This window comes from Sphingomonas ginkgonis, assembly GCF_003970925.1.
GTDB classification, from domain to species: domain Bacteria; phylum Pseudomonadota; class Alphaproteobacteria; order Sphingomonadales; family Sphingomonadaceae; genus Sphingomicrobium; species Sphingomicrobium ginkgonis.
Genome location: NZ_RWJF01000001.1, coordinates 54,246 through 110,335 on the forward strand (window position 1 = coordinate 54,246; position 56,090 = coordinate 110,335).

General features: G+C 68.3%; 52 protein-coding genes and 2 pseudogenes (2 of these 54 cut by a window edge). 33 read left to right on the plus strand and 21 right to left on the minus strand.

The window, feature by feature from the left end; all coding sequences use genetic code 11:
- The 4 genes from arsC to HMF7854_RS00315 form a co-directional block, all read right to left on the minus strand.
- A protein-coding gene (gene arsC / locus HMF7854_RS00300; RefSeq protein WP_126717284.1) for an arsenate reductase (glutaredoxin) crosses the window boundary here: on the minus strand, positions 1-5 show its 5' portion. The gene continues 415 nt to the left of window position 1, outside the view; the window shows 5 of its 420 coding nt (coding positions 1-5); its start codon is at positions 3-5; the stop codon falls past the left edge of the window.
- A gap of 56 nt (positions 6-61) precedes the next feature.
- Positions 62-370 carry a hypothetical protein gene (locus HMF7854_RS00305; RefSeq protein ID WP_126717285.1) on the minus strand — a complete coding sequence of 103 codons (309 nt, stop codon included), beginning with the start codon at positions 368-370 and terminating at the stop codon, positions 62-64.
- Positions 371-434: 64 nt separating this feature from the next.
- A complete protein-coding gene (locus tag HMF7854_RS16150; RefSeq protein ID WP_126717286.1) occupies positions 435-1,307 on the minus strand; it encodes an aminoglycoside phosphotransferase family protein in 873 nt (290 codons plus the stop codon).
- Positions 1,308-1,402: 95 nt separating this feature from the next.
- Complete coding sequence (locus tag HMF7854_RS00315) at positions 1,403-3,754, minus strand: hybrid sensor histidine kinase/response regulator (RefSeq protein WP_185829100.1); 2,352 nt, start codon at positions 3,752-3,754, stop codon at positions 1,403-1,405.
- Between the two features lie 96 nt (positions 3,755-3,850).
- Between HMF7854_RS00315 and HMF7854_RS00320 the strand changes: the two genes are divergently transcribed.
- The 3 genes from HMF7854_RS00320 to HMF7854_RS00330 all read left to right on the plus strand — a co-directional run bounded on the left by HMF7854_RS00320 (position 3,851) and on the right by HMF7854_RS00330 (position 5,351).
- The gene (locus tag HMF7854_RS00320) at positions 3,851-4,084 is read left to right on the plus strand and encodes a CsbD family protein (RefSeq protein ID WP_221766390.1); all 234 of its coding nucleotides are present in this window, start codon (positions 3,851-3,853) and stop codon (positions 4,082-4,084) included.
- 168 nt (positions 4,085-4,252) lie between these two features.
- Positions 4,253-4,840: an arylesterase gene (locus tag HMF7854_RS00325; RefSeq protein WP_126717288.1), complete on the plus strand. Its 588-nt coding sequence runs from the start codon at positions 4,253-4,255 to the stop codon at positions 4,838-4,840.
- 100 nt (positions 4,841-4,940) lie between these two features.
- A complete protein-coding gene (locus HMF7854_RS00330) occupies positions 4,941-5,351 on the plus strand; it encodes a BLUF domain-containing protein (protein WP_126717289.1) in 411 nt (136 codons plus the stop codon).
- 8 nt (positions 5,352-5,359) lie between these two features.
- Here the strand turns inward: HMF7854_RS00330 and HMF7854_RS00335 are convergent, their stop codons facing one another.
- On the minus strand, positions 5,360-6,178 hold the full coding sequence (locus tag HMF7854_RS00335) for a prolyl hydroxylase family protein (protein WP_126717290.1): 819 nt from the start codon (positions 6,176-6,178) through the stop codon (positions 5,360-5,362).
- Between the two features lie 161 nt (positions 6,179-6,339).
- On the opposite strand from HMF7854_RS00335, the gene HMF7854_RS00340 reads away from it, so the two are divergent.
- The 7 genes from HMF7854_RS00340 to HMF7854_RS00370 all read left to right on the plus strand — a co-directional run bounded on the left by HMF7854_RS00340 (position 6,340) and on the right by HMF7854_RS00370 (position 11,949).
- Positions 6,340-7,710 carry a hypothetical protein gene (locus HMF7854_RS00340; RefSeq protein WP_126717291.1) on the plus strand — a complete coding sequence of 457 codons (1,371 nt, stop codon included), beginning with the start codon at positions 6,340-6,342 and terminating at the stop codon, positions 7,708-7,710.
- 175 nt (positions 7,711-7,885) lie between these two features.
- The gene (locus HMF7854_RS00345) at positions 7,886-8,923 is read left to right on the plus strand and encodes a glycosyltransferase (RefSeq protein ID WP_185829101.1); all 1,038 of its coding nucleotides are present in this window, start codon (positions 7,886-7,888) and stop codon (positions 8,921-8,923) included.
- A gap of 76 nt (positions 8,924-8,999) precedes the next feature.
- Positions 9,000-9,467, plus strand: coding sequence for an MAPEG family protein (locus HMF7854_RS00350; RefSeq protein ID WP_126717293.1), 468 nt, complete (start codon positions 9,000-9,002; stop codon positions 9,465-9,467).
- A 318-nt stretch (positions 9,468-9,785) separates the two neighbouring features.
- Complete coding sequence (locus HMF7854_RS00355; RefSeq protein WP_126717294.1) at positions 9,786-10,001, plus strand: hypothetical protein; 216 nt, start codon at positions 9,786-9,788, stop codon at positions 9,999-10,001.
- A gap of 243 nt (positions 10,002-10,244) precedes the next feature.
- Positions 10,245-11,333, plus strand: coding sequence for a hypothetical protein (locus HMF7854_RS00360; RefSeq protein WP_126717295.1), 1,089 nt, complete (start codon positions 10,245-10,247; stop codon positions 11,331-11,333).
- A complete protein-coding gene (locus HMF7854_RS00365; protein ID WP_126717296.1) occupies positions 11,330-11,686 on the plus strand; it encodes a hypothetical protein in 357 nt (118 codons plus the stop codon). Before HMF7854_RS00360 ends, HMF7854_RS00365 begins: the two co-directional genes overlap by 4 nt.
- A 74-nt stretch (positions 11,687-11,760) precedes the next feature.
- Complete coding sequence (locus tag HMF7854_RS00370; RefSeq protein WP_126717297.1) at positions 11,761-11,949, plus strand: hypothetical protein; 189 nt, start codon at positions 11,761-11,763, stop codon at positions 11,947-11,949.
- Positions 11,950-12,087: 138 nt separating this feature from the next.
- Here the strand turns inward: HMF7854_RS00370 and HMF7854_RS00375 are convergent, their stop codons facing one another.
- From HMF7854_RS00375 to HMF7854_RS00385, 3 genes are all read right to left on the minus strand, one after another.
- Positions 12,088-12,993: an HNH endonuclease gene (locus tag HMF7854_RS00375; protein WP_126717298.1), complete on the minus strand. Its 906-nt coding sequence runs from the start codon at positions 12,991-12,993 to the stop codon at positions 12,088-12,090.
- Between the two features lie 601 nt (positions 12,994-13,594).
- A complete protein-coding gene (locus HMF7854_RS00380) occupies positions 13,595-14,140 on the minus strand; it encodes a Crp/Fnr family transcriptional regulator (RefSeq protein WP_126717299.1) in 546 nt (181 codons plus the stop codon).
- A gap of 9 nt (positions 14,141-14,149) precedes the next feature.
- Positions 14,150-14,350: a hypothetical protein gene (locus HMF7854_RS00385; protein ID WP_126717300.1), complete on the minus strand. Its 201-nt coding sequence runs from the start codon at positions 14,348-14,350 to the stop codon at positions 14,150-14,152.
- Between the two features lie 410 nt (positions 14,351-14,760).
- On the opposite strand from HMF7854_RS00385, the gene HMF7854_RS00390 reads away from it, so the two are divergent.
- Positions 14,761-15,408: a DUF4142 domain-containing protein gene (locus HMF7854_RS00390; protein ID WP_126717301.1), complete on the plus strand. Its 648-nt coding sequence runs from the start codon at positions 14,761-14,763 to the stop codon at positions 15,406-15,408.
- Between the two features lie 318 nt (positions 15,409-15,726).
- Here the strand turns inward: HMF7854_RS00390 and HMF7854_RS00395 are convergent.
- Both HMF7854_RS00395 and lepA (HMF7854_RS00400) read right to left on the minus strand, forming a co-directional pair.
- Positions 15,727-15,975, minus strand: a pseudogene (locus HMF7854_RS00395) (GIY-YIG nuclease family protein); the annotation flags it as partial.
- Positions 15,976-16,276: 301 nt separating this feature from the next.
- Positions 16,277-17,433, minus strand: a pseudogene (gene lepA, locus HMF7854_RS00400) (translation elongation factor 4); the annotation flags it as partial.
- 79 nt (positions 17,434-17,512) lie between these two features.
- Here lepA (HMF7854_RS00400) and HMF7854_RS00405 point away from each other — a divergent pair.
- The 3 genes from HMF7854_RS00405 (at position 17,513) to HMF7854_RS00415 (ending at position 20,154) form a co-directional block, all read left to right on the plus strand.
- Positions 17,513-18,571: a glycosyltransferase gene (locus tag HMF7854_RS00405; RefSeq protein ID WP_126717302.1), complete on the plus strand. Its 1,059-nt coding sequence runs from the start codon at positions 17,513-17,515 to the stop codon at positions 18,569-18,571.
- 81 nt (positions 18,572-18,652) lie between these two features.
- The gene (locus HMF7854_RS00410) at positions 18,653-19,063 is read left to right on the plus strand and encodes a sugar 3,4-ketoisomerase (RefSeq protein ID WP_221766391.1); all 411 of its coding nucleotides are present in this window, start codon (positions 18,653-18,655) and stop codon (positions 19,061-19,063) included.
- Positions 19,060-20,154 (plus strand): DegT/DnrJ/EryC1/StrS family aminotransferase, encoded by a 1,095-nt coding sequence (locus tag HMF7854_RS00415; protein ID WP_126717303.1) that lies wholly within the window; start codon positions 19,060-19,062, stop codon positions 20,152-20,154. Before HMF7854_RS00410 ends, HMF7854_RS00415 begins: the two co-directional genes overlap by 4 nt.
- A gap of 154 nt (positions 20,155-20,308) precedes the next feature.
- On the opposite strand, the gene HMF7854_RS00420 is transcribed toward HMF7854_RS00415, so the two are convergent.
- Together HMF7854_RS00420 and lepA (HMF7854_RS00425) are read right to left on the minus strand one after the other, a co-directional pair.
- Positions 20,309-21,541, minus strand: coding sequence for an acyltransferase family protein (locus HMF7854_RS00420; protein ID WP_126717304.1), 1,233 nt, complete (start codon positions 21,539-21,541; stop codon positions 20,309-20,311).
- Between the two features lie 38 nt (positions 21,542-21,579).
- Positions 21,580-23,403, minus strand: coding sequence for a translation elongation factor 4 (gene lepA / locus HMF7854_RS00425; protein WP_126717305.1), 1,824 nt, complete (start codon positions 23,401-23,403; stop codon positions 21,580-21,582).
- A gap of 152 nt (positions 23,404-23,555) precedes the next feature.
- Here lepA (HMF7854_RS00425) and HMF7854_RS00430 point away from each other — a divergent pair, with 152 nt between their 5' ends.
- Complete coding sequence (locus tag HMF7854_RS00430; RefSeq protein WP_126717306.1) at positions 23,556-24,755, plus strand: hypothetical protein; 1,200 nt, start codon at positions 23,556-23,558, stop codon at positions 24,753-24,755.
- A gap of 244 nt (positions 24,756-24,999) precedes the next feature.
- The gene (locus tag HMF7854_RS00435; protein ID WP_239016775.1) at positions 25,000-27,867 is read left to right on the plus strand and encodes a M16 family metallopeptidase; all 2,868 of its coding nucleotides are present in this window, start codon (positions 25,000-25,002) and stop codon (positions 27,865-27,867) included.
- Positions 27,868-27,870: 3 nt separating this feature from the next.
- Here HMF7854_RS00435 and HMF7854_RS00440 read toward each other — a convergent pair whose 3' ends face one another.
- Positions 27,871-28,926: a 5-(carboxyamino)imidazole ribonucleotide synthase gene (locus tag HMF7854_RS00440; protein WP_126717307.1), complete on the minus strand. Its 1,056-nt coding sequence runs from the start codon at positions 28,924-28,926 to the stop codon at positions 27,871-27,873.
- Positions 28,923-29,408 carry a 5-(carboxyamino)imidazole ribonucleotide mutase gene (gene purE / locus HMF7854_RS00445; protein WP_126717308.1) on the minus strand — a complete coding sequence of 162 codons (486 nt, stop codon included), beginning with the start codon at positions 29,406-29,408 and terminating at the stop codon, positions 28,923-28,925. The genes HMF7854_RS00440 and purE overlap by 4 nt, the downstream gene beginning before the upstream one ends.
- 123 nt (positions 29,409-29,531) lie before the next feature.
- On the opposite strand from purE, the gene HMF7854_RS00450 reads away from it, so the two are divergent.
- Complete coding sequence (locus tag HMF7854_RS00450; protein WP_126717309.1) at positions 29,532-30,110, plus strand: GGDEF domain-containing protein; 579 nt, start codon at positions 29,532-29,534, stop codon at positions 30,108-30,110.
- Between the two features lie 15 nt (positions 30,111-30,125).
- Here the strand turns inward: HMF7854_RS00450 and gpmA are convergent, their stop codons facing one another.
- Together gpmA and HMF7854_RS00460 are read right to left on the minus strand one after the other, a co-directional pair.
- The gene (gene gpmA, locus HMF7854_RS00455; RefSeq protein ID WP_126717310.1) at positions 30,126-30,812 is read right to left on the minus strand and encodes a 2,3-diphosphoglycerate-dependent phosphoglycerate mutase; all 687 of its coding nucleotides are present in this window, start codon (positions 30,810-30,812) and stop codon (positions 30,126-30,128) included.
- A 2-nt stretch (positions 30,813-30,814) separates the two neighbouring features.
- Complete coding sequence (locus tag HMF7854_RS00460; RefSeq protein ID WP_126717311.1) at positions 30,815-31,948, minus strand: M14 family metallopeptidase; 1,134 nt, start codon at positions 31,946-31,948, stop codon at positions 30,815-30,817.
- A 416-nt stretch (positions 31,949-32,364) separates the two neighbouring features.
- On the opposite strand from HMF7854_RS00460, the gene galE reads away from it, so the two are divergent.
- The 4 genes from galE (at position 32,365) to HMF7854_RS00480 (ending at position 35,565) form a co-directional block, all read left to right on the plus strand.
- Positions 32,365-33,375: a UDP-glucose 4-epimerase GalE gene (gene galE, locus HMF7854_RS00465; RefSeq protein WP_126717312.1), complete on the plus strand. Its 1,011-nt coding sequence runs from the start codon at positions 32,365-32,367 to the stop codon at positions 33,373-33,375.
- Positions 33,375-34,991 (plus strand): M20/M25/M40 family metallo-hydrolase, encoded by a 1,617-nt coding sequence (locus HMF7854_RS00470; protein WP_185829103.1) that lies wholly within the window; start codon positions 33,375-33,377, stop codon positions 34,989-34,991. Before galE ends, HMF7854_RS00470 begins: the two co-directional genes overlap by 1 nt.
- Positions 34,992-35,081: 90 nt before the next feature.
- On the plus strand, positions 35,082-35,207 hold the full coding sequence (gene ykgO, locus HMF7854_RS00475; protein ID WP_126717314.1) for a type B 50S ribosomal protein L36: 126 nt from the start codon (positions 35,082-35,084) through the stop codon (positions 35,205-35,207).
- 91 nt (positions 35,208-35,298) lie between these two features.
- Positions 35,299-35,565 (plus strand): hypothetical protein, encoded by a 267-nt coding sequence (locus tag HMF7854_RS00480; protein WP_126717315.1) that lies wholly within the window; start codon positions 35,299-35,301, stop codon positions 35,563-35,565.
- 24 nt (positions 35,566-35,589) lie between these two features.
- On the opposite strand, the gene HMF7854_RS00485 is transcribed toward HMF7854_RS00480, so the two are convergent.
- Genes HMF7854_RS00485 through serS form a run of 3 tightly spaced genes read right to left on the minus strand, consistent with a single transcriptional unit; the run spans position 35,590 to position 37,999 of the window.
- The gene (locus tag HMF7854_RS00485; RefSeq protein ID WP_126717316.1) at positions 35,590-35,997 is read right to left on the minus strand and encodes a hypothetical protein; all 408 of its coding nucleotides are present in this window, start codon (positions 35,995-35,997) and stop codon (positions 35,590-35,592) included.
- Positions 35,997-36,746 (minus strand): esterase/lipase family protein, encoded by a 750-nt coding sequence (locus HMF7854_RS00490; protein WP_126717317.1) that lies wholly within the window; start codon positions 36,744-36,746, stop codon positions 35,997-35,999. Before HMF7854_RS00490 ends, HMF7854_RS00485 begins: the two co-directional genes overlap by 1 nt.
- Entirely contained in the window at positions 36,737-37,999 is a 1,263-nt protein-coding gene (gene serS, locus HMF7854_RS00495) for a serine--tRNA ligase (protein ID WP_126717318.1), read from the minus strand. Before serS ends, HMF7854_RS00490 begins: the two co-directional genes overlap by 10 nt.
- Before the next feature lie 235 nt (positions 38,000-38,234).
- Here serS and HMF7854_RS00500 point away from each other — a divergent pair, with 235 nt between their 5' ends.
- Positions 38,235-38,399 (plus strand): Flp family type IVb pilin, encoded by a 165-nt coding sequence (locus HMF7854_RS00500; RefSeq protein ID WP_126719977.1) that lies wholly within the window; start codon positions 38,235-38,237, stop codon positions 38,397-38,399.
- A 56-nt stretch (positions 38,400-38,455) separates the two neighbouring features.
- Here the strand turns inward: HMF7854_RS00500 and ilvD are convergent, their stop codons facing one another.
- The gene (gene ilvD / locus HMF7854_RS00505) at positions 38,456-40,132 is read right to left on the minus strand and encodes a dihydroxy-acid dehydratase (RefSeq protein WP_126717319.1); all 1,677 of its coding nucleotides are present in this window, start codon (positions 40,130-40,132) and stop codon (positions 38,456-38,458) included.
- A gap of 385 nt (positions 40,133-40,517) precedes the next feature.
- Here ilvD and ilvC point away from each other — a divergent pair, with 385 nt between their 5' ends.
- From ilvC to HMF7854_RS00550, 9 genes are read left to right on the plus strand one after another with little or no spacing between them, the layout of a single operon-like run.
- On the plus strand, positions 40,518-41,531 hold the full coding sequence (gene ilvC, locus HMF7854_RS00510) for a ketol-acid reductoisomerase (protein ID WP_126717320.1): 1,014 nt from the start codon (positions 40,518-40,520) through the stop codon (positions 41,529-41,531).
- Between the two features lie 4 nt (positions 41,532-41,535).
- Positions 41,536-43,233, plus strand: coding sequence for an acetolactate synthase 2 catalytic subunit (gene ilvG / locus HMF7854_RS00515; protein ID WP_338056320.1), 1,698 nt, complete (start codon positions 41,536-41,538; stop codon positions 43,231-43,233).
- Positions 43,230-43,472, plus strand: coding sequence for an ACT domain-containing protein (locus tag HMF7854_RS00520; protein WP_126717322.1), 243 nt, complete (start codon positions 43,230-43,232; stop codon positions 43,470-43,472). The genes ilvG and HMF7854_RS00520 overlap by 4 nt, the downstream gene beginning before the upstream one ends.
- Positions 43,469-45,055: a 2-isopropylmalate synthase gene (locus HMF7854_RS00525; RefSeq protein ID WP_126717323.1), complete on the plus strand. Its 1,587-nt coding sequence runs from the start codon at positions 43,469-43,471 to the stop codon at positions 45,053-45,055. Before HMF7854_RS00520 ends, HMF7854_RS00525 begins: the two co-directional genes overlap by 4 nt.
- Complete coding sequence (gene leuB, locus HMF7854_RS00530) at positions 45,052-46,128, plus strand: 3-isopropylmalate dehydrogenase (RefSeq protein WP_126717324.1); 1,077 nt, start codon at positions 45,052-45,054, stop codon at positions 46,126-46,128. The genes HMF7854_RS00525 and leuB overlap by 4 nt, the downstream gene beginning before the upstream one ends.
- Positions 46,128-47,561, plus strand: coding sequence for a 3-isopropylmalate dehydratase large subunit (gene leuC / locus HMF7854_RS00535; RefSeq protein ID WP_126717325.1), 1,434 nt, complete (start codon positions 46,128-46,130; stop codon positions 47,559-47,561). The genes leuB and leuC overlap by 1 nt, the downstream gene beginning before the upstream one ends.
- On the plus strand, positions 47,558-48,109 hold the full coding sequence (leuD, locus tag HMF7854_RS00540) for a 3-isopropylmalate dehydratase small subunit (protein ID WP_126717326.1): 552 nt from the start codon (positions 47,558-47,560) through the stop codon (positions 48,107-48,109). Before leuC ends, leuD begins: the two co-directional genes overlap by 4 nt.
- A 4-nt stretch (positions 48,110-48,113) precedes the next feature.
- Positions 48,114-52,733, plus strand: coding sequence for a glutamate synthase large subunit (gene gltB, locus HMF7854_RS00545; protein ID WP_126717327.1), 4,620 nt, complete (start codon positions 48,114-48,116; stop codon positions 52,731-52,733).
- A gap of 11 nt (positions 52,734-52,744) precedes the next feature.
- Positions 52,745-54,190: a glutamate synthase subunit beta gene (locus HMF7854_RS00550; RefSeq protein ID WP_126717328.1), complete on the plus strand. Its 1,446-nt coding sequence runs from the start codon at positions 52,745-52,747 to the stop codon at positions 54,188-54,190.
- On the opposite strand, the gene HMF7854_RS00555 is transcribed toward HMF7854_RS00550, so the two are convergent.
- Positions 54,187-54,651 (minus strand): Lrp/AsnC family transcriptional regulator, encoded by a 465-nt coding sequence (locus tag HMF7854_RS00555; RefSeq protein WP_126717329.1) that lies wholly within the window; start codon positions 54,649-54,651, stop codon positions 54,187-54,189. The genes HMF7854_RS00550 and HMF7854_RS00555 overlap by 4 nt on opposite strands.
- Positions 54,652-54,850: 199 nt before the next feature.
- Here HMF7854_RS00555 and HMF7854_RS00560 point away from each other — a divergent pair, with 199 nt between their 5' ends.
- Positions 54,851-55,618, plus strand: a complete 768-nt coding sequence (locus tag HMF7854_RS00560; RefSeq protein ID WP_126717330.1) for a phosphoadenylyl-sulfate reductase — start codon at positions 54,851-54,853, stop codon at positions 55,616-55,618.
- On the plus strand, positions 55,615-56,090 hold the 5' end (the start) of the coding sequence (gene cysG / locus HMF7854_RS00565; protein WP_126717331.1) for a siroheme synthase CysG. 904 nt of this gene lie beyond the right edge of the window; 476 of the gene's 1,380 nt are visible here — the first part of the coding sequence; it begins with the start codon at positions 55,615-55,617; the stop codon falls past the right edge of the window. Before HMF7854_RS00560 ends, cysG begins: the two co-directional genes overlap by 4 nt.

Below are 56,090 nucleotides of genomic sequence, written 5' to 3' on the forward strand. Positions count from 1 at the left end.
TCCATCGCGCTTCCTTCGCCGGCGATCGTTGCAGTTTGATGACGGTCCGCGTCTCCCCGGCTCAGGACGGGTCGCCGACCTCCCCTTCCTCCTCCCCGTCGCGCCAGCGCAGCAGGTCGAGGACGAACAGGATGACCTGCGGGATGAAGGCGATATGGCCCGCGAACCAGTGGATCTCGCCCGCGCCCGAGCGCCACGCGACGAGCAGCGCGTAGCAGAGGAGGAAGGAGGCGCCGTGCGCGATCGGCACCTCACGCAGCCCGAGCCCGCGCCCGCGCAGCAGCCGCAAGACGCCGCGGCTGGCCAGGAAGGCCGCCCCCGCCGCCAGCGCCAGCGTCGGCCAGAACTCGCTCGCGGCCAGGACATGCATCGCCCGCTCCCCGGAAGATCGGACGGTCATAACAGCTGCGCAACGACCTGTCTCGCCCGGCGGCTCAGGCGCTCCGCCCGCGCAGAAGCGCCAGATGGTAGGCCGCCGCCTCCGCACTCGCCGCGCTCCGCTCATACTCGGCCCAGCACCAGGTCGCGACGCACAGGCTGCGCAGCTCGCCCATCAGCCGAAGCAGCCGCGGCTCCGCCGCGGGGAAGCGCGGCCAGGCCGTCGCGGGCAGGCTGGCGACGTCCCACTCGAGCGGCCCACGGCAGGCGGACTCGAAGTCGAGCCACACCGCGCCGGCCGCACCCACCAGCACGTTGCCGAGGTGCGCGTCGCCGTGCAGCGGCCGGTCGCGACCGCCAGCCACCCCGATCGCGCGCCCGAGCCGCTCCACCTCCCGCGCGAGGAAGGCGCGGTCGGCGGCCGCCAGCCGCGGCGTCCGCGCCGGGTCGGCGAGGATGGCGGCGCAACCCTCGAGCTTGTCCGCGAGCGGTGGCAGCGAACCCGCGAAATCGTCCAGCGCGGCATGGACAAGGACCAGCGCGTCCGCCGCGGCCCGGATTTCCGCCGCCGTCTCCGCCGTTCGGCCCTCCACCAGCGCCCACAGCGTCACGCCGCAGCCCGCGCCCTGCCACGGCCGGTCCGCCGCCGCCGCCGCCGCCGCCGCCGCGAACGGGCGGACCGCCGGCGCGCCCCGCTCGGCCAGGTGCCGCGCCACCGCCAGCTCGCGCGCGAGCCCCGCGTCCGACCCGTCGAACGAGCCGCCCGACGCCACCCGCGCGACCACCGGCCAGGGATCGAGCCGGAAGCTGCTGTGGTGGCCGAGGTGGAGCAGCTCGGGCCGCGCCGCCGCCAGCCCCGCCGCCGCGCCCGCCGCCCTCGCCGCGGCGAGCTCCTCGGCCAGCGGCCGCCGCTCCCCGCCCGTCGTCATTTCCGCCCGGGGCTGATGAGCCCGGCGCCGTCGCTCCTCGCCATCCTGTCCGCCACTCCCGCGCCCCCCCGCCGCCGGCGCTTCCGCCCGGGCGGCTAGGCCGCCACCGTCCCGTCCAGCGCGCCGCGTACCGCCGCGTCGAGCGCCTGCGAGCGGAACGGCTTGGCGAGCAAAGGCGCGGCCGGCGCGACCCGCCGGATCTCCTCGGTGTCGCTGTAGCCCGAGACGAACAGGATCGGTTGGCCCGGCCGCCGCCCGAGCAGCGCCTTGGCGACCTCGGCGCCGTTCATGCCCGGCATGGCGAAGTCGAGCACCACCAGGTCCGGCGCCTCCTGCTCGAACGCGTCCAGCGCCGCCGGCCCGTCGCCCGCCTCGCGCACCGCATAGCCGAGGTCGTCCAGGGTCACCGCGATGAAGTGGCGGACGTCGGCGTCGTCGTCGACCACCAGCACCCGCGCCTGATTGCCGTCGCGCGCCTCCAGCCGCGGCCCGTCGGCCGAGATTGCCTCGTCCTCCTCGGAGCGGCGGAAATAGAGGCGGACGGTGGTGCCTTCGCCCGCCACGCTCTCGATCCGCGCGGTGCCGCCTGACTGGCGCGCGACCCCATAGACCATCGACAGCCCGAGCCCGGTGCCCTTGCCGACTTCCTTGGTGGTGAAGAAGGGATCGAACGCGCGCGCCTTCACCTCCTCGCTCATTCCCGTCCCGCTGTCGGCGATCGACAGCTCGACATAGTCGCCGTCCTCCAGCTCGGAATCGCCGCGCACCGTCAGCTGCACGCTGCGGAACAGCAGCCGCCCGCCCTCCGGCATCGCGTCGCGCGCGTTGATCGCGAGGTTGAGCACGGCGAGCTCGAGCTGGGTCGGGTCGGCCATCACCGTCACCGGGTCGCCGTCGAGGTCGAAGTTCTTGACGATCCCCGGCCCGAGCACGTTGCGCAGCAGCGGTCGCATGTTCTCGATCAGAGGCGCGACCTTGACCGGCTTGACCTCCAGTCGCTGGACCCGGCTGAACGCCAGCAGTTGCGCGGTCAGCCGGGCGCCGCGCTCGGCCGCCTCCAGCGCGTTGCTCGCGTAGCGCAGCAGCCGCGGGTCCTCGACCCGCTTCTTGATGAGGTCGAGCCCGCCGACCACCACCGTCAGCAGATTGTTGAAGTCGTGCGCGATCCCGCCCGTCAGCTGGCCGAGCGCCTCCATCTTCTGCGACTGGCGGAGCTGCTCCTGCGCCGCCTTCAGCTCGGTAATGTCGCGCGCCTCGAACAGGATGTAGGTGACCGCCCCGTCCTCCCCCGCGACCGGGCGCAGCGAGATGTCGAGGTGCGCCGTCGCCTGGCCGTCGCGCGCCATCTCGATCTGCCGGCTGAACTCGCCCCCGCGCGCCGCCACCGCGACCGCGTCGACCAGCAGCTCGTGGTGCTCGGGGAACAGGGTCATCGTCGGGCTGTCCCAGATCTTCTGCCCGACCGCCTGCTCGGGGCGGGGGTCGCGCCAGTCGCTCTGGGTGCGGTTGAGCTGGACCACCGTGCCGTCGGGCTTCAGCAGCGCGATGATCTCGCGCACGCTGTCGAAGATGCCGCGCAGCCGCGCCTCGTTCTCGCCCAGCTCCGCGGTCTGCGCCGCGACCTGCCGGCGAAGCTCCAGCTCGGCCTCCTTGGCGACGGTGATGTCGAACCCGGCGCCAATGAAGCCGACCAGTTCGCCGTCGGGGCCGTAGCGCGGGCTGGACACGCTGCGCAGCCAGCGCCACGCGCCGTCGGCGCGGCGGAACCGGCCCTCGAGCGTGAAGGGCTGGCGCGACGCCTCGCCTGCCAGGCTCTCCTGCGCGATTCGCGCGAAATCGTCGGGATGGATCCACGCCTTCCAGTCGTGGCGGTGGACCTCGTCCGGCCGCAGCCCGGCGAAGTCGAGATAGGCCTGGTTGACGAAGTCGCGGCTGCGGTCGAGCCGGGTCACCCACATCAGCACCGGGGCGAAGTCGGCGATCCGCCGGAACCGCGCCTCGCTTTCCTTGAGCGCGCGCTCCGCCACCCGCTGCTCGGTGACGTCCTGGATGATGACGACGATGCTCTCGACCTCGCCCGACGAGCCCGTCTGCGGGATATATTCGCTCTGCACCGCGAGCAGCCCGCGACTGCGATGCTCGAACTCGGAGGCGAACCACTGCCGCTGCCCGCCGAGCGCCGCGGCGAGCAGCGCGGAGCGGTTGGCGAACATTTCGTCGCCGAGGATCTCGCGCATCGAGCGGCCGATCAGCGCGCTTCGCGGCAGGTCGAAGAAGCTCGCCATCATCGCGTTGGCGAAGCGGTAGCGGAGATTGCGGTCGACCACCGCAATCGGCATCGGCAGCGCGTCCGCGACCGCCAGGATCTGGCTCGCGCTGAACGGCTCCATCGCCGCTCCAGGACTGTTCGCAACGCCCTTACCGCCGGCGCCTTCGTCCCCCGTCATGGCTCCGACTGTAGCGGCTTTTGCGGCTTGCGGAAGTGTCATGAGGCCATTTGCGCGCCGGTGCGTTCAACCATCATATCAGTAACGGAGAGCGTCATGAACGACATTGACCGCGACGACGACCGCATCGGCATCGACGAGGACCGCGCCGAAGGCAGCCTCAAGCAGACCGGCGGCAAGCTCAAGGAAGGCGCCGGCAGCCTGCTCGGCGACGAAAAGCTGAAGCACGAAGGCCAGGCCGACCAGGGCGAAGGCAAGCTCCAGAACGCCTGGGGCAGCGTCAAGGACAAGGCTCGCGAGGTGTTCGGCGACGACGATAAGGACCGCTAGTCCCGTCCCCCGATCCCCTTCGGGATCGATCGAACGAGAAGGGGTCCGGCGCCTGTCGCCGGGCCCCTTTTTGCTGCCTCGCGCTGCCTGCATTGCCGCTCCGCCGCTCGTCGCGGCGGGATCGCGTGCTAGGGTTAAACCCTTGAACCGGCACCCTATCTTGGCTCGATGACCCCCACCGACAAGCCTTTCGTCCTCGCCTTCGGCGACAGCCTGACCGCGGGTTACGGCCTTGCCCCCGCGGAAAGCTTCGCCGCCCGCCTCCAGCTCCTTCTCCGCCAGCGCTTCCCGGCCGCCGCGGTCCGCAACGCCGGCCTGTTCGGCGACACCACCGAGAGCGGCCGGGCGCGGTTGCCGCGGCTGCTCTCCGGCCTCACCCGCCGCCCCGACCTCGCGATCGTCGAGCTCGGCGCCAACGATCTCCTCCGCGGCATCCCCGCGGCGCGCAGCCGAGCCAACCTCGACGCGATCGTCGGCGATTTCGGCCGCGCCGGGATCCCCGTCCTGCTCGCCGGCTTCGAGGTGCCCCGCCTGCTCGCCGCGGTCGCCGGCCACTATGACGGGATCCACGCCGAGGTCGCCGCGCGCCACCGGGTGCCGCTCGCTCCCTTCTTCCCGCCGGGGGTGCTCGGCCGCCCCGGGCTGGTGCTCGCCGACGGGCTTCACCCCAACGCGCGGGCGATCGAGCAGATCGCCGCGGCCTTCCTCCCGGCGGTGCTGGCGGCGCTCGGCGACGACCGCAGCGAGGCCGCCTGAGCTGCCGCCGCGGTACCACCGATCAGGTCGCGCGGTTTACCTCGCGTTAAACGCGCCGGGCTAGGCCGGGAGGCTGTTCCTCCCTGCCCGGAGTCGTCCGATGTACCTGCGTCTCGTCTACATCAGCACCATGCGCCGCCCGCTCGACGAGGCGGAGTGCACCCAGATCCTCGCCGCCTCGCGCCGCAACAATGGTGCCGACGGGATCACCGGGCTGCTGGTCGCCGGCGGCAACCGCTTCCTCCAGCTGCTGGAAGGCCCGGCAGCGGTGGTCGAGCGCTGCTTCCACCGGATCGGCCGGGATCCGCGCCACTTCGCGGTGGTGACGCTCGACCGGCGCGAGACCAGCGAGCGGCAGTGCCCCGACTGGGCGATGGGCTTCCTCCCCGGCGGCTGCGCCGCCGACGGCGCCTCGCTCGGCGAGATCGTCGAGGCGCTGGTCGGCCCGATCGCGGACAAGAACCTCAAGGCCCAGTTCACCGGCTTCGCGCAGATCCAGAGCGCCGCCTGACCCCGGTCCTACCCCGCCGGTGAGGCCGCCGGCAGCCGTTCGAGCGGGGTGAAGGAGCGGTCGCGGATCCACTGCGAGAAGACCCATTTCTCCCCGTCGCGCGGCGGGTTGCCGGCGTGCAGCGTCAGCGGGTCGGGCCGTCCCGCCGGGTCGACATTGGCGAAGAACAGCGCGTCTCCGGTCCGCCCGCGGTGCCGCACGCCGATCGACGGGAACTCGGTCTCGCCGCCCGCATAATCCTCGTTGAGGAAGAGGAGGAAGGTGGCGATCCGCTGCCCGTCGGCGGCCGGGCTCGCCGGGCCGAGATAGTCGACATGCGCCTTGAACTGCTCGCCCGGCCGGTAGCGCAGCACCTGCGGCTTCTCGAACACCGGTAGCGGCAGCCGGGTCGCCGCGGCGATCCGCGCGCGGACCACCTGGGTCACCACGTCGAGGTCGTCGAGCTCGAGTTCGGCGCAGGCATTGTTGCGCAGCGGGTCGGTGCCGACCTCGCCCGTCGCCGGGTCGAACACCCGTGCCGGCCCGAGCGTCCCGCGTCCGCGCAGCCAGTCGCATTCCGCCGCGCTGGCGAACCCGGCGATGCTGCGCAGCCGCGGCTGCTCGCTCATCCGCACCGGCGCCGGAAAGCTCAGCAGCGCCGCGATGTCGGGGTCGCGCCGCTCGCCCGTTGCCGCGTCGCTCCCCAGCACCGCCAGTTGCGCCCCCGCCCGCTCGTCGCCACCATCGGCCGCCGCGCGGAGCAGCGTGAACGCCCGCGCCCAGTTCTGCGGCCGGCCCGCGCCGACCGCCTCGAGCACCGCCTCACTTGCCAGATCGCTTGCCGTCATCGCGCCGTCCTAGCGCGATGGGCCGGAAGGAGCCACCATCGCGGACGGCAGCCGCGGCCGACTTAACCGGCAACTTAACTTAAAGCATTTAATTGATGCTTGCTAAGTTCTTGTAACGGCAACAGGAAGGTCGCCCCTTCCCGTCGCGAGCCTCCCCCCTCATGACCCGCCATGTCCCGGTCCTCGCCGGGCAACCCCTTCGCGCGCCCTCGCTTCTCGCCCGTCCGGCCGTCCTGCCGCTGCTGATCGTCGCCGCGGGTCTCCTCCTGCGCCTGCTCTACCTGGCCCATTTCGGCCTCTACCCTTTCAGCCTCTACGAGGCCGACCGCGCCGCCGCCAGCGTCGCCACCAGCGGCGTGCTCGGCGACGCCTACCAGGTCGGGCAGGGCGCCACCGCGCATCTCCTCCCGACCACGCCGCTGATCGCCGGGCTGGTCTACCGCCTGCTCGGCGTGCACAGCCCGGCCGCGGAACTGCTGCTCGCGCTGCAGAGCATGCTGCTGGTCTCGGCCGGCTTCCTGCTCGCCTATCTGGCCTTCGCCCGGATCGGCACGCCGCGCGGGGCGCGCCTCGGCGCGCTCGCCTTCCTCTGCCTCCTGCCGACCAACTTCGAGCTCGAGACCTACTGGTTCAAGGCGTGGGAGGGCGGTCTCGCGGTCACGCTGGGCGCGCTCTACCTTGGGCTCCTGCTGCGCCTCGACCGCGCCGCCGCGCCGGGCGCCCGGGCGATCGCCGGCATGGCCGCGCTCGCCGCGCTCGCCTTCTTCGTCAGCCCGCAGATCGGCTGCGGCCTCTACGCCGCCACCCTCCTGTTCATGGCGACGCGCCTGCCGTGGCGCCGCTGGCCGCTGGCGATCGGCGCGGCGGTCCTCGCGCTGGCGCTCCTGATCCTTCCCTGGACGATCCGCAACGAACGGCAGTTCGGCGCCTTCATTCCGCTCCGCTCCAACTTCGGGCTGGAACTGGCGATCGCCTATCATCCGCTCGCGGTCCGCCCCGACCAGCGCGACGTCTTCGCCAACCGGGTCAACCAGATCCACCCCGCGCTGCCCGACAACTTCCGGCGGATGCGGGCGATGGGGGGCGAAATTCCCTACAACCAGGCGCTCGGTGACGGGGCCAAGGCCTGGATCGGCGCGCATCCGGGCGCGGCGCTGCGGATCGCCGGGCGGCACCTCGTCGAATTCCTCTTCCCGCCGCTGTGGTACTGGCAGCCGATCCCGCCCCCGCCCGACTGGCACCCCGACTCGCCCGCCAAGCTGCTGCTGAAGCGCGCCGAACAGTCGACCAGCTGGCTCGCCTACGGACTCGGCTTCCTCGGCGCCTGCTGGGCGCTCGCCCTCGGCGACCGCCGCCGGCGCTACGCCGCGCTGATGCTGGTGGTGACGATCCTCCCCTACGCCATGGTCCAGCCGACGCTGCGCTACCGCTACACCGCCCTCCTCCTCGCCACCTTCCTCGCCGCCGACCTCCTCGCCCAAGCCACCACCGCCGCGCGGGCGCAGTGGAGACCGTCGCGCCGGCCGGCCTGAACGACGCTGCCCACGCTCCCTGCGAGCCGTCGGGCCGCAACGGCAATCTGCGCCGCCCTGTCGCGACTGGCAGGAAGCTGACGTTCGCTATATTGCTGAAGCAATTGGCAGCTTGGTGAGTTTGCGTTGATGATGGTTGATGATGCCCGCGAGCAGGGTGCCTGCGGTCGTGCCGATGGCTGACCTCGAGCTTGCCCGCACCGACGCGCCGGCGGCGACGCCGGGGGTCACGATCGGTCTCGTCGCCTTCAACCAGGAGGATTATGTCCGCGAGGCGGTGCGCAGCGCGCTCGCCCAGGTCGGCCCGCCGGTCGAGATCATCCTGTCCGACGACTGCTCGAGCGACTCGACCTTCTCGATCATGGCCGAGGAGGCGCGCAACTATCGCGGTCCGCACCGGGTCCGCGCCCGCCGCGAAGCCGCCAATGTCGGGACCGTCCAGCACCTGATCAACGTCGCCCGGGAAGCTCGCGGCGATTTGCTCGTGGTCGCCGCGGGGGACGACATCTCCCATCCCAACCGGGCGGAGGCGCTCCACGCGGCCTGGGTCGAAACCGGCGCCGCAGCCCTGTCGTCGTGGCACGACGAGATCGACGAGGACGGCCGGCTGCTGCGCGGGGACGTGAGCTTCCCTTCATCTCCCTTCACCCAGAAGCTGTTCGCGGACGAGCCGCAGGCGCAGCGCGACGATGGCGTGGTCCCGACCGTGCCCGGCTTCTGCGCAGCCTATCCCCGTGCCTTCTGGGCCGACATGCCCGACCCGCCGGCCAAGCTCCTCGTCGAGGACGGTCTTGCCAGCGCGCTCATCCTGCTTCGCGGCGAGACGATCCACCGGGTTCCGGAAAGCCTCATCTCCTATCGCCTGCTCCCGCAGTCGCTGACCGTCCGCTCCGCAAGCGAGCGCGAGGAACTCCGCCGCCGCGAGGGCAAGATCAGTTCGAGTGGGCGCGAGCTCGTGGACCAGGTCGATTATACGCTCGCCGTCGCCCGGCGCAGCGGGCTGACCCTCCATCCCCGCACCGAGCGCTGGTTCCGGCGCGCGCGACTGCACGGACGGCTGACGTCCAACTTCTGGTCCGCCTCGCCCGGCAATCGCTGGGCGCGGCTGCTCCAGATGCGGACATCCTACGACGCCCGCTTCCTCCTTCCCCGGCTGCTCGGCTTCGGCGTGTTCGAGCGGATGCGACGCCTCGTTCTCCGCCGCAGCGGCTGAATCCCCGCCACCGCCCCCATCTTGCGACCCGGCGCGCGCTGGATAGTCTGCGCCCGCTCGCAAGAGGGGGGAAACCATGGCCAGCCTGCGCTTCGACGATCCGCTGTTCGCGACCTATGCCGTCGCCGCGACTCTGATGATCCTCAAGGTTATCGCCATGTCCTGGCTGACCGTAGTCCGGATGATCCGCGCCAACGGTGGCTTCCGCTCGCCCGAGGACCTGCGGCGGACCCCGCTCAACCCCCACCCGAGCCCCGCCCAGCTCGAACCCAACGACGGGGTCGAGCGGATCCGCCGGATCCAGCTCAACGATCTCGAGAATATCCCCTTCTTCCTTGCCGCGGGCTTCCTCTACATCCTGACCAGCCCCTCGCTGCTCGCCGCCCGGCTGCTCCTCTACGGCTATGTCGTCTCGCGGCTGCTCCACTTCCTCGCCTATCTGACCAAGCAGACCCACGAGGTTCGCGCCGCCCTGTGGACGGCGGGATCGCTGATCCTCCTCTACCTGACCGGCCGAAGCCTGCTCGCCGCGCTCGGGATCTGACGTGCCGGCGGGCCTCCCGCCTGACAGCTTGATCCTGACCGGAGCATCGCTCGGTTGGACGACCAGCCGCCGACGTCCACCCGCTCGGTCTCTACCCCGATGCTGGTCGTCGGCGACAGCGCCCGCTCCGCCTTCCCCAGCGCCGAGCCCGCCGGCGGCAGGTCGGGGAGCGGCGCGGCGCAGCCCCGGGGCTCCCCTCCCGACACAAGGTTGTTAACCCAACCGATTGTCCGCGGTTTAACGGATTCGGCGATAACCCGGATTCATGCTATTCGGAGTCGCAAGGAAGAGAGCGTACTCCAACGGGTGGGGACCCTGATGGAAAACGATGTAGCGTATCTGGAGCGACGGATCGCCCAGCAGGAAGAGCGTGTGACCACGGCAAGCCATGCCGCCGCGAGGCGCGCGCACCAGCAGCTCCTGTCCGGCTATCGCCAGCGGCTGCTCGACCTCGCCGTAAGGCCGATCGCCACCGCCCAGGCTCGTCCGCCATCCGGACGGCGGGACAACAGCAGGCCAACCGCAGCGGCATAGTCGTCGCCAGCGCCGCGCACGCCCGCGCCCGGAGCTTCCCGCCGCACGCGTCGCTCGACCACGGCGAACCGGATTGGCACGGGTTCTCGCGACGTCCATGCCTCTCACTCGCACTCTACTATCGTCCTACGGCGTGACGGACTGAGACCGCCCCTCGCACGCTCACTGTCCTACACATAACCATATAGGTTATCTCCTCCGCAGCCGCCGGCATCCCGCCGGCCATCTGCGAGGACCCGAGCCATGACCGTTCCGACCGCCCTGCCCGATGCAACCCCCGTCATCCCCGTCGTCTGCGACCGCTGCCGCGCCGAGGGGTTCGCCGGCAAGGACCGCTTCGGCGAGATCCGCGACCTCCTCTCCTTCGAGCCCGTCCCGCGCCGGGCCCATGCCGACGGCTGGCGGCCCGAGCATCAGCGCGCCTTCATCGCCGCGCTCGCCATCACCGGCTCCCCGCGCCGCGCCGCCCGCACCGCCGGCCGCCACGCCAACGGCGCCGAGCAGCTCCGCAACGCGCGCGGCGCCGCCGCCTTCGCCCGCGCCTGGGACGAGGCGCTGGCGCTCTACCGCGAGCGCGAGCTGCTCCGCCTCAAGGACAATCTCGACGCCCTCGCCGGCCAGGTCGAGCAGGAGCGCGCCGCGGCCCACGCCGACGGGATGGATCGCGGCGCCGCCCCCTGGTCGCGCCCCGCTGCCGCCGGCCGTCCCGCCGCGCCCGACCCCGACTTCCCCCTCGCCGACGACCCGCGCGGGATCTTCGTCGCCACCCTCAACGCCTACTGGATCAAACTCCGCGAGGAGCGCGAGGCCCGCCTCGACGGCCGCATCGCCGAGGCCGACTTCGCGCTCCGCCAGCTGACCTGGATCGAGGTCGCCGCCGACATCAGCATGCCCGACGAGGTCGAGCGGTGGATCGAAGCCCGCCGCGCCGGCACCCCGGCGATCGCCGCCGCCGCGACCGTGCTCAGCCTCGCCTTCGCCGACGCCCGCGCCCGCTTCTGGGCCGAGGCCGGCGCCCCTCACCGCCCGGTCCCGGTGCCGCACCGGCTGCTCGTCTGGCGCGACGGCGGGATCGCGCTCGAGGCCGACGACCGCTACTGCAGCGGCGGCGCGGAGAGCCTCGAGCAGCACGCCGCGCGCTGCACCGCCGAGCAGGCGGAGGCCGCCCGCCGCCAGGCCGCGTGGGAGCTCGGCCTGCTCGACACCGAGGACGCCGCGCTCCCCGACGGGTTCGAGATCCTCGAAGCGCCCGCCCCGGCGGACCCGCCGACGCCGGACGGTCCGCCCGCCCCCGCGGTCCCGACCCCGGCCAACGACGAGGACCGGCCGTGAGCCGCCCCCGCCGTCCCCGCCGCGGCGCCGGCCGCTCCGCCGCCGCCCGCGCCACCGTCGCCGCGCTCCTGACCCTCGGGGCCGAGCCGCCGCCCAACCGCGCCACCCTCGACTGCCGTGCGGCCCGGGTGGCCTGGTCGCGCGCCGCCGGCGCCCGCCTGCGCGAGCTCGACCAGGCCTGCGCCGCGGCCTGGGAGCGGCTGCTCGCCGACATCCCGCCCGACGACGAGGCGGCGCTCGCGGCCGTCCCCGAGCCGCCCGAGCAGGCGCTGCTCGACGCGCACCACGCGGCCATCCAGGCGATCCTCGATCACGACCGCTGGCCGCGCGAGGCCCACGCCCACGCCGTCTGACCATCCGCGAGCCGGCGGCGGCGGACCGCTGCCGGCCACCACCCGCCAGCCAACCCCGACAGGAGAGAAGAAGCATGAGCGACCGTCGCCCCACCATCCGGTTCCAGCGCCCTGGCCTCGAGCGCTGCGGCCGGCCCTCGCCCTGGACCCAGCGCCAGGAGGCCGAGAACGAGGCCCTCCGCCTCCCCACCGCGCCCGACCCCTATGGACCGATCGCCGAGGCCCAGGTCGAGGTCTTCGCCAGCTGGCTCCGCCACGTTTAAACCCTCACCCCCGCCTCGTCGCCGCCGGCGAGCGGGAGCGGGGCGAGCGGCGAGGCGGAGCCGGAAGCCTGACCCCCAGCCCCACCGCCAGCCACCCCCACCAGCCGCCGTCACCCCGGACTTGATCCGGGGTGACGGCTATGGCGTCAGCGCGGCGCCCTTGAACACATGGTCCCGGTGCCAGGCGAGGAAAGCGACGTCCGGCCAGTCGCGACGCTGCGCCGGGAACCGCGCCCTGCCGTCCGGCAGCAGGATCTTCCGCAGCCCGTCCACATCGTTGATGTGGTTGGACAGCAGCACCGTCCGGTCGTCCGCGAGGCTGAGCAAGCCGCGATCGAACATCCAGTGCACCGTGCCGGACAGCGCCAGCCCGTTTGGCACCACGTCGGGCCCCTTGGCGCCGACCGACTTGATATGCGCGGCCTCGACCTCGGCCCGGCCGCCGCCATTGATGAACTGGAAGCCCGTGAAGGCGCAGCGCCGGTCGTAGGCCTGAACGACCTTGGACCGGAACACACGGTCGCGCACCGTGCGCAGGGTCAGCATCTGCGTGCGGTGCTGCTCGAACGTGTATGGCGCACGCTCGTCGTGGAAGGCGTCGGCGGGCAGCGTGGCATCCGTTCGCGGCAACAAGTCGTCACCCGCCGTCAGGCCGAGCGCGATGATCCGGTTGAAGTCGGCATCCGGGATCGGCCGAACGGCGGCCTGCGCCCGGCCCGACACTCGGCCGCCGTCGTTCAACACGCTGCGCTCCGGATAGGAGCCGCCCGACTGGAACGGCACGTCGTGATCGAACGGCAGATAAGACCCCGGCTCGATCATCGCGAGATACATGGCGGAGGCGCTTGGATCAGGCACGATCCGCTGGACTCTACCGACCGCGTGATAGCCTCTGCGGCCCGCCTTCACCGGCTCCATGAAGATTACCCAATCGCCGACCATCTGGTTCGCGCGTGAGAGATAATCGCGAGGGAATTGGTAGACCTCCCACGGTCGATCTTCGTAGCGAGAGTCTTCGCGGAACAGGAATACGCCCTTGGTCATGGGGCGAAGCTATGCGGATGAGGGGCCCCGGTCGATGGCGTTTGTTTCGCAGATGCCGGCTTGTTGCCAACTGGCGGGCTGAAAAGATCCGTTCTTGGCCGCTCATACGGGCTCATGTGCGCCCCGAACGCGATTGCTGAGTTAAGTTACAATCGACAGCCGAAACTGGCCGAAAGCAGACCGTCCGCTTTGCGGCGCCAAGGCACCTTTCCCGCCATTCGTTCATCTCATCCGCCGGCGACCGCTCACGTCGAGCCCGATATTCTCACCCATGGCCGTTCTCCGTTCCGATGCCGATGCATGGGCTTGGCCCCCAGTCGTGAGCTCGCACTTTCTTCTACCGGGGAACAATCACCTTCCTCCAGGCCATCGCTGATCGAGGTAGCTCGCTCCCGCGATCACCCCATGTTCAGCTGACGCGCGAATGTCCGCTTACGACCCCCTGCCGACATTCGGCGACACCCGTCGATCGGCAGCTATCGGTGATTGCTGGCTCTCTCAGCGCGCTCCCGAAGGCGGACCTATCATGATCGGCGTTTCTGGCGCTCGGCAACCCGCGGAAAAGCTGGTGGCCGCTGGTGTCAAGCCAACTGATCTGGGCTCAATCGCTGTCGGCCTTCTCTATTGAGATCGCTTGACCGTTGCAGCTGCGCCCGTTGGTAGAACTGACGGCGCAAGGTCGATCGTCAAACGGGCCAATGAGCCGCTGATACTCGGCCTCCGCGAAACCGTATGTCTCAGCTGCAAGCGCCTCCAGTCGCGCACGGTCGCGTATTATGATCTGGCCACGCAGCGAGCGGATCGCCCCGTCGCTCTCCAGCGCGTGCAGCGCGTCCGTTATACTCGCCCGGCGCACTCCGAGCATGAAGCCCATCTCCTCGTGGGTAATGGTGACGACCTCGTCCGAGTGCACCCTATCCTGGTAAAGCAGGATCCAGCGCGCGGTGCGCTGTTCGACACAATGGATGAGGTTGGAGACGATGGTGCGCCCCATCTGCGCTGTGAAGCTGCTCGCGAAACGGAGCATCATTTCTCGGATACCGGGACGCCGTTCGGCAGCTTCGAGCAGCCGGGCGGCATCCACTCGCAGCACGCTACTGCTTTCTGCTACCACAGCGACGTCATACGACCAGCGGTCCTGGCCCATCAGAAGCGGTCAGCCGATGCAGCCTTCGCGCCCCACGAGCCCCATTGCCAGCCGCCGTCGGTCCCACAGCACGTCAAGGAAGCCGGCTACGGACCCTTCCATGAACCACACCGCCTCGATCTGTTCGCCCGCGGATGCCAAGTCGGTACCGATCTCCAGCGGCACACGTCGCAGATGCGGGCGCAGCAGCTCATAGTCGAGCGGTGCCATGAGCTGAAGCAGCCGATTGCCGACCTCCGCCTGCGATGTGCCGACAAAAGGTTGAGCCCGCGCTAAGGAGTTTGACCGTGCGCCGACCGCGATGGGTTCGAGTGATTGTTTTAGCGTCAAGACCCCGGCCTCCCGCACGTTGTCGCCAAAGCTTCATATCCGGTCTGCGCGGCACCGTACAGAAACTTGCAAGCAAGCTCATCGTTGAGTGAACAATAGTTAGATAGGAGCAGTTGTTTCTAACTTATGTTATACCTGCAATTGACGGTCGTTTTGACTGTGTCGGCAACTGCCTAGACCCAGTCGAGACGTTTGCCGACTGCCGCGCCTGACCGCGCACCTTGCAGCTAATCTTCGAATAGCATTACCGCGCCTTCGATCTCGGGGGAGCGAAAGAGAGGAGTGCTCACATGACCAAAGCTTCAATCAGAATGTCTCAAGACCTTTCTGACGTCGTCGGCATTGGTCGCCGAACCTTGTTGACTCAAGCCGTTATGGTTGGTGGCAGTATCGGCGCGCTCGGCCTATTCGGCTTGGCGCAAGGAGCGCAAGCGGCCGCAACACCTCAGCAGCCCGAGGCTGAGACCGGCCACAGCTATCCGATGGCCCGGCCGGACGCGAGGACAGAGATGGAATTCCGCATGGGCGTGATCGGGCCTGCCATGCTTTCCTTGGTCACAAGCCAGCTTGCCGTCGACAAAGCGACTGATCGTCAGGCCAAGGAATTCGCCAACTTTGAGCTCCGGGAAGCCATCGCGGTCACCACCGTACTGAGTCAGCTACGCACGCCGGTGCCGGCACCGGACGCGAACGCACGGGCCACGCGTGCCAGAATCGAAGGCGCGCGCAAGGGCAGAGCTTTCGATCGCGAATACATGACCGCGCAACTGGCCAATCACGAGTTCCTCCGCGACCTAGCGGCGTCGTACCTGATCAATTCCGCGAACGCGACCAGCATGCCGGAGATGCATGGCCGTCACTTGGCGACGCTTGCCCAATCAACGTTCAAAGAGCATGTCGTCCACTGTAAGCGCATAACCGAGGCCCTGCGGGCCTAAGTCGTGTGTAGGCGGCTCGTAGTCAAATTGAAGACACCTTAGCTGCGTCTTGCAAATTGTGCGTACGTCGCAAGCGATGCTGATAAAATGGCCGCTTTGGGGCTTTCGCTCCTAAACGGTCCGTCGCCTAACAACGGTCGCGGTCGCAGCGCCGAATATCTGCTTACCACTCATGGCAGAAAGGGAGGCCAGCGGACCACCCTTGACTTACGAACGTCTGCGATGGGTGGGAGGCGGACGTCGCCGCCACTGTTTCTTTCTCGTCACCCCGGGCCTGACCCGGGGTCCCGCTTCTCCACCTTGAAAGAGCGTTCTGAGAAGGTCAGCCCAGTCAGCACTCGCCTTCTCGAAGAGGGCAATCTTCCATTCCGGTCGCCATCTCTTCAATCGTTTCTCGTGCGCGATGCAGGCGGCGATGGTGTCGCAGCGCTCCGCCCAGACGAGGCGGGCTAGGCCGTAGCGTCGACAGAGTTCCGACCCCCGGCCTTCACGATGCTGATGGATGCGGACAGCCAAGTCAGCAGTGACACCGACGTAGAGGGTTCCCCGATAGCGGTCCGCCATCATCTATACTTATCTGCCTCTCTCCATGCCGCGCATGGAAGAGAGACGCGCGACCCCGGGTCGAGCCGGGGTGACGAACTGAGAGTCGGCAATGGGTCGTAAGAAGACAAAAGCCAGGTGACTGACCGAGCGTCTGCTTATAGCCGGACGCTAGCCAGCCCTGAGCGTCCGGAATGGGCGCAAAGCCGCCATGACGACGGACGGGTTCGCTCGGCTGAGGCCTCGCGCCCCGCCGGCCGGCGTTCGGCATCTCTTCGCGCTAGCTCCCGGTTGCTCTCGCAACCGCTCGCCTACGCTCGGTGCCTCACTCCTCCCCCATCCGCAGCGCGGCAATAAACGCCTCCTGCGGGATCGACACGCTGCCATATTCCCGCATCTTCGCCTTGCCCTTCTTCTGCTTCTCCAGCAGCTTCCTCTTCCGCGTCGCGTCGCCGCCGTAGCACTTCGCGGTGACGTCCTTGCGCATCGCGCTGATCGTCTCGCGGGCGATGACCTTGCCGCCGATCGCGGCCTGGATCGGGATCTTGAACAGGTGCCGGGGGATGAGCTCCTTCAGCCGCTCGACCATGCCCCGCCCGCGCGCCTCGGCGGTGCCGCGGTGAACGATCATCGACAGCGCGTCGACCGGCTCCTCGTTGACGAGGATGCTCATCTTGACGAGGTCGCCCTCGCGCGTCCCGATCTGGTGATAGTCGAAGCTGGCATAGCCCTTCGACATGCTCTTCAGCCGATCGTAGAGTCGAACACCACCTCGTTCAAGGGCAGCTCGTAGGTGATCTGCGCGCGGCCGCCGACGTAAGTGAGGTTCTTCTGGATCCCGCGGCGGTCCTGGCACAGCTTGAGGATGGGGCCGAGATATTCGTCGGGGACGTAGATGGTCGCCTCGATCCACGGCTCCTCGATGCTCTCGATCCGGTTGGGGTCGGGCATGTCGGCCGGGTTGTGGAGCTCGATCGTCTGCGCGTCCTCGTTCTTCGAATGCGACAGGTGCATCGTGTAGACGACGCTCGGCGCGGTGGTGATGAGGTCGAGGTCATATTCGCGCATCAGCCGCTCCTGGATGATCTCCAGGTGGAGGAGGCCGAGGAAGCCGCAGCGGAAGCCGAAGCCCAATGCCGCGCTGGACTCGGTCTCGAAGGAGAAGCTGGCGTCGTTGAGGCGGAGCTTGCCCAAGGACTCGCGGAGCTTCTCGAAATCGGCGGCGTCGGTCGGGAACAGCCCGCAGAAGACCACCGGCTGGACTTCCTTGAAGCCGGGCAGCGCTTCGGCGGCGGGGCGGCGGGCGTCGGTGATCGTGTCGCCGACGCGGGTCTGCGCGACTTCCTTGATCTGCGCGGTGATGAAGCCGATCTCGCCCGGGCCCAGTTCCGCGAGCTGCTCGATCTTGGGGCGGAAGCAGCCGACCCGGTCGATCAGGTGCGTCGTGCCCGCCGCCATGAACTTGACCTGCGCGCCTGGCTTTTCTTGGCAGCGCCCCCACAATCGCCAAGTTGGCAACGTGTCGAGGAAGTCGCTGGAACAGCAGGTGAAAGCGCGTTAGTTGAAAAGCATGCGCGTTCTATTGCTGGGTGAGCTCAGTGGTTTCCATCAGGAGCTTCGTCCCGGCCTTGAGCGAGCGGGGCTGAGCGTCACAAGCGCGCACTCTCGAACCGCGTTTCCGGAGTACCGCAGCGACATCCCGCTCTACCGCCCGCCGCCATCCGGCGGAGGAACGCTGACCCTGCTGCGCGATGTTGCTTCCCAGCTCCTGCATGCGCGAGAGATGACCGGCTTCGACGTCGTTCAGCTTATCACGCCCAAATTCTTCAACTGGAAGCTGCACGAGCCTATGATGCGCTACCTCAAGCGCAACAATGGAGCATTGGTGGTGGTCAATACCGCCTGCACCTCCGACTATCATCGGCGGGTGAGGGAACTTCGCTACAGTCCTTGTGCCGAGTGCCAGGCTCATGACCTGAAGTCCGACTGCATCTACGACCGTCCCGATGAGCGCCGCGCCGAATATGTCGCTTGGGATCTCGCCGACCGAATTGTCTCGACCCATTTCGAATATGACTGGGCGCTCGCCGATACCCCGCTTCGCGACAAGCTCGCCAACATACCGCTACCGCTTGATACGGCCAGACACCGGCCGACGCCAATGCCGCCAGGGCCAGTGCGCATCTGGTACGGGGAGACGAGGTTCGGGTTCAAGGGCGGCCGTTTCATCAGGGACGCGCTGACGCGACTCGCCAACGATCCGACAGTTGAAATCGTGCAGTCCCCTCGCCTGCCGTTCGCCCATTACCTCGACTTTCTTGGTTCGGTCCACATCATGATCGACCAGGCCAACAGCTACGGCCCCGGCATGAACGCGCTCTATGCGATGGCGAAGGGCAAGGTGGTTCTCACTGGAGCGGAGGCCGAGCAGGGGCATGCGAGCCCTGCCATCAACATCTTGCCCGACGGAGACGACATCTATCGCCATCTTACCTCGCTGGTCGGAAACCGGAGGGCTCTTGAGGAGCGGGGAAAGGCCGCCGCCGAGTTCATCGAGCGGGTCCACTCGAGCGATGCCGTCGCACAGCAATATGCCGAGGTATACCGAAGCATTGTCTGACATCCGGAAAGAACCACCCCTGACGAAGGCGGTGCGTCCTTTTCATTCCAGAGCGCTCAAGCCCCGAGGACAAGACAAGCCATGACAATGCTAACGGAGGATGCATGGCTGGAGACCAATGCCTCCGAATCTTTCTGCCCTGTCCGACTCGACCCGTCGAATGTCACGGCGCCATTTGCCATCAAGCGTATCTACAACATCTACGACACCCAGCCCGGCGTCGTTCGCGGGCATCATGCGCATCGCAGGCTTCAGCAGTTGGCCATGGTTGGTGTGGGGGCCTGTACAATGGTCGTCGACGATGGGAGCACGAGGCAGGAGTTCAGGCTGGACTCACCTACCAAGGGCCTGCTGCTCGGGCCGGGTACCTGGCGTGAGATGAAGGACTTCTCTTCCGACTGCGTCCTGACCGTGCTCGCGAGCGAAGAATATTCCGAGGATGATTACATTCGGGATTACGACCAGTTTCTGCGTGAGAGAGATCCGTCTTGATACCCTTTCTGAGCCTGGCTGCCGCGACTGACGAGCTGAAGGGCGAGATTGATGCGGCGATCCAGCGGGTTGTGCGCTCAGGCCAGTACATCGGCGGCTCCGAATGCGCTGCCTTCGAAGAAAGCTTCGCCGGCTACGTCCAGGCATCGCATGCTGTAGGGACCGGGAACGGCCTCGATGCGCTTCACTTGGCGCTGAGGGCCTTGGACGTCGGGCCTGGCGACGAGGTCATCGTTGCGGCTAATACGTTCATAGCGACCTTGCTTGGCGTACATATGACCGGCGCTCGCCCGGTCATCGTGGAGCCCGACCCCGCCACCCACAATATCGATGTCGACCGGATCGAAGAGGCGATCACGCCGTCGACCAAGGCCATCTTGCCGACGCATCTGTATGGGCAGCCTGCCGACCTGGATCAGCTCGGCGCCATCGCCGCGAAGCACGGTCTCCTGCTGGTCGAGGATGCGGCGCAAGCGCATGGCGCGTCCTACAAGGGCAGGCGTATCGGTGCGCATAGCGACGCCGTCTGCTGGAGCTTCTATCCCGGCAAGAACCTTGGCGCACTCGGCGACGCCGGCGCCGTCACAACCAATCGAAAGGATGTTGCCGACAAGATCAGGAAGCTTGGCAATTATGGTTCTTCCGTCCGCTACGTGAATGATCTGCGCGGCGTGAATTCAAGGTTGGACCCATTGCAGGCAGCCATACTGCGAGCGAAGCTTCCCTTTCTGGACGAGTGGAACGAACGACGGTCGGACACTGCGCGTATCTACCTCGAAGGGCTACGGGACTTGGACCTGGTTCTGCCCACGGTTCCTTCATGGGCAGCGCCTTCCTGGCATTTGTTCGTAATCCTGTCGGAGCGACGCGACGAGCTGCAGGCCAGACTGTCCGCCAGCGGCATCGAGACACTGATCCACTATCCCATCCCCCCACATCGTCAGAATGCGCTGGACGACCTTGACCTTCAGGGTCGATCGTTCCCGATCGCAGAGCGACTTGCCGATCAATGCCTCAGCCTTCCGATTGGCCCGCACCTCTCACGCGAACAGGCCAAGCAGGTTGTCGAGGCGCTCAACAAGCTTGCATAGTTACCGCAGCAGCAGACCCTCGGCGCCGCGACGATCTCGATCTCACCTCTAGTCCGACGAAGGCGGCAAGACCGAGAACAGCCCTATGATCGGGCCTCGCCGAACGGAGCTATTGCCGAGCGGTCGAAGATCGCGCCCCCGGCAAGCAGGCCAATCAGACAGCGCCCCTGGTTCGCTCCTCGGGGGTCGCCGGCCCGCGTGCAGTTACTGGCTTGGACAGTAGCTTGTTTCGAAGCCAGTGCTGCGCTGGCGACTCGATGCATCGGTAGGAAAGCAGGGCGGCGGCGATCGTCACCGCGCAGAAGAGCCACAAGGGTGGAATGACCTCGTTCAGGCGGAAAGAGATCAAGATGGGCATGTGCCACAGGTAGACGGAATAGGTGATGGCGCCGATCAGCCGCAGGGGTCGGGGAAAGCTCGGCGCCCTTTGATCGAGCAGGGCGAAGCCCGCCACCAGAGCCGGAGCGCCGACACAGAAGATGACGATGTCCACCGAAAAATAAAGCCCTGCTGCGGCGGCCAGGAGAGCCGCCAGCACCGGCGCGACCGCAAGACGGTCTCGAGAGAAGCCGATGATGGCACCTAGGAAGAACAGGCCGGAGCAGAGGCCCAGCATTGAACCCGTGAGCTTGAAAAAGGCGATGCTGAGAACCGCGAGCACCGCGGCGACGGTTCGGCTCGGGCCCCACCGCAGCATGAAGGCAAGGAAGAAGAAGTAAACCAGCACCTCGACCGACACGCTCCAGATCGGTGCGTTGAACGACGGCGTCTGCGTGAACCAGTTGGATGCAAAGAGCAGTTGCAGGACAAGGTGTTTCAGGTCGTTGTTGGGATAGATGAGCGCATGGCCGAAGCGCGCGAAGCTCATGCTTTGCAGCAGGGCGACGACAATCAGCGTCACAAGGTGCAACGGATAGAGGCGTGAAATCCGGTGGATCCAGAACTCGCGTGGTGACAAGGTCCGCCCGAGCGATCCATAGGCGACTGCGAACACGAAACCCGACAAGGCCCAGAACACTTCCACCGCCCAGCCCCCATGCTGGTAGATGGGCCACAGATATCTGCTGAAGGGCAGCGAGACATCGTCACGCCAGTCTGCCGGAAAGCGGGCATAGAACCAGCGGTAATGAGTCACGAGGACGGCGAGAGCCGCAAGACCTCGCAGAAGATCAACATAATGGTAGCGAGTGCGGACCGGCGTCATAGCGGACCTTAACATGCGGGTTTGAGGCCGCAACGGTAGAGGTGCTTGAAGTAGATCTGGATGTTGTATGTGGCGCCGATCCGAAGCCTCGTGGCCGGGTCTACGCGCAAGCTCGGCTACTCCTTCCCCATCCTGAGCGCCGCAATGACAGCCTCCTGCGGGACGCATGAGCACGTGCAGCATGAGGTGCCGCCCGAGCGCGATGCGCGATCCCTAGCCGCCTATTCCTCCCCCATCCGCAACGCCGCGATAAACGCCTCCTGCGGGATCGACACGCTTCCATATTCCCGCATCTTCGCCTTCCCCTTCTTCTGCTTCTCCAGCAGCTTCCTCTTCCGCGTCGCGTCGCCGCCGTAGCACTTCGCCGTCACGTCCTTGCGCATCGCGCTGATCGTCTCGCGGGCGATGACCTTGCCGCCGATCGCGGCCTGAATCGGGATCTTGAAGAGGTGCCGGGGGATGAGCTCCTTCAGCCGCTCGACCATGCCCCGCCCGCGCGCCTCGGCGGTGCCGCGGTGAACGATCATCGACAGCGCGTCGACCGGCTCCTCGTTGACGAGGATGCTCATCTTGACGAGGTCGCCCTCGCGCGTGCCGATCTGGTGATAGTCGAAGCTGGCATAGCCCTTCGACATGCTCTTGAGGCGATCGTAGAAGTCGAACACCACCTCGTTCAAGGGCAGCTCGTAGGTGATCTGCGCGCGGCCGCCGACGTAAGTGAGGTTCTTCTGGATGCCGCGGCGGTCCTGGCACAGCTTGAGGATGGGCCCGAGATATTCGTCGGGGACGTAGATGGTCGCCTCGATCCACGGCTCCTCGATGCTCTCGATCCGGTTGGGGTCGGGCATGTCGGCCGGGTTGTGGAGCTCGATCGTCTGCGCGTCCTCGTTCTTCGAATGCGACAGGTGCATCGTGTAGACGACGCTCGGCGCGGTGGTGATGAGGTCGAGGTCATATTCGCGCATCAGCCGCTCCTGGATGATCTCCAGGTGGAGGAGCCCGAGGAAGCCGCAGCGGAAGCCGAAGCCCAATGCCGCGCTGGACTCGGTTTCGAAGGAGAAGCTGGCGTCGTTGAGGCGGAGCTTGCCCAAGGACTCGCGGAGCTTCTCGAAATCGGCGGCGTCGGTCGGGAACAGCCCGCAGAAGACCACCGGCTGGACTTCCTTGAACCCGGGGAGCGCCTCGGCGGCGGGGCGGCGGGCATCGGTGATCGTGTCGCCGACCCGGGTCTGCGCGACTTCCTTGATCTGCGCGGTGATGAAGCCGATCTCGCCCGGGCCGAGCTCATTGAGCTGCTCGATCTTGGGGCGGAAGCAGCCCACCCGGTCGATCAGGTGGGTCGTGCCCGCCGCCATGAACTTGACCTGCGCGCCCTTGCGGAGCGTGCCGTCGATGACCCGGACGAGGATGACGACGCCGAGATAGGGGTCGTACCAGGAGTCGACGAGCATGGCCTTCAAGGGCGCGTCGGCATCCCCCTTGGGCGGCGGGATGCGCTGGACGATCGCCTCCAGCACCTCGCCGATTCCGATCCCGGCTTTGGCGCTGGCGAGCACGGCGTCGCTGGCGTCGAGCCCGATCACTTCCTCGATCTCGGCCTTGACCTTGTCGGGCTCGGCGGCGGGGAGGTCGATCTTGTTGATCACCGGCACGATCTCGTGGTCGTGCTCGATCGACTGGTAGACGTTGGCGAGCGTCTGCGCCTCGACCCCCTGCGCGGCGTCGACCACCAGCAGCGCGCCCTCGCAGGCGGCGAGGCTGCGGCTGACCTCGTAGGCGAAGTCGACGTGGCCGGGGGTGTCCATCAGATTGAGCTCGTAGGTCTCGCCGTCGCTCGCCGTGTAGTTGAGGCGGACGGTCTGGGCCTTGATGGTGATCCCGCGCTCCTGCTCGATCTCCATATTGTCGAGCACCTGGCCGTGCGTCATCTCGCGCTCGGACAGGCCGCCGGTTGCGAGGATCAGCCGGTCCGCGAGCGTCGACTTGCCATGGTCGATATGGGCGATGATGCTGAAATTGCGGATGAGTTTGAGCGGCGTCGCCAACGGTAGATTCTCTGCGAATGAAGTGAATGACCGCGCCGCTAGCACAGGGGCGCCCGGATTGTCAGCCGAGCTGGCGCGGAGCGCGGTCGCTGGCTTGCGAAACGGCCGGAAATGGCCGATGCTCTGCGCTTCTTGGGAATGGGGGATTCTCGATGAACCAGCATTTGTGGTCGTTCGCGTCGCGTTCGGGCCTGGCCGCCGCCATGGTCGTCCTGCTCGGGGCCGCGCCCGCGCCGCCGCCGCCGATCGCCACCTACTGGGTAAGCGCCTCGACCGACAGCGGGCTGGGCAGCGGCGGATCCGCGGGGATGGCGGCGATGATGGCCGGGCGCGGTTCGGCCGTCAGCCGCTCGCTGACGCTGCAGCTCGGGTCGCGCCAGCCGGGCACAACGCTGGAGGTTGGCGACCATCTTCCGCCCGCGTCGCTCGGAATGGGACCGAGCCTGCCGCTCCTCGGCACGACCAAGGCACCACCGGGCGAGCAGCTTGGCGGCATGCCGCGCGACTATCAGCGGCCGAACGGGCGCATGCTGATCTACTGGGGCTGCGGCGAGCATGTCGGCCCCGGCCAGCCGCTGGTGATCGACTTCGCGAAGCTCGCCGCGGGACAGGTCCCGCCGGGATGGGGCGCCGTCGTGAGCAGCGCGCTCCCGCCCCGTCCTGCCGCCGGTCGCGGTTATGGCGAATGGCCGAACGAGCGTAGTTCACGGGCGGTGCCGCTCTCGGCGTCGCTGGTCGGCGCGCACAGCGTCCGCTCCAGCATCAGCCCGCCGATCGGCTTCACCCTCGGCGCCGGGCAGGACTTCATGCCGGCTTTGGACCTGGCGGAGCGCGGAACGCTGCCGTCGGGCGCGGCAAGGCTGGGCTGGCGTCCGGCCCCGACCGCGACCGGCTATGCGTTGAGCCTGATGGGCGCCGGCGAGGGCGGCGGCGGCACCGAGGTGATCGTCTGGTCGTCGAGCCGGACCGGCAGCGCCAATGCGCTGACGATGATGGATTATCTGTCGCCCGCCAGGGTGCACCAGCTGATCACCTCGGGCCAGGTGCTGGCGCCGACGGTCAGCGAGTGCCTGCTCCCCGCCGAGGTGGCGAAGGCCGCGCCGCAGGGCTTCGTGCGGATTATCGGCTTCGGTCCCGAGGCGAACTTCGCCGAGGCGCCGCGCGCGCCCAAGTGGGTCGCCAAGGTCCGCCTCAAGACCAGCGCGAGCCTGATCCGTGGCATGGACATGAGCGGGATGGGCAACACAAACGGCATGCCGGGCGGTGAACCTGGTCAGCCCGGACAACCGGCGAAGCGGCGGAGGCCGAGCTGGAAGGACATGCTCAAGGGTGCCGTTCGCCCGCCATTCTGACGGTCCGAGCTGACGTTTGAAGGCGCGTCGCGCAAACTTCTGCTGAAGGCTTGAAGCTTGGTGCTTGGAGCCATTCGTTTGAATCTCCTGGCACCGTTGAGCGGCTTGGCCCCCACCTTCCACGAAGAATTTGGGTGGGCGCTCGGCCGCCCATTTACACTCGCTGTCGTCGCGCTGAATCGCTTCGCAACCGCTCGCATTCGCTCTACAGCTGACGCGTTCACTTTTGCGTCAAGGATGTTCGATGAACGCGCGCTGCCTCGTCCTGCTGCTGACTTCCACTGCCGCCCTCGCCGCCTGCGCGACGACCTCGCCCCAGACCGCGCGCCCGATGCAAGCGGCAGTCGCCAATCAGACCGCCACGCCGGCTGCGCCCGCGACGCGTGCCGAGGCGCAGGCTGCGCCGGTCAGCGAGCTGGTGCGCGAAGTTTCGATCCCGCACTCGACCTTCCAGCTCGCGAACGGCCTCACCGTTATCGTTCACGAGGACCACAAGGCGCCGATTGTCGCGGTATCCACCTGGTACAACGTCGGCTCCAAGGACGAACCCAAGGGCAAGACCGGTTTCGCGCATCTTTTCGAGCATCTGATGTTCAACGGCTCGGACAATCTGCCCGACGATTACTTCACCTATCTCCAGCAGGTCGGCGCGACCGACTACAACGGGACCACTTGGTTCGATCGCACCAACTATTTCGAGACAGTGCCCAAGGCGGCGCTTGAGCGGGCGCTGTTCATGGAAAGCGACCGCATGGGCTATCTGCTTGGCGCGATCGACCACAAGAAGCTCGATAACCAGCGCAGCGTCGTTCAGAACGAAAAGCGCCAGGGCGACAACCGGCCGGGCGGCCTGGTCAGCTACGAGGTCTACGGAACCCTGTTCCCGGAGGGCCACCCCTATCATCACGAGACGATTGGCTCGATGGCCGACCTCGACGCCGCCAGCCTCGCCGACGTCAAGAAATGGTTCATCGACAATTACGCGCCGAACAATGCCACGCTCGTCCTCGCCGGCGACGTGACCGCGGCCGAGGCACGGCCGCTGGTCGAGAAATATTTCGGGCCGATCAAGCGGGGTCCGGTCAACACGCCCGCCGCAGCCGACGTCCCGACGCTTCCCGCGGCGAAGACGATCGTAATGAAGGACCGGGTCGCGGCGACCCAGATCCAGAAGGATTGGGCGGTCCCGGGCATGCTCTCGCCGCAACTCGCAGCGCTCGATATCGGTGCCTCGGTCCTCGGCGGGCTTGCCAGCTCGCGCCTCGACCGCATCCTTGTCCGCGACGAGAAGATCGCGGTGTCGGTCTCCGCCGAGCTCCAGCCGTTCCAGCGGATCGGCGTCTTTGAAGTCTCCGCAACGGTGAAGCCGGGCGTCGATCCGGCGCTGGTGGAGCGGCGGCTCAACGAGATCATGGCCGATTACATCGCCAATGGGCCGACCGACGCCGAGGTCCGCCGCGCCGCCACCGACGAAGTCGCGGGGCGGATCAAGGGGCTGGAGCAGGTCGGCGGCTTCGAGGGCAAGGCGGTGGCTCTGGCCGAGGGCCAGGTGTTCGCCGGCGACAGCAATTTCTACAAGCGTTCGCTCGACAGCTATGCCGCGCTGACCCCGGCAACGGTGCGCGCGGCGATGCAGCAGTGGCTGTCGCGCCCGCCGCTTACCATCCGGCTTGAGCCGGGCGATCGGCCGCCCTACGAGGAGACCGCGTTCAAGCCGCAGAAGACCGCGGCCGACATCGTCACACCCAAGGTCAAGCGGACCATCCCACCGGTCGGCGCGCAGGTCGCGCTCGACTTCCCGGCGATCCAGCACGTCCGCCTCGCGAACGGGGTGCAGGTCGACTATGCCCAGCGGAGCGCCGTCCCGCAGACGCTGATGGCCTTCTCCTTCGACGCCGGCTACGCGGCCGACGCTCCCGCCCGGCGCGGTCTGCAGAACCTCGCGATCAGCCTTTTGGACGAAGGCGCGGCGGGTCGGTCGTCGCAGCAGATCGCCGAGGCGAAGGAGAGCCTCGGCTCGGAGATCTCGATCGGCGGCAGCGCCGACCGATCCACGCTGACCATGTCGGCGCTGTCGGCCAATCTGGCGCCGACGCTGGATCTCGTCGCCGACGTCCTGCAGCGGCCCGACTTCAACCCCGCCGACATCGAGCGGCTACGGGTGACCACCCAGACTGCGATCGCGCAGGCCCAGAAGGAGCCCAACGGCATCGCCTCGCGCGCGCTGCCGCCGCTGCTCTATGGCGCCGACTATCCCTATGCGACGACCAGTCTCGGCGATCCCGCGGCGGTCCAGCGCTTCACCCGTGACGACATCGTCGGCTTCCAGCAGCGCTGGATCCGGCCCGACAATCTGCGCATCTTCGTGGTCTCCAGCCTCCCGCTTGCCGAGGTTCAGCCGCTGCTTGAGCAGCGCTTCGGCAGCTGGCGCGCGGCGGCGGGCGTGCCGCTCGGGACCAAGCAGTTCGGCAACCGCCAGCCGCGCCCAGCGGCCGAGCGGGTGGTGCTGATCGATCGCCCGGGTTCGCCACAGTCGGTGATCCTCGGCGGCCAGGTGACGCCGGTCGATCCCCGCAGCGACATCGTCGCGCTGACCAGCGCCAACGACGTGCTCGGCGGCAACTTCCTGTCGCGCATCAACATGGACCTGCGCGAAAGCAAGGGCTGGTCCTACGGCGTCTCGGGCCGTGCCCAGCTGACCCAGCAGGCCGTCCCCTATCTGGTCAACGCGCCGGTTCAGGCCGATCGCACCGGCGACAGCCTCGCCGCGCTCCGCTCCGACATCCGCGCCTTCCTCGGTGGTCAAGGCGTCACCCAGACCGAGCTGGAGCGCACCGTCACCAACCTGTCCGGCCAGCTGCCGGGCGAGTTCGAGACCGGCGCCGACGTTCTCTCGGCAATGCAGAGCAACGCGCTCTACGGACGGCCCGACAACTATTACGAGCTGCTCGCCGACAAGTATCGCGCCCAGACCCGGACCAGCCTCGACGCCGCGCTCAAGGGCGCGCTCGATCCGAGCGGGTTCGTGTGGGTCGTGGTTGGCGACGCGGCGAAGGTCCGCCCGCAGCTCGCCAAGGTCGGATTGCCGGTTGAGACAGTCGCGGCGCCGTGAGGCTCAGCCGAGGCGGGTGACGTGGCCCATCTTGCGGCCGGGGCGAGGCTCGCCCTTGCCGTAGAGGTGGAGCGCGGCACCCGGCTCGGCGAGGAGCTCGCGCCAGGCCAGCGCGTCGTCGCCGATCAAATTGTCCATCGCGATCCGCGGCGACCTTACCGCCGTGCTGCCCAGCGGCAGGCCGCAGATTGCGCGGACATGCTGCTCGAACTGCGAAGTCGCTGCGCCCTCGATCGTCCAGTGACCGCTGTTGTGCACGCGCGGGGCGATTTCGTTGACCAGCGGCCCGTCGGCACAGGCGAAGAATTCGGTGGTGAGCACGCCGACATGGCCGAGCGCCTCGGCAATCCGGCTCGCCATCGCCTTCGCGGCTTGCACATGGGGCTCGACGAGCGGCCCCGCCGGAACCGTCGAGCGGCGCAGGATGCCTTCGTGATGCTCGTTGCGCGGGGCGTCCCAGAAGCGGACCTCGCCGTCGATGCTTCGGGCGAGGACCAGCGAGAACTCCGCCGCGAACTCGACCGCCGCCTCGGCCACCGCGGGCTGGGCGCCGATCGCCTCCCATGCTTCAGCCGCCTCCGAAGGGGAGCGAACCCAGGCCTGCCCCTTGCCGTCGTAGCCGAGCCGACGGGTCTTGAGCACAAGCGGAAGCGCAAGGGCTTCGATCGCGGTCTCGACGTCGGCGGCGCAGTCGATCGGGCACCAAGGCGCGACGATTGCTCCGCAGCGCTCGATGAACTGCTTCTCCGCCGCACGGTCCTGCGCCACCGCCAGGCTCTTTACGCCGGGACGGAGCTTGTCCCCGAGCACCGCAAGCGGCTCGACCGGCACATTCTCGAACTCGTAGGTGACGATGTCGCAGGCCGCCCCGAATTGCTCGAGCGCGGCGCGGTCGTCATAAGCCCCGCGGGTCACCACCGCCGCGATCTCGCCGGCGACCGGCTGCGGATCGGGGGCGAAGATGTGACAGCGGTAGCCGAGCTGCGCCGCGCTCATGGCGATCATCCGGCCGAGCTGGCCACCGCCGATGATCCCGATGGTGGCGCCCGGTCCGATCATTCGGGTGCGTTGGCCACGCCGTCGGTCTGCGCCTTGCGCCACGCGGCGAGCCGGCCGGCGAGCGCCTCGTCGCCGAGAGCGAGGATCGAGGCGGCGAGCAGGCCGGCGTTGATCGCCCCGGCCTTGCCGATGGCAAGCGTGCCGACTGGAACGCCGCCAGGCATCTGGACGATCGAGAGGAGGCTATCCATGCCCGATAGCGCCTTGCTCTCGACCGGAACCCCGAGGACCGGCAGCTCGGTCATCGCCGCCGCCATGCCTGGGAGGTGCGCCGCACCGCCGGCGCCGGCGACGATCACGCGAATTCCGCGGTCTCTGGCGCCTGTTGCATAACGGTACAACCGGTCTGGAGTCCGGTGCGCCGATACCACCTTCGTCTCATAAGCGACTTGAAGCGTTGAGAGAATTTCCGCGGCGTGCCGCATCGTATCCCAGTCGGAAGTCGAGCCCATGATGATCCCGACCAGTGCCCCAGAGTCCATGACTACCCCATGTCGCTCAAAGCCGCGCCTTAAAGGCGCTGGCAGCCGCACGCAACGCACGCGACGACTCCCACTGCTGCTCCGATTCGGTTATGAGACTCGGACGAGTGTTGGGGCTCAATCATGATCGATGTCGACGCGACCCTGTCGGATCCCGCCACGCTGCAGGCTGAGCTTGCCCGCCTGCGCGGCGAGGTGGCACGCCTAGAGCGCCGGATCGAGGAGCTGGACCGACTCGCCCACCACGATTCGCTGACTCCGCTGCCGAACCGACGCGGCTTCACCCGCCAGCTCGGCCAGCTGATCGCCCGAGTCCAGCGCTATGGCGATCCCGCGGCGGTGCTGTTCATCGATCTCGACGGGCTCAAGCTGATCAACGACAGCTTCGGGCATCCCGCCGGCGACGCCGCGCTGCTGCACGTCGCCGAGCTGCTGACCAGCGGGCTGCGGCAGAGCGACGTGGTTGCCCGCTTCGGCGGTGACGAGTTCGCGGTGCTGCTCGACCATGCCGATCGCCCGGCGGCGGAGGAAACGGCAGCCCGGCTGATCGACCGCGTCGCGGGCGCCGACTTCAACCATGACGGCTCGGCCATCCCGTTGAGCGTCTGCATTGGGATCGCGGTCATCGAGGACGGCGACACCGCCCACGCCGTGATCGCCCGGGCCGACCAAGCGATGTACGAGGAGAAGGCGGCGGCCTGACGCTGCCGCGATCGACTAGCTCTCGCTCAGGTAATAGCGGTCGCGGACCGCGAGATCGTCGCTGAGCTCGTAGACGATCGGCTGACCGGTCGGGATCTCCAGACCGACGATCTCGTCATCGTCGATGTTGGAGAGATGCTTCTCGAGTGCGCGGAGCGAATTGCCATGCGCGGCGATCAGCAGCCGCTCGCCGGTCCGAAGCGCCGGGGCGATCTCGGCCTCATAGTAGGGGAGAACGCGCGCGATCGTGTCCTTGAGGCTCTCGGTCGAAGGAATGGCGATGCCGTCATAGCGGCGGTCCCCGACCAGCGCATAGGGACTGTCATCGGCCAGCTCGGGCGGCGGGATGTCGAAGCTGCGGCGCCAGATCTTGACTTGCGCCTCGCCGACCTTGTCGATCATCTCCTGCTTGTTGAGCCCGGTCAGGCCGCCATAATGCCGCTCGTTCAGCCGCCAGTCCTTGGTCTCGGGCAGCCACAGCCGGTTCATCTCCTCCAGCGCGAGATGGAGCGTGCGGATCGCCCGGCGTTGGAAGCTGGTGAAGCAACGGTCGAAGTCGAAGCCCTTTTCGGCGAGCAGCCGGCCGGCGGCGCGCGCTTCCGCCTCGCCGGCGGGGGTGAGATCGACGTCCCACCAGCCGGTGAAGCGGTTCTCGAGGTTCCACTGCGACTGGCCGTGGCGGAGCAGGACGAGGGTCGGCACGGTCAGCCCTTCTTCTGGAGCTCGGGAAGGATGGCGTGGAGCGCATCGAGGCAAGCGCGGCCGAGATGCTTGGAGCGTTCGGCCGACCAGCCGTAGAGCGGGTCGGGAAGGTCGCTGTTGTCCTTGAACGGCATTTCCAGCGTCATCGACACGCAGCCGTAGCGCTCGGCGAGCTGGGTGGTCGACATCGACATGTTGGCCTGGCCGGGCGCGGCCAGTTCGTAGCCTTGGCGGGTCTGGAAGTCGGGCGAGATCCTCTCGAGCGCATCGCTGTAACGGTTGAACAGGTCTGTCTGGCGAGGCTTGAGCGACGGGATTCCCTCGAAGCCGGCGAGGAAGTTGGCGGGGATCGCCTCGTCGCCATGGACGTCCATCGCGAACACCGGCTTGTCGGCATCCATCGCATTCCGGACGTGGAGAACCTCGGGGCTCTTCTCGGCCGAAGGCGCATGCCATTCGCGGTTGAGGTTGACGCCGGCGGCGTTGGTCCGCAGGTGGCCGCGGCGCGAGCCGTCGGGGTTCATGTTTGGGACGACGTGAAAGGTGCAGTCGCCGCGGAGGACCCGGGCGACCGGATCATCGGGGTCGACGAGCTTCTCGAGCGCGCCTTCCATCCACCATTCGGCCATGCTTTCGCCGGGATGCTGGCGGGCATAGAGCCAGACGGTGGTGGCGCCCTCGCCGATGGTCAGGCAGTCGATGTCCTGCCCGTCGAGGCTCTGGCCGAGGCTGCGGTAGCGGACGCCCGCAAGGCTCGCGAGCGAGGCGACCAGATCATGGTGACGCTCCATCGAGTAGGGGGCGAAATAGGCGAGCCAGACGCAGTCGCTCTCGGGCCTGAAGCGGATGGTCAGTGTGCCATTGTCATAGCTGGTGTCGGCGACGCGGACCCACTCCTCGCGGTCGAGCGAGAGGCACGTCTTATAGTCGGGCCAGCCGAGCGGATAGGCCGAGCCGGCGCAGTTGGTGATGCGCAGTTCGACCGCGCGGCCCGCGGCACCCGAGAGCTTGAAGAAGAACCACTGGTAGAAGTCGCTGTGCGCGTCCTTTACGATCTCCAGCTCGAACCGGTCTCCGTCCTGCCCCACCACGCGGATGTTGCCCGCGTCGAAGCTGCTCGAAATCGTCGCTGTCATTGGATGCTGATCACCTGAATCTGGCCGAATGCCGCGCCTGATAGTGCCGCCGGCCCCGCGCGGCTAGTGCGGCGGCGGAAAAGGCGCGCGAGCGGCAGCGAAGAGCGTCTCGGTGCGACCTTTCGTGCTGATCGGAAAGGCATTGTTTCCATGGGATTAAATGCGCGAATGGTCCCAATGGTCACACCGTCGGAGCCACTCGGCGCAACCTTGAACGCTGGACGGAGTGCCGGAGCCCCGCGCCGCGGCTCGCCGCCGAGTTCAGCAGGCGAAACCCTGTATTACAACCGGGTTTGCCGGTCGCCGGCGCGCGCTCCGATTTGAGGTCCGCGCCGGACCGTGCCACTCGGCCGTTCGCCGATTCGATCAACGGCACTCGCCTTGTCCGCCCCGCCCCCTTACGCCCCCGGAGCCCCATGCCCAGCACCAAGCCTCTCGTCCTCGTCACCGGCGGCGCCGGTTACATCGGCAGTCACGCTGTCCTCGCGCTGCGCGATTCCGGTTACCCGGTGATCGTCCTCGACGACCTGTCGAACGGCACCCGCGAGGCAATTCCAGCCGATGTCGAGCTGGTGGTCGGCGACGTGGGCGACCGATCGGTCACCGACCCGCTGCTGCGGGACAAGGGTGTCGGCGCGATCATGCATTTCGCCGGCTCGATCGTGGTGCCGGAATCGGTCACCGACCCGATCAAATATTATTCCAACAACAGCGCCGCCTCGCTGTCGCTGATCCGCTCGGCGATCGAGGCGGGCGTGCCGCACCTCGTCTTCTCCTCGACCGCGGCGGTGTACGGCGCGGCGGAGCGGGTGCCGATCGTCGAGAGCGACCCGCTGCTGCCGATCAATCCCTATGGCGCCTCCAAGCTGATGACCGAGCGGATGCTCGCCGACATCGCGCCGGCGACGCCGGGCTTCAGTTATGCGGCCTTGCGCTACTTCAACGTCGCCGGGGCCGATCCCCAGGGGCGCTCGGGCCAGCGCGGCAAGGGCGCGACCCACCTGCTCAAGGTCGCCTGCGAGGCGGCGGTGGGCAAGCGCGACAAGGTGCAGGTGTTCGGCACCGACTATCCGACCCCGGACGGCACCTGCATCCGCGACTATATCCATGTTGCCGACCTCGCCGACGCCCATGTCGCGGTGCTCGAGGCACTGCTCGCCGACCCGGCCACCAGCAGGATCCACAATTGCGGCTACGGCAAGGGATTCTCGGTGCTCGAGATGCTCGACGCGCTCGACCGGGTGAACGGCACGCCGGTTCCGCGCGAGATGGGTCCCCGCCGCGCCGGCGACCCGCCGCAGCTGGTCGCCGACAGCAGCGGGCTGCAGAGCCAGACCAGCTGGCGGCCGAAGCGCAACGATGTCGAGCAGATCATCGCCGACGCGCTGCGATGGGAAAAGAAACTGCTCGAGGAGAGCCAAGCCTGATGATGTTCAAGCGTTGCGCGGTGGCGCTGGGCGGCCTGCTGACGATCGGCGCCGCCTCGCCCGCTACCATGGCCGTCGATTCCGCGGCCGCGAACCGCGTCCATGCCACGGTTCAGTTCCTCGCCGACGACCTGCTCGAAGGCCGCGACACCGGCTCGCGCGGGCACGAGATCGCCGCGGCCTATGTCGCCAGCCAGTTCCAGGCGCTGGGGCTGCAGCCCGGCGGCGAGAACGGCGGCTGGTTCCAGCGGGTGCCGCTGCGCACCGCTTCGCTGAACGGCCCCGCCGCGGCCTGGCTCAACGGCCAGCCGCTGGCGATCGGCCAGGACATCAGCGTCCGCCCGAGCATCGTCCAGCAGCAGCAGGACGTCACCGCGCCGCTGGTGTTCGTCGGCTACGGGATCGACGCGCCACAGATCGGGGTCACCGATTACCGCGGTCTCGATCTCACGGGAAAGATCGCCGTCGCGCTCGACGGCACGCCCGATGGCCTCAACACCGAAATTGCCGCGCATCTCGGCTCCTATAAGGCGCAGATGGCTGCGAAAGCCGGAGCACTCGGGCTAGTCACCATCCCCGCCCAGGTCGAGCCGAGCGCGCGCCAGCGTAGCGCCGGCGCGCCGCGACCCGTCACCAACTGGGTCGACACGGCCGGGCGCAACGGCGGCGTTCCCGCCTCGCTGCGGGTCACCGCCAGCATGACCGGCACGGGCGCCTCGAAGCTCTTCGCCGGCGCGAGCCGCAGCTATGCCCAGCTGCTCGCCGAGGCCGCCCGCAAGGGCGCGCGCCCGGCCGGCTTCGCGCTTCCCGGCAAGCTGCGCATCAGCCGCACGAGCAGCTGGCGCGATTTCACCAGTCCCGAGGTGATCGGCGTCCTCCCCGGAAGCGATCCCGCGCTGCGCGGCGAATATGTGGTGCTGATGGGGCACCTCGACCATCTCGGCATGCGTCCCGACCCCAAGCCGGGCGAGCATGCGGTCAACAACGGCGCGCTCGACAATGCGGCGGGCGTGGCGACCATGCTGGAGACCGCGCGCAGCTTCACCGCCTCGGGCCGGCGGCCGCGCCGCTCGGTCATGTTCATCGCCAATACCGGCGAGGAGAAGGGGCTGCTCGGCGCCGACTATTTCGCCGCCCACCCGACGGTCGCCGCCGAGCGGATCGCCGCGCTGGTCGACCTCGACATGCCGCTGCCGCTCTACGACTTCACCGACGTGATCCCGTTCGGCGCCGAGCACAGCACGGTGGCCAAGGTGGTCGCCAGGGCCGGCGCGTCGATGGGGATCGCGGTCGCCAGGGACCCGATGCCCGAGGAGAGCATCTTCGTCCGCTCCGACCATTACCGCTTCGTGCTGCGCGGGGTGCCGGCGATCCTGCTGATGACCGGCTGGTCGAACGGCGGCCAGCCGGTGTGGCAGAACTTCCTGAAGAACGTCTACCACTCGCCGCGCGACAATCTGTTGCAGCCCATCCGCTGGGACCAGCTCGCCAAATATGCCGAGCTCAACTACCGGATCTCGCGCGACCTCGCCGACGCGGCGGAGCGGCCGCGCTGGTACCAGGGCGATTTCTTCGGCGACAGCTTCGCTCCGGGGCAGCCGAGAGCCGCCCGCTAGCTTGACTCGGGCGCGGCTCTCCCATAGGGGCCGCGCGAGCTTTCGGCTCGACAAGCCGACAATCAGAAAGAAAAGACGGGTCACCCGGTCATGAAGATTCGCAATTCGTTGAAGTCGCTGAAGGATCGTCACCGGGACAACCGCGTGATCCGCCGTCGTGGCCGCATCTACGTGATCAACAAGACGAACCGTCGCTTCAAGGCCCGCCAGGGCTGACGCGCCGCCGTCCCCCTGCGGGACGACCCCGTTCATCCCGGCGACCTTCATTGAAGGTTCAAGGCGCGCTTCCTATATGGGAAGGGTGAGGATGAACATGATTGCCCGTTCGCTGATGTCCGCGCTGGCGCTGACGACCGTGGTCGTGCAGCCGGCGCTTGCCCAATCCGCTCCGCCGCCCGCCAAGGCTGCCTTCAACTGGGAAGTGAAGGACGGCCAGGTCGTGCGCAAGGCGACCGACGTCCGTCGCACCGACAACAGCGACGGCAGCTGGCGGGAGGAGTCAAAGGAAGGCTCCTGCTCCAAGACGGTCGAGCACGGCAAGGATGGCTCGATCAAGACCACCCGCGCCTGCTGAGGCGCGAGGCGTAGCGCCGCCCGATCAGCCCTTTTTGGGCGCGAACGGATCCACGGCCGCGATGGTGCAGGCCGGCAGCCCGAGCTTCGGAAGATCCGCGCAGGGCCGCACCTGGGCGCTATCGTCGGCACCGACGAAGATCGCCCAATCGCGCCCGTCGGCGCAGCTTGCCGTCCACATGTCCAGCTTGTGATACTGAGTCACGAAGCCCGACTTGGTAATCCGCCGGCAGCTGCTTCCGCTGTCGTAGATCGCGCGCTTGAGCCCGATCGTACGGTCGATCTCGCTGAGCCGGTGAAGCTGGTTCTGCCCTTCCGAGCGCACGAGCACCTTGGGCTCGGCGGCGGCCTGGTTGGCCGGCGGCCCCGACTGCCCCTGCCCGCACCCGGCCAGCATCAGCATCGTCGCCATCATCGCCGCCCAATTCCGCATCAGCTTCGCTCCTTGCCTGCCCCGACCGAACGCTTGCTGCTTGCCGCGGCTCCCTCCTGCTCGGCGAGGAAGCGATCGATCGCGCGCACCGCCTCGCGCGTGGCGCGCGCGCCGACGCCGAATGCCATGTGGCTGCAGCGCAGCTCGACCGCCGCGTCGCTCTCGTCAGGCAGCCCGCGTGCGGCGCGCGGCGCGACGATCCCGTCCTGCCGTGACCATAGCGCCAGCGCGGGCACCGGCGGCTTGTGCGGGTGGTGCGGGATCGGCGGCGCGTCCACCTTGTGCCCGGCGATCCGCTCGTAGAGCTTCCACACGTTGGTCATGTAGGGCGTTCCCGAGAAGGGCGAGCCCAGCGTGACCACCGCGCGGACGCGGCTCGGCACCTCGCGCGCCAGCTCGCGCGCGAACACCCCGCCGAGGCTCCAGCCGACCAGCAGCACGGGGCGGCCGTCGTGCACCTCCTCCAGCCGTTGGCGGAGATGGCGGACGATGTCCTTGTGCGCGCCGCGATTGAGCCCGAGTTTCCACGGATAGACGCGATAACCAGCTTCGGCGAGCGCCCGGCGCAGTTCCATCGTGGTGCGGTCGGTGGCGAGGAAGCCGGGGATCACCAGCACCGGGTCGCCGTCGAGCGGCCCGCGCGGCTGGAGATGGCCGAAGCTGCGCAACAGCCGCGGCCAGAGCTGCGCCACCTCGCCGCTGCGGCGAAGCAGCGAAGGCGGCCGCTCGTCCGGGTGGATCAGAGCCATTCCCCGCCGCCCATCAGCGGGCGGAGCGCCGCCGGCAGCCGCACCCGTCCGTCCTCGGTCTGATGGTTCTCCAGCAGCGGGACGAGGATCCGCGGGCTGGCCAGCGCGGTGTTGTTGAGCGTGTGGGCGAAGCGGACCTTGCCGTCGGCGCCGCGGTAGCGGAGGTTCGCGCGGCGCGCCTGCCAGTCGTGCAGCGTCGAGCAGCTGTGGGTCTCGCGATATTTACCGAGGCTCGGAACCCAGCTCTCGATATCGTTCATCCGGTACTTGCCGAGGCCCATGTCGCCGGTCGAGGTCTCGATCACTTGATAGGGGATCTCGAGGCCTGTCAGAAGCTGTTCGGCGAGCCCGAGCAGCCGGGCGTGCCAATCGGCGGATTGGGCCTCGTCGGCCTCGCAGATGACGTACTGCTCGACCTTGAGGAACTGGTGCACCCGGAGCAGCCCGCGGACGTCGCGGCCGGCGCTCCCGGCCTCGCGGCGGAAGCAGGGCGAATAGCCGGCGTAGAGCACGGGCAGCTGGTCGTGCGGGATGATCTCGCCCGAGTGGAGCGAGGTGAGCGCGACCTCGGCGGTGCCCGCGAGATAGGCGTCGTCGTTGGGGAGGGCGTAGGTTTCCTCGACATGGCCGGGGAACTGGCCCTGGTTGAGGAAGGCCTGTTCGCGGGCGATCGCGGGGACGGTGATCGGGGTGAAGCCGGCCTCGGCAATCTGGGACAGCGCCCAGTTCATCAGCACGCCCTCGAGCAGCGCCAGCCGGCCCTTGAGGCAGTAGGTGCGCGAGCCGGCGACCTGGACGATCCGGCTGAGGTCGCCCCAGCCGTTCTTCTCGATCAGCGCGACATGATCGAGCGGCTCGAAGCCAAATTCGGGGACCCGGCCTTCCCGGCGGACGACGGTGTTGAAGCTTTCGTCCGGCCCGACCGGCGCGCCGGGAAAGGGCAGGCCGGGCAGCCGGAGCATCAGCGCGCCGAGCGCCGACTGTTTCGCGCCCAGCTGCTCCTCGAGCGCCGAAGCCTGTGCCCCGGCTTCCTTGGCGCGGCGGCCGAGCTCGGCCTTCTCCTCGGGCGCGGCGCTCTTGAAGCCCGCGCTGATGGCGTTGCGTTCCGCGCGCAACCCGTCGATCTCGGTCTTGAGCGCCTTGGCCTCCCCGTCGAGCGCAAGCAGCGCGTCGAGATCGAGGTCGACGTTCTTGACCTTGATCGCATGCTCGACGGCAGCGCGGTCATGGCGGATCGTGTCGAGGCTGAGCATGGCCGCCTCCTGCGCGATTGCGCGCGGAGAGGCAACAGGCCCAAGGGTCGACGCCGCAGCGACCCCCGGCAAGATCGCGCAAACAAGTCGCAAGTAAACAGCTTGACGGAACTTGCGCAGTCTGACAGCTTACTTACAAGCATCGGCCAAAGAACTGTCTTTGTCGCCGACAATCATCTTTTCTTTACCAGCCGAACGCATTTCGTCCGCATCCAGAACGGATACGGAGTGTGACCTGCGTAACCTTAATCGCCTGATCCGCGACAGCGAAGGCGCTACCGCGATCGAATATGGCCTGATCGCCGCCCTCATCGCGGTGGCCGCTATCGGCGCCATGAGTTCGATCGGTGGCAAGCTCAGCACGACCTTCAACAACGCGGGCAACGCGCTGGGTCAGTAAGCCGTTGCGGGCGGACCCGGACCCTGGCGGTCCGGATCCCCGCTCTCCCCGCGAACTCAGTCGAGTCCGGGGACGGTGACCGCTCCGTGCGAAGCGGAACCGACCAAGGCGGCATATTTGGCGAAGGCGCCGCTGCTTTCGCGTGACGGGGCCCAGCTCGGCGCAGGTCGGCGAGCGAGGTCGGCATCGGTTTCCACCACCCGCCGCTCCACATCGATGACGATCCGGTCGCCGGTCCTGAGCCGCGCGATAGGACCGCCTCGCGCCGCCTCCGGCGCGATGTGCCCGACCATGAAGCCATAGGTCGCGCCCGAGAAGCGGCCGTCGGTGATCAGCGCGACGCTGTCGCCGAGCCCGCGACCCTGCAACGCGGCCGTGACCGAGAGCATCTCGCGCATGCCGGGCCCGCCGACCGGCCCTTCGCCGCGAATGACCATCACGTCGCCGGGCCGAATCTCGCCGGCGGTCAGCGCGTCGAAGCTCGCCTCCTCGCCGTCGAACACCTTGGCCGGGCCCTCGAAGCGCAGCTTGCCGTGGCCGGCAAGCTTCACCACGCAGCCCTCGGGAGCGAGATTGCCGTAGCAGATGCCGAACCCGCCGCGGTCTTTAACCGGGCTGTCGGCGGTGACGATCACATCCTGGCCCTCGGTCTCGCGGGCGCCTTCGAACAGCTCGTACAAAGAGCGGCCGGTGACGGTCGGCGCATCGGCGATCAGCCCGGCCTCCATCAGCCGCCGGCCGAGCAGACGGGTCCCGCCGGCCGCGCTCATGTCCGGCGCCATGTAGCGGCCGCCGGGCTTCAGGTCGGCGATCACCGGTGTGGCGCGCGACACGTCGTCGAACAGGTCGATCGAGAATTCGCTTTGCGGGACGCCGGCCTCGCGGGCGATCGCCAGTAGATGGAGAATGAGGTTGGTGGATCCGGCGGTCGCGGTTCCCGCCACGGCGGCGTTACGCAGGCTGGTCGCGGTGATGAGGCTGCGCGCGGTGCGCCCATTTCTGAGCGCTTCGACCGCGAAGCGCCCTGCCTCGTAGGCGGCACGCGGCTTGTCGGGGTGGACGGCGGGAATGTCGTTGAGGCCCATCGGGGAAAAGCCTAGAAAGCTCATCGCCAGCGCCATGGTGTTGGCGGTGAACTGACCGCCACAGGCGCCGGCGCCGGGGCAGGCGTGGTTGGTGACGGCGTCGAGCCGCTGCTGATCAATGGTGCCTGCGGAATAGGCGCCGACCGCCTCGAACACGTCCTGGATGGTGAGCGCCTGATCACCGAGCCGGCCGGGCATGATCGAGCCGCCGTAGAGGATGACGCTGGGGAGATCGAGGCGGGCCGCGGCCATTGCGGCGGCGGGGATCGTCTTGTCACAGCCGACGAGAAAGCAGACCGCGTCCAGGCTGTGGCCGCGCACCGCGAGTTCGGCGCTGTCGGCGATCACCTCCCGGCTCATCAGGCTGGCGCGCATGCCGCGCGTGCCCATCGCGATGCCGTCGGTGACGACAATCGTGTTGAACTCGATGGCGGTACCGCCCGCCTCCTCGATCCCGCGCATCGCATGGGCCGCCAAATCGCGCAGATGCATGTTGCAGGGGGTCACGTTGGAATAGCTGTGGACGACCGCGACCAGCGGCTTGGCCAGCCGATTGTCGCTGAACCCCGCCGCGTGGAGCATTGCCCGAGCGGGCGCCCGCGCCGCGCCGTCGACCATCTCGCGCGAAGGGCGCTGCTGCTCAGTCATCTTGTCCCCGTTTGTCAATTTCAGGATACAATCGAGCCAGCGGGCCAGCTCGCCGCCGCGACCTTCTATGATGAAAATCGACTGGTTCAAGAAGAAACCGGCTTGCGGATGGGCAAACCTTGCATCATAAGCCGTTGCCAATGGGATCCCAATTGGTCGTCCCAAGGGGTTGGAACATGAAGCGCGGCATCGACCATATTCCTGCGATCATGACGTCGGCGACCATCGCCGACGAGCTTACCCTCTTCGTACTTACTCGCCGAATTGGCGGGAGCGGCCCGAGGCACTGACAAGGTCCGAAAAGGACCAGGATCCAGGCCCCCGCTCCCCACCCGGAGCGGGGGTTTTCTTTTGCGTACGAGACGGCAGCGATCAGGAGACCCTAGTGGAACGGATTTTCACCAACAGCGACGTCGACCACAGCGCGCTGCGCGGCGCGATCATCGCGGTGGTCGGCTATGGCAGCCAGGGCCGCGCCCATGCCCGCAACCTGCGCGACAGCGGCTATGACGTGGTCGTCGGTGCGCGGGCCGGCGGCAAGGCCGAGCGCCAGGCGAAAGCCGACGGCTTTTCGGTGGTGCCCGTCGCCGAGGCGGCCCAGCAGGCCGACCTCGTCGCGCTGCTCACCCCCGACATGACCCACCGCGAAGTCTATGCGAGCGAGATCGAGCCCAACCTGCGCAAGGGCGCGGCGTTGCTCGTCGCGCACGGCTTCTCGGTCATCTACGAACAGATCGTCCCGCGCGGCGACATCGACGTGGTGCTGGTCGCGCCCAAGGGGCCGGGCGACCTCGTCCGCCGCGAATATGAGATCGGTCGCGGCGTCCCCTCGCTGTTCGCGGTGCACCAGGACGCGACCGGGACCGCGCGGGCCAAGGCGCTCGCCTATTGCGCGGGCAATGGCGGGACGACCGCCGGGGCGATCGAGACGAGCTTCCGCGAGGAAACCGAAACCGACTTGTTCGGCGAACAGGCCGTGCTGTGCGGCGGTGCGACCGAGCTGGTCGCAAGCGGCTTCAAGACGCTGGTCGATGCCGGCTACAAGCCCGAGGTCGCCTATTTCGAGTGCCTCCACGAACTCAAGCTGATCGTCGACCTCATGTACGAGGGCGGCTTCGCCAAGATGCTCCACTTCGTGTCCGAAACCGCCAAGTACGGCGACTTCGTCTCCGGCCCACGGGTCATCAATGACGAGACCAGGGCGCGGATGAAGGAGGTGCTAACCGACATCCAGAACGGCAATTTCGCGCGCCAGTGGGTAGCCGAGAACGAAGCCGGCAAGCCCGAGTATGAGCGGATGTGGAAGGAGGATCTGGAGCAGCCGATCGAGAAGGTCGGCGCCCGCCTGCGCACCCACATGGCCTGGCTGCAGAGCCAGCCGCAAAGCGAAGCGGCCTGATCCGGTGTCGCAACCCGCCCGGGCCCTGCCGACGAACGAGCCGCAGCCGGTGCCCGGCGCGCGCCTCCTCGTTCAGGCGCTCGAGCGGGAGGGCGTGACGCATCTGTTCGGCTATCCGGGCGGGGCGATCATGCCCGTCTACGATGCGCTGACTGCCTCGACCCAGCTCCAGCATATTCTCGTGCGGCACGAGCAGGGCGCGGCGCTCGCGGCCGACGCCTACGGGCGGGTGACCGGGCGGCCGGGCGTGTGCCTCGCGACCAGCGGCCCGGGTGCGACCAACCTCGTCACGGGGATCGCCAACGCCTATCTCGACAGCGTGCCGATGGTCGCGATCACCGGTCAGGTCGGCTCGCCGCTGATGGGCACCGATGCGTTCCAGGAAGTCGACATCTTCGGCATCACCCTGCCGATCGTGAAGCACAGCTTCGTCATCCGCCGGACCGCGGACATCCCGCGGATCATCGCCGAAGCCTTCCACATCGCGCGCTCGGGACGGCCCGGTCCGGTGCTGGTCGACCTGCCCAAGGACGTCGGAGTGATCGCCGCGGTCCCCGCCGACTTTACTACGCCGGCCGAGCCGTCGCTGCCGCTGGACGAGGAGGCGATCGCCCGCGCCAACGCGCTGATCGCCGAAGCCAGGACGCCGCTGCTCTACTTCGGCGGTGGGATCGCAATCGCGCGGGCCGAGCGGGCATTGCGCAGCTTCGCGATGCGGAGCGGCATTCCCTCGGTCGCGACCCTGAAGGGGCTGGGCGGCATCCCGACCGAGGCGCGGCTGTTCCTCGGCATGCTGGGGATGCACGGCACCCGCGCCGCCAACCTGGCAGTCGAACACTGCGACCTGCTGATCTGCGTCGGTGCGCGCTTCGACGACCGTGCCACCGGCAAGCTCGACACCTTCGCGCCCAACGCCGCCGTCATCCACATCGACGGCGACGCAGCGGAGATCGGCAAGCTGCGGAGCGCGGACGTCGGGATCGCCGGCGACGTGTCCGCGATCCTCGACCGGCTGGTCGCGCGACCGGCCGAGCTCGAGGGCTGGACCGGCGAGTGTCTGGAGCAGAAGCGGCTGTCGGCGCCCCGCTACGACGCTCCGGGCAGCGGCATCTATGCCCCGGACCTGCTGCGCAAGCTGTCGGAAGCGGCGGGCGACGCGGCGATCTTCACCTGCGACGTCGGCCAGCATCAGATGTGGGTCGCGCAGCATTGCCGCTTCAGCCGCCCGCAGGCGCACCTCACCAGCGCCGGACTGGGAACGATGGGCTATGGCGTTCCGGCAGGTGTCGGCGCCTGCCTCGCCGATCCGTCGGCGACCGTCATCACCGTGTCGGGCGACGGCAGCTTCATGATGAACGTTCAGGAGCTCGCCACAGTTCGTCGCTACCGCCTGCCCTTGAAAATCGTGCTGATTGACAACAGCCAGCTCGGCATGGTCCGTCAGTGGCAGGAGCTGTTCTTCGAGGAGAATTTCTCGGAGATCGACCTCAGCGACAATCCCGACTTCTCCGAGATCGCGCACGCGTTCGGGATCGAGGCCTTCACCATCGATCACCGCAGCGAGGTCGACGGCGCGATCCGCCGCCTGCTCGACACGCCCGGCGCCATCCTGTGCCATGTGCGGATTGACCCGCGCGAGAATGTCTGGCCGCTGGTGCCGCCGAACAAGTCTAACGTCGAGATGATGGAGAAGGGCTGGTGAGCGGCACGCTGCACATCGACTTCACGCCCGGCGAAGGCGCGATCATCCGTGCGCTCGGGCTGATTGAACGTCGCGGCTTCGAGCTGCGGGACGTCGCCGCCGAGGGACGGCGACTGACCGTGGCGGTCGAGCCGCGCGGGCCCGGCCGCCAGCTCGACGTGCTCCGGCGGCAGCTCGAGCGGCTCGTCGACGTCACCGCCGTCCAGATCATTTCCGCTCCGGCAGGACAGCCCGCATGACCGACCAGGTACTCATCTTCGACACCACGCTGCGCGACGGGGAGCAGGCCCCGGGCTTTTCGATGACCCCGGACGGCAAGCTGCGGCTCGCCCGCGCCATCGCCGCGCTCCGCGTCGACGTCATCGAGGCCGGCTTCGCCGCCGCCTCGCCCGGCGATGCGCAGTCGATCACCGACATCGCACGGCAGGTCGAGGGACCGATCATCTGCTCGCTGTCCCGCGCGCACCGGGGCGATATCCTCGCCTCGGCCACCGCGCTGCGCGACGCGCCGCGCAAGCGGATCCACGTCTTCCTCGGCACCAGCCCGCTCCACCGCGAGTACAAGCTGCACATGAGCCGCGAGGAGGTGCTCGAAGCGATCCGCACCAGCGTCGCCTATGCCCGCGAGTTCGTCGACGATGTCGAGTTCTCGCCCGAGGACGCCATTCGCACCGAGCGCGACTTCCTGGTCGAGGCGCTGTCGGTCGCGGCCGCGGCCGGGGCGACCACGCTGAACGTTCCCGACACGGTCGGCTACACCACGCCGGACGAGATCGGCGAGCTGTTCCGCTATCTCGGCGAGCAAGTCGAGCGTTCGGCCGAGACGATCTTCTCGACCCACTGCCACGACGACCTCGGGATGGCGGTCGCCAACAGCCTGGCGGCGGTGCGCGGCGGGGCGCGGCAGATCGAGTGCGCGGTGAACGGGATCGGCGAGCGGGCGGGCAATTGCGCGCTCGAGGACGTAGTAATGGCGCTGCGCACCCGGGCCGACGCCTTCGGGGTGGCGACCGCAATCGACACGACCCGGATCATGAGCGCGAGCCGGACGCTGGCGCAGATCACCAACTCGCCCCCGCCGCGCAACAAGTCGATCGTCGGGGCCAACGCCTTCGCGCACGAGAGCGGAATCCACCAGCACGGCATCCTGCAGAACCGCGAAACCTACGAGATCATGAAGCCGGAGGACATCGGGCTGCAGACCGACGGGATCGTGCTCGGAAAGCATAGCGGCCGCCACGCGCTCGCCGCGCGTGCACGCGAGCTCGGCCATGTGCTCGACGGGGACGCGCTGAACGCCGCCTTCGTCGCGTTCAAGGCGGTGGCGGACGAGGTCGGCACCGTCGACACCGCCCGGCTGAGCGCCATCCTTGCCGAGCAGAGCAGCCACAAGCCCCAGTCGCTGTGGAAGCTGAACAAGGTCGACATCCGCGCGCCCGTCTCGGCGACCGCCTGGCCGGTGGCGCGGGTCGAGCTGGAGCATGGCGAACGCGGGCGGGTCACCGATATCGCCTCGGCCCCGGGCGCGCTCGACGCCGCCTTCCTCGCGGTCAGCCAAGTGCTCGGGATCGCGGCGCGGGTCGACAGCGTCGACATGCAGTATCTCGCCGCCGAGAAGGACGTCGAAGGACCCGCCGGGCAGGCCGCGACGGTGCTGGTCGAGGTCACCGTCGACGTCTCGGGCGAGATCTTCTCGGGCCGCGCCCGTGCCCGCGACATTCTTCCCTGCTGCGTGTCCGCCTATCTCGACGCGGTGAGCAACGCCGACGCGGTTCGGCGGCTGCGCAGCCAGCAGTCTTCGCGAGTCAACCAGGCGGCATGATCAACATCGTCATCCTTCCCGGCGACGGGATCGGGCCGGAAGTCACGACCGAGGCGGTGCGCTGCCTCGAGCTGCTGTCGCGGGCACGCGGGCTCGGGCTGCGCTTCACCGGTCATCATTTCGGCGGCGCCGGGATCGACGCGCACGGCGATCCGCTGCCCGCCTCGACGCTGGCGGCGTGCAAGGCGGCGAACGCGGTGCTGCTCGGCGCGGTCGGCGGCGACAAGTGGGACGAGGCACCGATCCGACCCGAGGCGGGGCTGCTGCGGATCCGGGCCGAGCTCGGGCTCTACGCCAATCTCCGTCCGGCGCGCATCTACAAGGGGCTGGAGGACGCCTCCCCGCTCCGCGCCGACCTCGCGCAAGGGACCGACGTGCTGGTGGTGCGCGAGCTGACCGGCGGCCTCTATTTCGGGGCGCGGACCTACAGCGACGAGGCGGCGAGCGACCTCTGCTCCTATAGCCGCCCCGAGATCGAGCGGATCGCGCACATCGCCTTTCACGCGGCGCGCGGCCGCCGGCGCAAGCTCTGCTCGGTCGACAAGGCGAACGTGCTGGCGACGTCGAAGCTGTGGCGCAAGGTCGTGAGCGAGATCGCCGCGGGCTACCCGGAAGTCGAGCTCAGCCACCTTTATGTCGACGCCGCGGCCATGGCGCTGGTCACTCGCCCGCGCGACTTCGACGTCATCCTGACCGAGAACCTGTTCGGCGACATCCTGTCCGACGAGCTGTCGGTGATCGGCGGCTCGATCGGGCTGCTCGGATCGGCCAGCGTCGGCGGCGACGGGCCGGGGCTGTTCGAGCCGATCCACGGCTCCGCTCCGCCGCTCGCCGGCAAGGACGTCGCCAACCCGGCGGGCGCGATCGCCAGCGCGGCGATGATGCTGACCGAGCTGGGGCTGCCCGAATGCGCGCAGCTTCTGACCGTTTCGCTCGAGCGGACGATCGAGGAGGGGCACCGCACCGCCGACCTCGGAGGGACCACCCGCTGTTCCGAGTTCGGTGCGCGGGTGCGCGACAATCTCCGCTTCGAGCTGGCGCGCTCCGAAGCCGGCGAGCGGAGGGTCGCCTGATGGCCGCGCCCCGGACCCTGTACGAGAAGATCTGGGACGCGCATGTCGTCGACAGGCGCGACGACGGAACCTGCCTCGTCTACATCGACCGGCACCTCGTCCACGAGGTCACCTCGCCACAGGCGTTCGAGGGGCTGCGCGCGGCAGGGCGCAAGGTGCGTCGGCCCGACCTGACACTGGCCGTGCCCGACCACAATGTCCCGACCACGCCGCGGATGCGCGGCAGCAACGGTGGGCCGCTGCTGGTCGAGGACGTGGACAGCGCTGCGCAGCTCGCCGCACTGGAGGCGAACGTCGCCGACTTCGCCATCCCCTATTTCGACGCAACCGCGCCCGAGCAGGGCATCGTTCATGTCGTCGGGCCCGAGCAGGGCTTCACCCTGCCCGGCACCACCGTGGTCTGCGGCGACAGCCACACCGCCGCGCATGGCGCCTTGGGAGCCCTGGCGTTCGGCATCGGCACCAGCGAGGTCGAGCATGTGCTGGCGACGCAGACGCTGCTGCTGAAACCGTCGAGGACCCTCGAAGTCAGGGTCGAGGGCAGCCTCGGCTTCGGGGTCTCGCCCAAGGATCTGATCCTCGCGATCATCGGTCGACTGGGGACGGCCGGTGGCACCGGCCACGTAATCGAGTATCGCGGCTCGACGTTCGCCGAGATGAGCATTGAGGGACGGCTGACAGTCGCCAACATGTCGATCGAGGCGGGCGCGCGGTCGGGCCTGTTCGCGCCCGACGAGAAAACCTTCGCCTATCTTCAGGGTCGGCCGATGTCGCCCAAGGGACCCGACTGGGACCGCGCCGTCGAGCGCTGGCGGACGCTGGTGACCGACGAGGGCGCAAGCTTCGACCGTTCGCTCCGCCTAGACGCCTCCGAGATCGCCCCCAACGTCACCTGGGGCACCAGCCCCGAGGACGTGGTGCCGATCACCGGTGCGGTGCCCGACCCCGACCAATTTGCGGACGAGGGCAAGCGCGAGGCCGCTCGGCGCTCGCTCGCCTACATGGGGCTTTCCGCCGGGCAGCGGATGGAGGAGGTCGCGGTCGAGCATGTGTTCATCGGCAGCTGCACCAACAGCCGGATCGAGGACCTTCGTGCCGCCGCAGCGGTCCTGCAGGGCCGCCGCCGCTCCGCCGCAATCAAGCAGGCGCTGGTCGTTCCCGGCTCGGGGCTGGTCAAGCGCCAGGCCGAGGCGGAAGGACTCGACCGGATCTTCATGGAGGCCGGCTTCGAATGGCGCGAGCCGGGCTGCTCGATGTGCCTGGCGATGAACCCCGACAAGGTGCCGCCGCAGGAGCGTTGTGCCTCCACCTCCAACCGCAACTTCGTCGGGCGCCAAGGGCCGGGCGCTCGAACCCACCTTCTCTCCCCCGCCATGGCAGCAGCGGCGGCGGTGACCGGGCGGCTGACCGATGTCCGGGAGCTGGTGTCGTGACGCCATTCACCCGCGTGACCGGCCGCGCCATTCCGCTCGGGCTCGCCAACATCGACACCGACGTGATCATCGGCGCGCGGCACCTCAAGACGCTGAAGCGCACCGGGCTCGGCGCCTTCGCTTTCGAGACGATCCGCGAGCCGTTCGACGACCCCGCCAATGCGGGCGCCCTGATCCTGGTCGCGGGCGACAATTTCGGCTGCGGGTCAAGCCGCGAGCATGCCGCCTGGGCGCTTGCCGACCTTGGCATTCGCGCGATCATTTCGCCTAGCTTCAGCGACATCTTCTCCGGCAATGCGGCCAAGAACGGGATCGCCCTGGTGGCGCTTCCGCAAGGAGCGGTCGACCGGCTGCTGGTGGCTGCGCAGGTCACGAAGCTGACGGTCGACCTGGAGGAAATGGAAGTAACCAGCGGCGCCGGCGACCGCTTCTCGTTCGGAATGGACTTGTTTCGCCGCCATTGCCTGCTGAACGGACTGGACGACATCGCCCTGACCCTGGCCGAGGAGGCCAAGATCCGGGCCTATGAACTGGAAACGGGAATCTGACGTCATGAACGCGCCAGACAAGCAAGGTCTCTACGACCCCCGCAACGAGAAGGACGCGTGCGGCGTCGGCTTCATCGCCAACATCAAGGGCGAGAAGTCGAACGAGATCATCCGCGACGGGCTGCAGATCCTCGCCAATCTCGACCATCGCGGCGCGGTGGGCGCGGACCCGCTGATCGGCGACGGCGCGGGCTGCCTGATCCAGATCCCGGACGAGCTGTTCCGCCACTGGGCGGTGGGTGTCGGCGCCACCCTGCCGCCCCTTGGTGACTATGCCGTCGCGATGTGCTTCCTGCCGCGCGACACGGCGAGCCGCGAGGAGGCGGTCGCCCGTTTCCAGCGCTTCGTCGAGAAGGAAGGGCAGATCCTGCTCGGCTGGCGCGAGGTGCCGGTCGACAAGACGGGGATGAGCCCGACCATCGCCGCCGAGATGCCGGTGATCCGCCAGGCGATTGTCGCGCGCGGGCCGAGGGTCGCCGACCAGGACGCGTTCGAGCGCAAGCTGCTGACGATCCGCAAGCAAACCCAGAACCCGCTGTCGGAACTGGCGGAAAAGAAGGACCTCGCCGGACTGGCGGACTTCTACATCCCGAGCTTCTCGAGCCGGACCATCGTCTACAAGGGGCTGCTGCTCGCAACACAGGTCGGGACCTTCTACAAGGACCTGACCAACCCGCTGACGAGGTCGGCGCTGGCGCTGGTCCACCAGCGTTTCTCGACCAACACCTTCCCGAGCTGGAAGCTGGCGCATCCCTACCGGTTCATCGCCCACAACGGCGAGATCAACACGGTGCGCGGCAACGTGAACTGGATGAACGCGCGGCGGCGCACGCTGGAAAGCCCGCTGCTGGGCGCCGACCTTGACAAGATGTGGCCGCTGATCCCGCACGGCCAGTCGGACACCGCGAGCCTCGACAATGCGCTCGAGCTGCTGGTCGCCGGCGGCTATTCGCTGGCGCATGCGGTGATGCTGCTGATCCCGGAGGCGTGGGCCGGCAACGAGCAGATGGATGCCGAGCGGCGCGCCTTCTACGAATATCATGCCGCGTTGATGGAGCCGTGGGACGGGCCGGCGGCGGTAGCCTTCACCGATGGGCGGCAGATCGGCGCGACGCTCGACCGTAACGGGCTCCGCCCCGCGCGCTTCCTCGTCACCGACGACGACCGGGTCATCCTTTCTTCGGAGAGCGGCGTGCTGCCGATCCCCGAGGAGAAGATTGCGCGCAAGTGGCGGCTCCAGCCCGGCAGGATGCTGCTGATCGATCTCGAGCAGGGCCGGATCATCGAGGACGACGAGGTCAAGTCGGCGCTCGCGGCGGCGAACCCCTATTCCGAGTGGCTTCGCGACACTCAGTTCAAGCTGGAGGACCTGCCGCCGGCGCTGGAGGACCCGGCGTTGCCGCGCGAAGGCAGGGCGCTCCGCGAGGCGCAGAAGAGCTTCGGCTACAACCAGGAGGATCTGAAGCTCTTCCTCCAGCCAATGGCGATGAACGCCGACGATCCGATCGGATCGATGGGCACCGACACGCCGATCGCGGTGCTGTCGACCCGGCCGCGGCTGATGTACGACTATTTCAAGCAGAACTTCGCGCAGGTCACCAATCCGCCGATCGACCCGATCCGCGAATCGATGGTGATGAGCCTAGTGTCGATGATCGGCCCGCGTCCGAACCTGCTCGGGCATCACGCCGGCACCCACAAGCGGCTTGAGGTCTCGCAGCCGATCCTCACCAACCAGGATCTGGAGAAGATCCGCTCGATCGCCGACGTGCTCGACGGCGCCTTCCGTACGCGGACGCTCGACGCGACCTGGCCGGTCGGCGGGACGGGCCAGGCGCTCGAGGCAGCGCTGCAGCGGTTGTGCTGGGAAGCGACCGAGGCGGTGCTCGCCGACGTCAACGTGCTGGTCATCTCCGACCGCAACGTCGGCAAAGACCGGGTGCCGATCCCGGCGGCGCTGGCGACGGGAGCGGTCCACCACCACCTCATCCGGCAGGGCCTGCGGATGCAGACCGGCCTCGTCGTTGAGACCGGCGAAGCGCGCGAGGTGCACCATCTCTGCGTCCTTGCCGGCTACGGGGCCGAAGCGATCAACCCCTATCTCGCCTTCGAGACACTCGAGGCGCTGCGCCAGCACGGCGACGTGACGCTGAGCGAGGAGAAGGTCCGCGCCAACTACATCAAGGCGGTCGGCAAGGGCATCCTTAAGGTCATGTCCAAGATGGGCATCTCGACCTTCCAGTCCTATTGCGGCGCGCAGATCTTCGACGCGGTCGGCCTCTCGTCCAAGCTGGTCGGGAAATATTTCACCGGCACCGCGACGATGATCGAGGGCGTCGGGCTGGAGGAGATCGCGGCCGAGGCGGCGACTCGCCACAAGCTCGCCCACGCGCCCGAGGTCGAGGCGCTGCCGGTCGGCGGCAACTATGCCTGGCGGGTCAATGGCGAGGCGCATGCCTGGACCCCGGAGAGCGTGTCGAGCCTGCAGCACGCGGTGCGCGGCAACCTGCCCGACAAGTATCGCGAGTTCGCGCGGAGCATCAACGAGCAGAGCAGGCGGCGGCTGACCATCCGCGGACTGCTAGAGTTCAAGCCGCTCGGGCCCGCGATACCGCTGGACGAGGTGGAGCCCGCCGCGGACATCGTGCGCCGCTTCTCGACCGGCGCGATGAGCTTCGGCTCGATCAGCCGCGAGGCGCATACGACGCTGGCGATCGCGATGAATCGGATCGGCGGCAAGTCGAACACCGGCGAGGGCGGCGAGGAGCGCGACCGTTTCACGCCGCTGCCCAATGGCGACTCGATGCGCTCGGCGATCAAGCAGATCGCCTCCGGGCGCTTCGGGGTCACCGCCGAATATCTGGTCAACGGCGACGAGCTGCAGATCAAGATCGCGCAGGGCGCCAAGCCCGGCGAGGGCGGGCAGTTGCCCGGCCACAAGGTCGACAAGAACATCGCCGCGGTGCGCCACTCGACGCCGGGCGTCGGCCTCATCTCGCCCCCGCCGCACCACGACATCTACTCGATCGAGGATCTCGCCCAGCTGATCCACGACCTCAAGAACGTCAACGAGCGGGCGCGGGTGTCGGTCAAGCTGGTGTCCGAGGTCGGGGTCGGGACGGTCGCGGCGGGGGTCGCCAAGGCGATGGCCGACCATGTCACCATCTCGGGCTATGAGGGCGGGACCGGCGCGTCGCCCCTTACCTCGCTGACCCATGCCGGGCTGCCGTGGGAGATCGGGCTGGCCGAGACCCAGCAGACGCTGGTGCTCAACGGCCTGCGCAGCCGGATCGCGGTGCAGGCCGATGGCGGCCTGCGCACCGGTCGCGACGTGGCGATCGCGGCGGTGCTCGGGGCCGACGAATATGGGTTCGCGACCGCGCCGCTGATTGCCGCCGGCTGCATCATGATGCGCAAGTGCCACCTCAACACCTGCCCGGTCGGCGTCGCCACCCAGGACCCGGTGCTGCGCGCGCGCTTCACCGGCACGCCCGAGCATGTCATCAACTATTTCTTCTTCGTTGCCGAGGAGCTGCGGGCGATCATGGCCTCGCTCGGGGTGCGCCGGCTCGACCAGATGATCGGCCGCGCCGAGCTGCTCGACGTGGCCCCCGCGGTCGACCACTGGAAGGCCAAGGGCGTCGACCTCAGCGGCATCCTCTACGTCCCGGAGGTCGAGACCAAGCTGGAGCGCTGGAACAGCGAGAAGCAGGTGCACCGGCTGGAGAGCGTGTTCGACCGCGACCTGATCACCGCCGCCGCGCCGGCGCTGGAGCGGGGCGAGCGCGTGGTGATCGAGCGCGACGTCCGCAACATCCATCGCACAGTCGGCACCATGCTGTCGGGCGAGCTGGCCCGTCGCCATGGCCACGAGGGTCTCCCACCCGGCACCATCGACATCCATCTCACCGGCACCGCCGGGCAGAGCTTCGGTGCCTTCCTCGCGCACGGCATCAGCATGACGCTGACCGGCGACGGCAACGACTATGTCGGCAAGGGCCTGTCGGGCGGCCGGATCGCGATCCGCCAGCCCGAGGGAGCGGCGCGCGAGCCCGGCAGCAACATCATCTGCGGCAACACGGTGCTGTACGGCGCAATCGCCGGAGAGGCCTATTTCGAGGGCGTTGCGGGCGAGCGCTTCGCGGTCCGCAACTCGGGCGCGATCGCGGTGGTCGAGGGCGCGGGCGACCATGCCTGCGAATATATGACCGGCGGCACGGTGCTGGTCCTGGGCCCGGTCGGCCGCAACTTCGCGGCCGGCATGTCGGGCGGCATCGCCTATGTCCTCGATCCCGAGCGGCGGCTCGAGACGCAGGCCAACATGGCGAGCATCGCGATCGAACCGATCGAGCGCGAGGGCAGCAGCTGGGGCAGCGGGGCACCGGCAGCAAATGCGGCCGACGTCCACGACAACGGCATGGGGCATCCGCTCCGCTACGATGCCGAGCGGCTGAAGATCCTGCTCGAGCGGCACCATGCCGCAACCGGCAGCCGCAAGGCGGCGGCGCTACTCGCCGACTGGCCGAATGCGCTGAAGCAATTCGTGAGGGTCGTGCCGCACGAGTATCGCCGCGCGCTGATCGAGAACGACCCGGAGGCGGCGGTCGCCGTCGCCGCCGAATAAGGAAGCGACTGGTGGGCAAGCCAACCGGATTTCTGGAAACCGAGCGCCACGACCGAGACTATGAGCCGGTCGCCGAGCGGGTGAAGCACTGGCACGAGTTCGTCGCCAAGCCGAGTGCGGACGAGGTGCGCGGCCAGGCCTCGCGCTGCATGGATTGCGGCATCCCCTTCTGTCACAGCGGCTGCCCGGTGAACAATTTGATCCCGGACTGGAACGACCTCGTGTACCAGGACGACTGGCAGGCCGCCGCCGACCGGCTCCACCTCACGAACAATTTTCCGGAGATTACCGGCCGCATCTGCCCTGCGCCGTGCGAGGCGAGCTGCACGCTCAACCTCACCGACACGCCGGTGACGATCAAGTCGATCGAATGCGAGATCGCCGACCGGGCGTGGGACAATGGCTGGGTGCGCTCGCAACTGGTGGCGCGCGGCACCGGCAAGCGGATCGCGGTCGTCGGCTCGGGACCGGCGGGGCTCGCCTGCGCGCAGCAGCTCGCCCGGCTGGGCCACTCCCCCACCGTGTTCGAGAAGAACGACCGGATTGGCGGACTGCTGCGCTACGGCATTCCCGACTTCAAGCTGGAAAAGAAGCTGATCGACCGCCGGGTCGAGCAAATGCAGGTCGAAGGCGTGTTGTTCCGCACCAACATCGAGGTCGGGGTGACCGTCACCGTCGACCGGATGCTCGACGATTATCACATCGTCGTCCTCGCCGGCGGGGCGGAGATCCCGCGCGACCTGGCCGTGCCCGGACGCGAGCTCGACGGCGTGCACTATGCGATGGACTTCCTCGGGCAGCAGAACCGCCGCAACGCGGGCGACGACGAGGCCCGCGCCGCACCGAACGGGAGCACGATCAGCGCTCAAGGCAAGCATGTCGTGGTGATCGGCGGCGGCGACACGGGGAGCGACTGCATCGGCACCTCGATTCGCCAGGGCGCCGCTTCGGTGACCCAGCTGGAGATCATGCCCGAGCCGCCGGCGCGCGAGCAGAAGGCACTGAGCTGGCCCAACTGGCCGTTGAAGCTGCGCACCTCGTCAAGCCATGAGGAAGGCGCCGGACGCGAGTTCGCGGTGCTGACCCAGGCGTTCAGCGGAAGTGACGGCAAGGTCGAGGCGCTCCGCTGCGCCCGTGCCAAGCTCGAGGGCGGGCAGGTCCTGCCGGTCGAGGGCAGCGAGTTCGAGCTCAAGGCCGACCTTGTCCTGCTCGCAATGGGCTTCACCGGGCCGCGCCGCCAGTGCGTGGTCGCGAGCAGCGGGGTCGAGCTCGACGCGCGCGGGAATGTCGCCGCCGACTTCGGCACCTACGAGACTTCGCGTGAGCGGGTGTTCGCCTGCGGCGACATGCGCCGCGGCCAGTCGCTGGTGGTGTGGGCGATCCGCGAGGGCCGCGACTGCGCCAGCGCGGTTGACGCCTTCCTGCGCGCCTCGGACCAGGAGCGCGCCGCCGCCTAGCGGGCGGTCGCCGGCACCGGGTAGGCGGTGGTGTACTTCACCCGCTCCATGGCGAAGCGGGAGGTGACGTTCTTGAGCGGGACCAGCGCGATCAGCCGCTGGTAGAAGTCGTCGAAGGCGGCCATGTTCTCGACCGTCACCCGCAACAGATAGTCGACATCACCGGCCATTCGGAAGATCTCCATCGCCTGCGGCAGCTGGTCGATCGCGGCGGCGAACCGATCGAACCATTCGCGGCTGTGATCGCCCGTCTCGAGTTCGACGAAGACGGTGAGCCCCATGCCGATCCGGTCCGGGTCGACCAGAGCCACCCGCCGGGTGATGATTCCCGCCTCCTCCAGCTTCTGGATTCGTCGCCAGCACGGCGTCTGCGACAGGTTCACCCGACTCGCGACCTCTGCAACGGAAAGCGAGGCATCCTCCTGAAGGATCTCGAGGATCTTGCGGTCGACCTGATCCATCCAATGCTCCACGGCTTTGTGGAAGATTGTTCTAACATGGTCACGCTGCACTGCAACATCCATGTTATTCGCCCCGACGCGTTGTTGCCCCTCCCGCTCTCTCATATCTGCTTCGTACGTGCTCGCACCGGAGGTCTCGTCCAGTTGGACCGGGACCGCGACCGGCGCGCGTTGGAGAATTTTCTTCCAAGGTGAGCAGATGGCCGAAGCAGATTCCCCGCTCCTCAACGCCGCAAGCCGTGTGGGGCCGATCGTCGCCGGCGTGCGCGGCGCGACGATCGCCGACCGCCTCGCCTCCGCCTGCGCCGCGATCGACGGCCGACTGGTGTTCACCACCAGCCTCGGCATCGAGGACCAGCTCATCACCCATCATATCTTCACCAGCAAGCTGCCGATCGAGGTGGTCACGCTCGATACGGGCCGGCTGTTCGGAGCCACCTATCGGCTATGGCAGGAAACGGAGGAGCGCTACACGCGCCGGATCCGCGCCTATTATCCCGATGCCGAGGCGGTCACGGCGATGGTCGGCGAGTGGGGCGTCAACGGCTTCTATTATGCCCGCGAGGCACGTCAGGACTGCTGCGGCGTTCGCAAGGTCGAGCCGTTGGGGCGGGCGCTTGCCGGCGCTGCGGGCTGGGTCACGGGCCTGCGCGCCGACCAGTCGGGGCAGCGTTCGGCCGTTCCGCTCGCCGAGTGGGACGCGCAGCGCGGGCTGGTGAAGGTCGCGCCATTATTCGACTATACCCGGGACGCGGTGGCCGCCGAGTGCGAGCGGCTGGGCGTGCCGGTCAACGAGCTTCACGCCCGCGGCTTTCCGTCGATCGGCTGCGAGCCCTGCACCCGGGCGCTCAAGCCCGGGGAGCCCGAGCGCGCTGGTCGCTGGTGGTGGGAGAGCGACGACACGCGCGAGTGCGGCCTGCACCTGACTGCGGACGGCAAGCTGGTCCGGGCGAAGGCGACCGCATGACCCCTCGCAAGGCCAGCGAAGCGCCGACGCGGATCGCGCCGCTCCCCAATCTCCCACTGTTCCACCGGATCGTCGGTCGCAAGGCGCTCGTCGTCGGCGCATCCGACGGGGCGCGGTGGAAGGCTGAACTGATCGCGGCCGCCGGCGCGGACGTGACGCACCTCGAGCGGCACTGGACTCCCGCCAATCTCGAGGGCGCCGCGCTGGCGGTCGCGGACCTGGCCGACCGCGACGAGGCCCTGCGCTTCGTCGCGGCGGCCCACTCGTCGGGCGTGCCGGTCAACATCATCGACCAGACCGACCTGTGCGACGTGACCTTCGGGACGATCGTCAACCGCTCGCCGGTGGTGATCGGCATCTCCACCGACGGCGCTGCTCCCGTGCTCGGCCAGTCGATCCGCTCGCGGATCGAGAGCGTGCTTCCGCTCGGGCTGGCCGAGTGGGCGCGGGCGGCGAAGGCGTGGCGACCGGC

Bases quoted from the DNA above. Each gene is read 5' to 3' on its own strand.
- HMF7854_RS00305 (WP_126717285.1), bottom strand. From the start codon at position 370: ATGCATGTCCTGGCCGCGAGCGAGTTCTGGCCGACGCTGGCGCTGGCG.
- HMF7854_RS16150 (WP_126717286.1), bottom strand. From the start codon at position 1,307: ATGACGACGGGCGGGGAGCGGCGGCCGCTGGCCGAGGAGCTCGCCGCG.
- HMF7854_RS00315 (WP_185829100.1), bottom strand. From the start codon at position 3,754: ATGACGGGGGACGAAGGCGCCGGCGGTAAGGGCGTTGCGAACAGTCCT.
- HMF7854_RS00320 (WP_221766390.1), top strand. From the start codon at position 3,851: ATGAACGACATTGACCGCGACGACGACCGCATCGGCATCGACGAGGAC.
- HMF7854_RS00325 (WP_126717288.1), top strand. From the start codon at position 4,253: ATGACCCCCACCGACAAGCCTTTCGTCCTCGCCTTCGGCGACAGCCTG.
- HMF7854_RS00330 (WP_126717289.1), top strand. From the start codon at position 4,941: ATGTACCTGCGTCTCGTCTACATCAGCACCATGCGCCGCCCGCTCGAC.
- HMF7854_RS00335 (WP_126717290.1), bottom strand. From the start codon at position 6,178: ATGACGGCAAGCGATCTGGCAAGTGAGGCGGTGCTCGAGGCGGTCGGC.
- HMF7854_RS00340 (WP_126717291.1), top strand. From the start codon at position 6,340: ATGACCCGCCATGTCCCGGTCCTCGCCGGGCAACCCCTTCGCGCGCCC.
- HMF7854_RS00345 (WP_185829101.1), top strand. From the start codon at position 7,886: ATGGCTGACCTCGAGCTTGCCCGCACCGACGCGCCGGCGGCGACGCCG.
- HMF7854_RS00350 (WP_126717293.1), top strand. From the start codon at position 9,000: ATGGCCAGCCTGCGCTTCGACGATCCGCTGTTCGCGACCTATGCCGTC.
- HMF7854_RS00355 (WP_126717294.1), top strand. From the start codon at position 9,786: ATGGAAAACGATGTAGCGTATCTGGAGCGACGGATCGCCCAGCAGGAA.
- HMF7854_RS00360 (WP_126717295.1), top strand. From the start codon at position 10,245: ATGACCGTTCCGACCGCCCTGCCCGATGCAACCCCCGTCATCCCCGTC.
- HMF7854_RS00370 (WP_126717297.1), top strand. From the start codon at position 11,761: ATGAGCGACCGTCGCCCCACCATCCGGTTCCAGCGCCCTGGCCTCGAG.
- HMF7854_RS00375 (WP_126717298.1), bottom strand. From the start codon at position 12,993: ATGACCAAGGGCGTATTCCTGTTCCGCGAAGACTCTCGCTACGAAGAT.
- HMF7854_RS00380 (WP_126717299.1), bottom strand. From the start codon at position 14,140: ATGGGCCAGGACCGCTGGTCGTATGACGTCGCTGTGGTAGCAGAAAGC.
- HMF7854_RS00385 (WP_126717300.1), bottom strand. From the start codon at position 14,350: ATGGCACCGCTCGACTATGAGCTGCTGCGCCCGCATCTGCGACGTGTG.
- HMF7854_RS00390 (WP_126717301.1), top strand. From the start codon at position 14,761: ATGACCAAAGCTTCAATCAGAATGTCTCAAGACCTTTCTGACGTCGTC.
- HMF7854_RS00410 (WP_221766391.1), top strand. From the start codon at position 18,653: ATGACAATGCTAACGGAGGATGCATGGCTGGAGACCAATGCCTCCGAA.
- HMF7854_RS00420 (WP_126717304.1), bottom strand. From the start codon at position 21,541: ATGCTGCACGTGCTCATGCGTCCCGCAGGAGGCTGTCATTGCGGCGCT.
- HMF7854_RS00430 (WP_126717306.1), top strand. From the start codon at position 23,556: ATGAACCAGCATTTGTGGTCGTTCGCGTCGCGTTCGGGCCTGGCCGCC.
- HMF7854_RS00435 (WP_239016775.1), top strand. From the start codon at position 25,000: ATGAACGCGCGCTGCCTCGTCCTGCTGCTGACTTCCACTGCCGCCCTC.
- HMF7854_RS00440 (WP_126717307.1), bottom strand. From the start codon at position 28,926: ATGATCGGACCGGGCGCCACCATCGGGATCATCGGCGGTGGCCAGCTC.
- purE (WP_126717308.1), bottom strand. From the start codon at position 29,408: ATGGACTCTGGGGCACTGGTCGGGATCATCATGGGCTCGACTTCCGAC.
- HMF7854_RS00450 (WP_126717309.1), top strand. From the start codon at position 29,532: ATGATCGATGTCGACGCGACCCTGTCGGATCCCGCCACGCTGCAGGCT.
- HMF7854_RS00460 (WP_126717311.1), bottom strand. From the start codon at position 31,948: ATGACAGCGACGATTTCGAGCAGCTTCGACGCGGGCAACATCCGCGTG.
- galE (WP_126717312.1), top strand. From the start codon at position 32,365: ATGCCCAGCACCAAGCCTCTCGTCCTCGTCACCGGCGGCGCCGGTTAC.
- HMF7854_RS00470 (WP_185829103.1), top strand. From the start codon at position 33,375: ATGATGTTCAAGCGTTGCGCGGTGGCGCTGGGCGGCCTGCTGACGATC.
- ykgO (WP_126717314.1), top strand. From the start codon at position 35,082: ATGAAGATTCGCAATTCGTTGAAGTCGCTGAAGGATCGTCACCGGGAC.
- HMF7854_RS00480 (WP_126717315.1), top strand. From the start codon at position 35,299: ATGAACATGATTGCCCGTTCGCTGATGTCCGCGCTGGCGCTGACGACC.
- HMF7854_RS00485 (WP_126717316.1), bottom strand. From the start codon at position 35,997: ATGCGGAATTGGGCGGCGATGATGGCGACGATGCTGATGCTGGCCGGG.
- HMF7854_RS00490 (WP_126717317.1), bottom strand. From the start codon at position 36,746: ATGGCTCTGATCCACCCGGACGAGCGGCCGCCTTCGCTGCTTCGCCGC.
- serS (WP_126717318.1), bottom strand. From the start codon at position 37,999: ATGCTCAGCCTCGACACGATCCGCCATGACCGCGCTGCCGTCGAGCAT.
- ilvD (WP_126717319.1), bottom strand. From the start codon at position 40,132: ATGACTGAGCAGCAGCGCCCTTCGCGCGAGATGGTCGACGGCGCGGCG.
- HMF7854_RS00525 (WP_126717323.1), top strand. From the start codon at position 43,469: ATGACCGACCAGGTACTCATCTTCGACACCACGCTGCGCGACGGGGAG.
- leuB (WP_126717324.1), top strand. From the start codon at position 45,052: ATGATCAACATCGTCATCCTTCCCGGCGACGGGATCGGGCCGGAAGTC.
- leuC (WP_126717325.1), top strand. From the start codon at position 46,128: ATGGCCGCGCCCCGGACCCTGTACGAGAAGATCTGGGACGCGCATGTC.
- gltB (WP_126717327.1), top strand. From the start codon at position 48,114: ATGAACGCGCCAGACAAGCAAGGTCTCTACGACCCCCGCAACGAGAAG.
- HMF7854_RS00555 (WP_126717329.1), bottom strand. From the start codon at position 54,651: ATGGATCAGGTCGACCGCAAGATCCTCGAGATCCTTCAGGAGGATGCC.
- HMF7854_RS00560 (WP_126717330.1), top strand. From the start codon at position 54,851: ATGGCCGAAGCAGATTCCCCGCTCCTCAACGCCGCAAGCCGTGTGGGG.